This window comes from Arthrobacter sp. ATA002 (genome assembly GCF_026898095.1).
Classification (GTDB): domain Bacteria; phylum Actinomycetota; class Actinomycetes; order Actinomycetales; family Micrococcaceae; genus Arthrobacter_B.
Window position 1 is genome coordinate 506,881 of record NZ_CP114015.1, and the last position, 57,116, is coordinate 563,996.

The following is a 57,116-nucleotide window of genomic DNA, read 5'->3' on the forward strand; positions in this document are numbered from 1 at the left end:
GGGTGGAAACGGTTGCCGCCGCGCTCGCAGCGGCCGGCGCTGCCTCCCCGCAGACCTACACCACCCGCCAACTGCCCGGCCGGGTGCCGCCCGTGATGGTGTGGCACGGCGACGCCGACTATCCGGAGGGGGCCGGGGGGAATGAACCACCGGGACCGGATAGCGGCGGAACGGATTCCGTCCGGCGGCACCGGCTGGTGCTCAACGGCAACGGCTGGTCCTACGAGCGGACTCCCTGAACAACCCGAGGGCGAAAAGCGGCCGCCGCTAGACTGATCGAATGACTAGCCCCTATCTGATCAGCCGCGAGCGCTTTGTGCCCGCCCCGCCGGAATCCGTGTTCGATCTACTGGCCCGCCCTGCCATGCACAGCGTCATTGACGGATCCGGAACTGTCGGCGATGCCCGGCCCAACGGTCCCGCCCGGCTGGCTCCGGGAGCCGCCTTCGGGATGGACATGAAGATGGGCGTTCCCTACAAAATCCGCAACACCGTCACCGAATTCGACGAGGGGCGCCGGATTGCCTGGCGCCATTCCGGCGGGCATGTCTGGCGCTATCTGCTGGAGCCCGCAGACGGCGGCACCCTGGTGACCGAACAATGGGACGCCCGGCATGTCCGCCACCGGGTCATGTACCGGATCATGGGCGTTACCCGCCGGCACCCGGAAAGCCTGGAACAGACGCTGGAGAAGCTGGCGGAGCACTTTACGGTCCGGTGACTGTGACAGGGTGACGGGAGCATCCCCCGCGGGCCGCCCGGCGGGCTAGAATGGACGCCGGAAAACACGGCACCAACCAACAGCGGGAGCGGCGTGGACTTTTTTGATCCGGAGGCCGTGTTCAGGGTCGTCGATCTGGCCGGAGTGCTGGCCAACGGGGTGCTCGGCGGGGCGGTTGCCCGGCAGCTGCGCATGGACCCGGTCGGGTTTGTGGTGCTGGCGCTCACCTCGGCCCTGGGCGGCGGTGTGCTGCGCGATACCCTTCTGCAGGCCGGCACCCCGGTGGCCTTGACCGACCCCGCCTACCTGATGGCCGCCATCGCCGGCGCGTTCATCGCCTACCTCATTGAGCTTAGGGGCAAATGGGCCAACCGGTTCCTTATTGTCATTGATGCCTTCGCCCTGGGCTGCTGGGCAGCCACCGGCACGTCCAAGGCGCTGGGCTTTGGCCTGGAATGGCTGCCGGCCATCCTGATCGGCGTGGCCACGGCGGTGGGCGGCGGCATGATCCGTGACATCGTCGTGGGACGGGTGCCGGCAATTTTCGGCGGCAACACCCTTTATGCCACGGGCGCCCTGGTTGCCGCCGTCGAAATGGCCATTCTGTACCGCCTCGGTCTGCCCAATGTGGGGATGGCGGTTGCCATCGTGACTGCTGCGGTCCTTTGCACGGTGGCCCGCCGGCGCGGCTGGCGCCTTCCCGCCCCGGGGAGTGGAGCGTGCGGCTGCCGCGCCGGACCCGCAGCAAATCCGCCGGTGTCTCCGGCCGGTCCGCCGCCGGCAAGAGGGAACAGGGCTGGCCCCGCCCGCGGTTCGACCGGATTCCCCGGCTGCGTTCCTTCCGCCGAAACCCCCCGGAGCCCGACGACGACGCCGCCCCGGCTCGCCGCTAACCGCGGCGGACGCTCCGGTCCCCCGTGGTTGAGCCAAGAGCGAACCGCTGTGGCCACTGCCACGGTCACCGGTAGCGTGGCCGCATGACTGCTTACAAAACCGTGAACCCCGCAACCGGGGAAACACTGAAGGAATTCGCCGAAGCCACCGACAGCGAGATCAGCGAAGCAATCAGCGCAGCGCACGGGGCGTTTGCCTCCTGGCGCAGCCAGCCGGTCGAAGCCCGGAGCAAGATCATCGCCCGGGTGGCGGAACTGTACCGGGAGCGCAGCGAGGAACTCGCCGCACTCATCGCCACTGAAATGGGCAAGCCCCTGCGGGAAGCCCGGAGCGAAGTGGCGCTTTCCGCAAACATATACGAGTACTACGCCACCGAAGGCCCCGGATTCATGGCCGACGAGGAGCTCACCGTCAAGGGCGGCGGCGGCGCCACTGTGCGCACGGAGCCCATCGGCGCGATCCTGGGCATCATGCCCTGGAACTACCCGTACTACCAGGTGGCCCGCTTTGCCGGCCCCAACCTGATGCTGGGCAACACCGTTCTGCTGAAGCACGCCGGCAACTGCCCGCAGTCCGCGCTGGCCATGGAACAGATCTTCCATGACGCCGGTCTGCCGCACGCGGCATACATCAACCTTTTTGCCACCAACGGCCAGGCCGCGGACATTATTGCCGATCCGCGCATCCAGGGCGTCTCCCTGACCGGGTCCGAACGCGCCGGTTCGGCCGTCGCCGAAGTCGCCGGGCGGAACCTGAAAAAATACGTGCTGGAACTGGGCGGCAGCGATCCGTTCATCGTCCTGGACTCCGAGGACCTGGACACCACCGTCAAGTCCGCCGTTGCCGGGCGCATGGGCAATGCGGGGCAGGCCTGCAACGCGGCCAAGCGCTTCATTGTCATGGACGATCTGTACGAGGACTTCGTGGAGAAGTTCACTGCCAAGATGGCGAAGATCCAGCCGGGGGATCCGCTGGACGAGGGGACCCGCTTCGGCCCGCTCTCGTCGCAGACCGCCGCCGACGGATTGGTCGAACAGATCCAGGACGCGGTGAACAAGGGCGCCACCCTGCACACCGGCGGCAGCCTGATGGACGGTCCGGGAGCCTATGTGCAGCCCACCGTGCTGACCGGAGTCACGGCGGACATGCGGGCCTTCTCCGAGGAACTCTTCGGTCCCGCTGCGGTGATCTACAAGGTCTCCAGCGCCGATGAAGCCGTGGAGCTGGCCAACAGCTCGCCCTACGGCCTGGGCGGCGCAGTCTTCAGCAGCGACGAGGAGAAGGCACTGGAGGTCGCTGACCGCCTGGAGTCGGGCATGGTCTGGATCAACGGTGTCTCCGGAACCCAGGAGGACCTGCCCTTCGGCGGCGTCAAGCGCTCCGGCGTCGGCCGCGAGCTGGGCCGCTACGGCATGGACGAGTTCGTCAACAAGAAGCTCATCCGCACTCCGGAACAGCGCCGGCAGAGCGCCGATCCCACAGCCAAGTAGGCGGTTCCCCGCCCGCACGGCAGCGGTGCCTCTTTCCGCGGAAGGAGGCACCGCCGCCGTCGTTGGCGGGAGCGCGGAACCTATACGGATTCCTCCTGCGGATTTTTCTTCTGCTCCGCGCGGGCGGCGCGTTCCTCAGCAGTGGTGAACACGATGTAGCGGTAGGCGAAGTACCGGAAGACATTGCCGGCAATCACACCCACCACGTTTCCGGAAATATTGTCCGCCAGCTGGCTGTCGAAGCCCAGCAGATAGTGGGAGACATAAAGGCACCCGGTGGCGATCAGCAGGCCGACGAAGTTGGTGAGGGCAAACAGCGCAGTCTCGCTGCGGATGCTCCGGCCCCTGGTGCGGCGGAACGTCAGGTACCGGCTGCCGAGCCAGGACACCGCGGTTGCGGCGGCAACGGAGGCGACCTTGGCCGTGATGGGGCTGCCGTCCAGGACCGTTGCAGCCAGCACGTTGTACAGCGTGATGTCCACGGCGAACGCCACGGTCCCCACCAGGGAGAAGGATCCGAGCCGGCGCACCACTTTTCGCACGGGCGCGGCTTTGCTGCTGGCCATGGATAGGTTCCCCTGCTCATTTCCGCCCGGCGACGCCGGGGATTTACTTGGATATTTTCACAGGGCGCCGAGGGGCACAAAATTCTCAGGCGCCTGGGCAACCGGGAGGGTGACAGTGAAGACCGTGCCCCGTCCGGGCTCGCTGCGCAGCGTAATGGTGCCGTGGTGTTCCTCGATGATCTTTCGGCTGATCACCAAACCCAGTCCGACGCCGGGAATGGCGGCCCTGCGCGCGGTGGCGGAGCGGAAGAACTTGGTGAAGACCTCGCCTTGTTCCGCCTCGGTCATCCCGATGCCGGGATCGGCAATCTCGATCCGGGTGTGCGCCGCGGAGCGCCGCGCGCGGACGGTGACTGTGCCGCCGCCGGGCGAGTATTTGACCGCATTGGAGAGCAGGTTGTCCAGCACCTGGCCGATCCGCCGGGGATCGAGGATGTCGGGCAGGGTGTCCGGCACATCGGTCTCAAAGTGCACTCCGCTGAGGTCAGCCCGGGGCGCAGCCGAGGTGACAGCGGACCGGATCAGATCGGCCAGGTCGGTGGCCTGCAGCGTGATGGTGCTGCCGCCGGCGGCAGCGGTGAGCAGATCCGAGACCAGCGCCAGCAGCTTCTCCGAGTTGCGCATTGCCACTTGGAGTGACGTTGTCACATGGCCGGGCAGGTCCCCGGCGTCATCCAGCAGCAAATCAAGGTAGCCCATGATGGACGTCAGCGGTGTCCGCAGCTCGTGCGATACGTTGGCCACGAAATCGTCCTTGGCGCGGACCGCGTTCACCAGGACGGTAACGTCGCTGAAGACAATCACCGAACCCCGGAAAGCGCCGCTGCCGCGCACGGACCTCGCTGATACGCTCAATGCCTGCTGTCCGTCGCCGGCGCCGAACCACACCAGCTGCTCCGAGTAGGAACCGCCCAGCACGGCGCGGCGGACGGGGCGGAGGTCCGGGGGCAGCGGCGTCACCCGGTCGGGTCCGAAGATCAAAAGTTCGCACTCGACGGCGTCCCGGACTCCGGGGGGAACGGCCCGCTGCCGGTTGTGGATCTGCCGGCTGTTCGTGAGGATGTCGTTCCCCGCCTCGTCGACCACCACCACGCCCACCTCGACGGTGTTCAGGATGGTCTCGAGCAGCGCCTCCTTCCGCCGGCTCTCGGTTAGGCTCGCCTGCAGGATGAGGTCCTTCTGCCGCAGCGCCTCCTGCTGGGCAAAGACCGATGCCTCGGCGCTGGCGCGTGCAGCCTCGGCTTCCTCCGTTTTGCGCAGGGTGTTCACCAGTTCCTGTTCGTACAGGCGCCGTTCCCGGGCGTTGAACACAATGATCCGGTCCAGGGCGGGACGGCCGTCCCCGCCGGCCGGGATCCTGCTCGCTGAGAGCAGGGCCGGCATCCGTGCGCCGTCCGCCTTGATGAGGTCGACGGCGAGCTCGGCAAAGAAACCCGCGATCCCCATCTGGGGCGCGGCGTGCGTGGCGTAGAGAATGCGGTCACCGACGGGCAGCAGTTTCAGGAAGCTGCTGCCCACCAGCTCCTGCCGGGTCATTCCCAGCCAGGAAAGCAGCGTGCGGTTGGCTTCGATGACGGTGCCGTCCGCACCGCTGATGAGGTAACCGGCCGGAGCATCGTGAAAGAGCGCTTCATAATCCAGGGGTGCAGCTTCCACCAGAGGAACTAAGCCGCCCGCAGAAGGTAGCCGAGGATGGTGTCGGCGGTCTCCGCGGGCGCGCTGACGTGCGGCAGGTGGCCGGTGGCTTTCATGACCGCCAGCGTTGCGTCGGGAAGCTGGTCCGCCGTGTATTCGCCGACGTGGACGGGGGCCAGCAGGTCATCCGAGCACTGCATGACGAGCGTGGGAACGGTGACGTCCGGCAGCAGGTGGCGGACATCGGAGAGGAAGGACACGCGGGCAAACTCACGCGCGATGGTGGGGTTAACGCGGCAGAAGCTTCCTTCGAGCTCACTGTGCAATTCCGGGGAATCCGGATTGCCCATGATCACCGGCGCCATGTTGGCCGCCCACACCATGTAATTGCTGTCCAGCGAGCCCAGCAGCTCCCGGATGTCCTGCTGCGAGGTTCCGCCCACGTAGCCGTCCTCGGGATAGTCCATGTAGCTGGGTGAGGAGGCCAGGAACACCAGCGCCTTGAAGCGCGAAGGATCGGCAGCCGCTGCGGCTACCCCCATCATTCCTCCGACGCTGTGTCCCACGAAGATAACGTCCCGCAGGTCCAGCTCCGCCATGATGTCCTGCACGTCGGAGGTGTAGCCGGCAAGCGAGGAATACTTGGCGGAGGAGTAAGAATCGATGTCCGAGTTGCCGGCTCCCATATGGTCAAACAGGACAAGCCGGTAGTCCCGGGAAAACTGGGGGACCAGACGCTGCCACATGTTCTGGTCGCAGCCGAATCCGTGCGCGAACATGATCACCGGCCCGTCCGGATTTCCCAGGATCTGGACGTTGTTGCGGGTGCGGATGTCTGTCCCCATGATGGATGTGCAACTTTCTGAGACTGGCGGCGGGCGAGCGGTCCTGCGGAAGGAAACCGGCATACGGAACCACACTCTACCGTGCTCCGGCGGGACCCCGGGGACGGCTCGGAGGGGTGCGGCACCGCGTCCCGTCGGGGGAGCGGGCGGACTGTTAGCGAAAGGAAAAACGGAGCTCTGCGGCGCCGCCGTTGAACGAGGTGGTGCCGGCCAGCCGCATGGGTGCAGTTGGAACGGATACCGGCAGCAGCCGCCGCCCGGTGCCCAGCGCAACGGGCATATACGTGACCCACATTTCGTCCAGCAGCCCGGCCTCGGCAAACTGTGCTGCAACGTCACCGCCGCCCACCACCCAGACGTTGCGGCCACCGGCATCGCTCACTGCGTCAGCGCAGATACGCCGAATGTCTCCGGAGTCGAAGCGCACGCCGCTGTCCGGGGTGCCTGCAGGCTTCTGCGGGTGAGCACCCGGCACGGCAGCTCACCGTAGGCCCAGCTGCCCGGCTCCTGGCGGCGCACAAATTCGTACGTGGCCGAACCCATGACGAGCGAACCGACACCGGCCAGGAACTGGTCATAATGGCTCTGAAAAGCTTCGAACCCGAAGGCCAGAAGCCAGTCCAGATTGTGGTCCTCCGTGGCAATAAAGCCATCCAGTGACGACGCGACGTAATAGAGGACCTTACCCATGGTGAGAGCATAACCGGGGCCCGGCTCCTGCACACCAGCCCATGCCCCGGCGGCGGCGGCCGGGGGGCAAAGTTACCCGGCGCGCCGCCGCCGCGCGGCCTGCGGGGCGGCGGGGATAGAGTGGGTTTACTCAGCACACTGACTATTTACGGGAGGCGCGCAATGGGCGAAACGGTGGATGGCATGCAACAGGAGGAACCGAAGCTGGTGGCGGATTTGCTGGTCCAGCGGCTCGAAGCGTGGGGCGTGGGCCGGCTTTTCGGTTACAGCGGAGACGGAATCAACCCGCTGATGGGCGCCCTGCGGCGGGCTGGCGGGCCGGAATTCGTGCAGGCCCGGCATGAGGAAAACGCAGCATTCATGGCGGTGGGCCACGCGAAGTACACCGGGGAAGTCGGCGTGGTGGTTTCCACACAGGGCCCCGGAGCCATCCACCTGCTCAACGGTCTCTATGACGCCCGAATGGATTCAGTGCCGGTGGTGGCCCTGATCGGCCAGCAGAGCCTGAGCGTGCTCGGCTCGGCGTACATGCAGGAAGTGGACCTGATGCACCTCTTCCGCGACGTCGCCTCCGGTTTCCGGCAGCAGGTTTCCAGTCCCGAGCAGGCGCCCCTGGTTATAGACCGGGCTTTCAAGGAAGCCCTGGCCACGCGCACACCCTCGGTGGTCATCCTGCCGCACGACGTCCAGCAGGCCCCGGCGCCGGATCTGGACCACGAACACGGTGTGCTCACCACCGCCCCGGTGTGGCGGCCCGCGCGAATCCTGCCCCGCGACGAAGACGTGCGCGCCGCGGCGGACCTGCTGAACAGCGGACAGAAGGTGACGCTGCTGGTGGGACAGGGAGCGCGGTCCGCACAGGAACAGGTGATTGCCGTGGCGGAAAAGCTGGGGGCTGCCATCACCACCAGCCTGCTGGGTAAACCCCATGTGGACGAGTCCCACCCCCTGGCCGCAGGAGTCATGGGGCATCTGGGCACCTCAGCCAGCGGCTTCGTCATGGACAACTGCGACACGCTGCTGATTATCGGCTCCAACGACCCCTGGACCGAGTTCTATCCGCCGCCCGGAGCTGCCCGCGCAGTGCAGATCGACATCGACCCGGCTGCCATCGGGAACCGGTATCCGGTGGAGGCGGCCCTGCCCGGCGAGGCGGCCGCAACCCTCGATGCCCTGCTGCCGCTGCTTACGGAGCGGGGCGCGTCCGGCTGGCGCACCGACGTCGAACAGGCTGTACGCTCCTGGCACGAACTGTCCATGGAACGTGCCTTTACCCCGGCCAATCCCGTCAATCCGGAACGTGCCGTCCATGAGCTGAGCCGGCGGCTGCCGGCGGATGCGCAGGTGGCCGTTGACGTAGGCAGCAGCGTGTACTGGTACGCCCGGCAGCTGCGGCTGCCCCGCGGCGTGCCGGCGCACCTGTCCAGCACGCTGGCCAGCATGGGCTGCGCGGTGCCGTACGGCCTCGCGGCCAAGCTGGCCTCCCCGGACCGCCCGCTTGTCGCGCTGTCCGGGGACGGCGCCATGCAGATGGCAGGCATCACCGAACTGATTACGGTCAGCCGCCTGTGGAAGCAGTGGGCCGATCCGCGGTTTGTCGTGTGCGTGCTGAATAACCGGGAGCTCACCGAGGTCACCTGGGAGCAGCGGGAAATGGAGGCCGAACCGCGGTTCGAGGCCAGCCAGGCCCTTCCCGAATTCAACTACGCCGGCTACGCGGAGCTGCTCGGGTTCGACGGCATCCGGGTGGAGGACCCGGAACTGCTGGGGGAGGCCTGGGACCGGGCGCTCTCCGCGGACCGGCCGTGCATCATCGAGGTCGTGTCGGATCCTGACGTTCCGCTCCTGCCGCCGTTCCCCGGCGGCAGGGCCCAGGCGGAATCCATGATGGAAGCAATGCAGGCGGAAGGGCCGCAGACACAGCATGCCCGCGACCTCCTGTCCGTCTACCTGCGCCAGGAAGAGGCCATAACCGGCGGGGCCCAGGCCTAACTCCGGGGCGCCCCGCCCTCCGGGGCACCGCCTTTACGGGCGGGCGCCCAGATCCACCGGGTCCTCGTCATTCAGGTAGGCCGACTCGGCATGGGCCGCCATGTCGATGCCCTGCAGTTCGCTCTCCTCGGGAATGCGCAGGCCGATGGTCATTGCCAGGACCTTTGCAAGAACCCAGGTGACGGCGAAGGAGTAGACGAGGACTGCCGCCGCGGCCAGCGCCTGGATGCCGAGCAGTTCGAAACCGCCGCCGTAGAACAGTCCGCTGACGCCGTTCGGCGCTGCGTCCGTGGCGAACAGGCCGATCAGCAGGGTGCCCAGCAGCCCGCCTACGGCATGGACGCCGACGACGTCGAGCGAGTCGTCATAACCCAGCCGGAACTTCCATTCAATGGCCAGGGAACACACGAGGCCGGCCAGCAGTCCGATCGCCAGGGCGCCCAGCGGGCTGACCGCGCCGCAGGCGGGCGTGATGGCCACCAGCGCCGAAATGAGTCCCGAGGCCGCCCCGAGCGAGGAGGACGTTCCCAGCCGCAGCCGGTCCATCAGCATCCAGCCGAGCAGTCCGGCCGCCGCTGCCACTGCGGTGTTGAGGAAAACGACGGCGGCAGCGTGCCCGGCGCTCAGGGCGGATCCGGCGTTGAAGCCGTACCAGCCCACCCAGAGCAGCCCGGCGCCAAGCAGCACGAGCGGCCGGCTGTGCGGCTTGCCGTGGGCGTGCGGCCAGCCTTTGCTGCGGCCCAGGACCAGGGCCAGGGCCAGGGCCGCTACACCCGCGTTTAGGTGGACGGCGGTGCCGCCGGCGAAGTCGATGGCCCCCAGCTGGTTGGCGATCCAGCCGCCGGTCACCGACCCGTCGTCGCTGCTGAAAGCGAAGACCCAGTGTGCCACCGGAAAATATACGAGGGTGGCCCAGAGCCCTGCGAACAGCATCCAGGCGCCGAATTTCATCCGGCCCGCGGCGGCGCCGGCCACCAGGGCCGTCGTGACGCAGGCGAACATCAGCTGGAACGCGGCAAAGAGGGCCAGCGGCAGGGAACTGTCCGGATCCTCCACCAACAGGTCGGAGAGTCCGAAGAATTCGGCGGGGTTCCCCAGCAGCCCTGCACCCGTCAGAGAGTTTCCGAAGGCGGCCGAATAGCCGTAGAGCACCCACAGCACCGCAACGAGGCTTGCCCCGCCGAAGCACATCAGCATCATGTTCAGGATCCGGCGCGAGCCCACCATTCCTCCGTAGAAGAAGGCGATACCGGGGATCATCAGGCAGACCAGCGCGGAACTGGCCAGCAGCCAAGCAGTGTTTCCAGAATCCATGGAGTTACTCCATTCGGGGATGGCCGGCCACGCGGGCCGGAGCGCGGGGATGGAAACCGTACTTCTCCCAGCGTGGGCGCCCCGTATTACGGTCAGGTTTCCCGGCAGGTTAGCGCTGTGTTAACAGCTGCTGGAAGGTTGCTGGACGCTAGGAGGCCAGCGGCATTCCACGGCCAAACGCGATCGCCCGCACCACTTCCACGATCCCAAGGATGACCAGGAAAATGCCGCCGAACACCACCAGTGCCGCCAGTGAACCGACCGGAAGGAACAGCACCACGGCGCCGGCGATGATGCTGATGACCCCGTAGGTGATCGCATACCACCGCGAGCCGCCGCTCTCACTCTCCGTCAGGGCCATGACGCCCTCGACGATCCACGCGATTCCGATCACCATTCCCAGGACGGCCAGGGATGCGAGCGGATTGCGCATGGCCACGATGCCGACGATGAAGATCAATACTCCGGTGAGGATATTCAGTATCCGCAGGCCGCCGGACAGGGGCGTGAAGATTCCCATGATTACGCGGATGGCCCCCGAGACCAGGAAATACAGTCCGAACAGGAATGCCACCACATCCAGCGTTACTCCGGGCCAGAACAGCACCACGACGCCCAGCAGAATGGAGAGGACCCCGGTGACGGCCAGCCCGCTGCGGATGCTCCGGACCGCCCGGCTGGTGAGTTCGCTGATGTCCAGGTTGAACCCGCCCATCCCAAAAGCGCTGCCTGACATGGACATGGGGAACCTCCCGGGACGTTGGAAAGCGGGAAACGCTTCATCGAATTATCCCGTCGCCGGTGCCGCGGACGATAGGGGCAGGCCCCGTTCCGTGCCGTTCAAAAGCCGGACTGCACGGAGCCGCCGCCGTTCTCTGGTGCTGCATTCATGGGGTTCCTGCCTTCGGAGGGGGAAGGCCCGGGGCCGGGCACGTCAGGGGACGTTCAGGAGCTGCCGGATTTCGGCGTCGGTGGTCTGGTCGAAGTTCTCGTAGGCCTGTCCCACGGCAGCGAGGCCGGAGCTTTGCCACGGAATGACGACGTCGTCAGCCAGCTCCGCCAGCTGCCCCGTGCCGCCGCACGCAACCGGGGCAGCGGCGATCAGCTTGGCCGGCTCCTGGCGGCGCAGCGCGAGCAGGGCCGCGCGCATCGTGCTGCCGGTGGCCAGCCCGTCATCCACCACAATGACGGTTCGGCCGCGTACATTCAGGGGATCGCGCCGCATCCGGTACAGGCTGTCCCGGCGGATCAACTCGAGCAGTTCAACAGCCGCGGCCTCGTCAAAGGCCTGGTCCGCGTCGAAGAGCCCGCCCGGGGCCAGCGGATCCCGGTTGCGCAGGGGTGACAGGGAACGCTGCCAGTCCACCAGCACGGGTTCGTTGCGCACGGTCGTAACGGTTCCGGCCAGCCATGCCAATGCGCCCGCAGCCAGCTCCGGCTGGGAAGGCAGCCCCACCTTGCGGACCGCCAGGACATCCAGCGGAGCCCGCAGCAGCTCCGCCGCCGCCGCCGCAACCGGCACCCCGCCGCGCGGCAGCCCCAGCACCAGCAGGCGGGGCAGACCGAAGAGCGGCGCCAGTTCGACGCCGAGTTTGCGCCCTGCATCCTGCCTGTCCCGGTATAACCGCGGTTCTGCCATGGCTCCTCCTGACGGGGCCCGGTTATCCTGCCACGCTAGGGGCGCCCCGGCGCGCTGGCAAGGCGCCGGCACGGAACCGGGCCCCGCGTTGCGAAAGCCTGCGCGGCATAGCAGGGTAGGCGTGGAAAGGTGGACCCATGACTCCCACAGCACTGATCACCGGCGCCACATCGGGCCTCGGCGCAGAATTTGCCCGCCAGCTCGCCAACCGCGGCTACAACCTGGTCCTCACGGCCCGCAACGAGCAGCGGCTGAAGGACTCGGCGGCGGAACTGGTCCGGGAATATTCCGTGCAGACGGAATACATTGCCGCGGACCTGGCCGATCCCGCGGGGGTGGAGCGGGTGGGCCGGCGGCTGGAGAAACCCGACATCACCATGCTGATCAACAATGCCGGCTATGGGCTGAAGAACAGCTTCGAACGCAATGACCTGTCCGCGGAGCTGGACCATTTGAACGTGCTGGTCGCGGCTCCGCTGCAGCTGAGCCACACGGCCCTGAACACCATGCTGTCCCGGCTGGAGGGTCCGGGCGGACACATTATCAACGTCGCTTCAGTGGCCGGGTTCATCCCGCGCGGCACCTACAGCGCCGCCAAGTCCTGGGTGATTACCTTCAGCCGCTGGGCGAACCTCTCCTACGGCGGCCGCGGCGTGCACGTGACCGCCCTGTGCCCCGGGTTTGTGCATACGGAGTTCCACCAGCGCATGGACATGGACAAATCCATGTATCCAAACTGGATGTGGCTCGACGCCGAACGGGTGGTGCGTGAGGGGCTCGCCGATGCCTTCGCCGGCAAGGGAGTGTCCGTTCCGACCAAGCGGTACAAGGCGCTGGCCTGGTTCGGCGCCCGCGGACCGCAGGCCCTCGTGGCCCGCATCGCCGGACGCGGCAGGTAACGCCGGCAGGACGCGCCTCGGGGACGGGCCGCCGGCTTCGCGGCACGTCATTTAATTGGCTTCCGGGCGGGCCCGGCCCCTAGTGTGGGGGCCCATGACGCGCCTCACACCCAGCACCGCCTACTTGAACCAGCTCGACGCCGAAACGGCGCGCCGGATGCAGACGGCCCGGACCCCGGAGTCTCCTTTCGCCGGAGCGCCGGCAGCCCTGGCCGCCGCAGTCGAGGCCCGGGTGGACGCGCTCGCCGGGGACCTCAACGACGTCGTGCACACGCTGCACAAGGATCCGGAAACCGCGTACGAGGAACACCGCAGTGCCGCGTTCCTTGCCGGCCTGCTGCAGCGGCACGGCATCAGTGCCGAGCTGGGCGCCCACGGCCTTCCCACCGCCCTGCGTGCGGAGGCGGGAACCGGCACCGGTCCGGTCATCGCCATTCTCAGCGAGTATGACGCGCTGCCGGAGGTGGGCCACGCCTGCGGCCACAACGTTATTGCCGCCACCGGAGCCGGTGCCTTCATCGCCCTGGCCAAAACCCTGGAAGAGAACCCGGACGCCTTTCCCGGCCGGGTGGTATTCCTGGGCACCCCTGCCGAGGAAGGACACTCCGGAAAAGAAGTTCTGGCCCGCAACGGCGCTTTTGACGGCGTCGACGCGGCCATCATGGTCCATCCCTATGCCATGGACCTGGCCGAGCAGGTCTGGCTCGGCCGGCGCCTGCTCACCGTGACCTTCTCGGGCATGGCAGCGCATGCCTCGGCGCAGCCATTCATGGGCCGCAACGCGCTGGACGCCGCATCGCTGGCCTACACCGGCGTTGGGCTGCTCCGTCAACAGCTGCCGCCCTCAGACCGCGTGCACGCCATCATCACGGAGGGCGGACAGCGCCCCAGCGTGATCCCGGAAACGGCCGTGCTGAAGCTTTACGCGCGGTCCAAGTACCCCGAAACCCTGAAGGACCTGAGCGGCCGGCTCGAGGATATCGCCGCCGGCGCCGCCCTCATGACCGGCACCACGGTGGAGATCAGCTGGGACGAACATCCGCCGTCGCTGCCCGTACGGACCAACCCGGCCCTGACCGGCCGGTGGGTGGCGGCGCAGCAGCGGCGGGGCCGCAGCCCGCTGCCGGCCGGCGTCGTATCCGAAACCATTGCCGCCTCCACCGACTTCGGCAACGTCAGCTACCGCATCCCGGGCATCCATCCGCTGATCGGCATCGCACCCGCCGACGTCGCCCTGCACACCCGGGCCTTTGCGGAAGCCGCCGGTTCGCCGGCCGCCGAAGCAGGCGCGCTCGACGGCGCCGCCGGGCTCGCGCTGACTGCCCTGGACTACCTCTGCGATCCGGAGCTGCGTGCAGCGGTGGCGCAGGAATTTACCGACGCCGGCGGTCCCGTGGACGTTCCCGCGTACTTCGACTGACTCCGGACATGATCCCCCGCACCAGGAAATGAGATGGCCATGACCACTCCGTCCCCCGCACTTGGCGCCGGCCGCCGCAGCTTCCCCGACCGTTTCCTGGGCGGGGTGGAACGGATCGGCAACAAGCTTCCGGATCCGTTCATGCTCTTCCTGATCCTCTTTCTGGTTGTGGCCGTGGTGTCCACCGCCATGGCCTGGGCCAACGTCGCGGTCACCGTGCCCGGGGCCACCGAGGAAACGGTCATCAAGGGCTTCTTCACCGCCGAAGGACTGAGCTGGTTCACCACCACTCTTGGCGCAAACTATCTGGGCTTTCCACCGCTGGCCACTGTGCTTCCGATCCTGCTGGCGGTTGGTGTGGCGGAGAAATCGGGGCTGCTCTCGGCCCTGATCCGCAAGGCCTTCGGTTCAGCCCCGCGCTGGGCGCTGCCGTACGCCGTCGGCTTCGTGGGAGTCATCGGTTCGATCATGTCCGACGCCGCTTTCGTCGTCATTCCGCCGCTCGCCGCACTGGTCTTCAAGGCCGCGGGCCGGCATCCGGTGGCAGGGCTGCTCGGCGGCTTTGCCGCCGCCGGCGCCGGGTACTCCACCTCCATGCTGGTCACCAGCCTGGACGCGCTCTTTTCCGGAATCACGACGGCGGTCACCGAGACCCTGCCGAACCCCGGTTCGCCGGTGAACCCGCTGTCCAACTATTTCTTCAACTTTGCATCCGCGCTGGTGCTGATCCTGCTGGCCGGCTTCATCATCGACAAGATCCTGGAACCGCGCCTGACTCGCCAGGGCGTGCCCACCGAGGAAACCGCCGGTGAGGATGCCGGTGACGCCGGACAGCCCGGAACCGATGCACCCGCACCGTCCGCCGCGCCGTCCCCCGCACTGTCCGCCACGCTGACCCCGGTGGAACGCCGGGGTGTGGCCTGGGCCGTGGCGGCGGGCGCCGCCGTCGCCGCCGTCATCGTGGTGGGTGCGGTACTGCCGGACTCGCCCTGGCGCAATGAGGACGGCGGCTATCTGCCCAAGTCTCCGCTGCTGAGCTCGATTGTGTTCATCGTCTTTGTCCTGTTTACCGTTCCGGGGCTGGTGTACGGCAAAATCACCGGCACCATTGCTTCCGGCAAGGACGTTCCCCGGGTTATGGGGGCCTCGATCAAGGACATGAGCGGGTTCCTGGTGCTCGCGTTCATCCTTGGCCAGTTCATCGCCCTGTTCAACTGGTCCGGGATCGGCAACTGGATCGCCGTGGCCGGCGCCTCCGGACTGGAATCCATCGGACTGACCGGGTACCCGGCGATCATCGGCTTCATCCTGCTGGCCTCGGTGCTGAACCTGTTCATCATTTCCGGCTCCGCCATGTGGACGCTGATGGCGGCGGTCTTCGTGCCAATGTTCGCCCTGCTCGGGTTCGAACCGGCGTTCATCCAGGGCGCGTTCCGGGTGGGGGACTCGGCCACCCAGATCCTCACCCCGCTCAATCCGTACATGATTGTGCTGCTGACGATGCTGCGCAAGTACGAACCGCAGGCCGGTCTCGGGACGGTCATCGCCCGGATGCTGCCCTTCACCGTGCTCTTCTGGATCGCGTGGGTGGCAGTGCTGACGGTGTTCTTCGTCTTCGGCCTGCCGATGGGCCCGGGCAACGGAATATACATCGACGGCTAAACGCTGCATCACAACACCGGCAACAACATCCTGTGCAATGCCGCGGCAGGACTTCAGGAAAGGCAATGCGATGAGCTCGACCAGTCCCAAGATTTATGCCCTGCACGAGAACCCCGAGTGGTTTCCCCCGTTTGCCCGCGCTTTCGAAGCTGAAGGCCTGGAAGTGGAGGAATGGCTGCTGACCGACGGTGTCCTGGACCTGGATTCGGTGCCGCCGGACGGGATTTTCTGGTCCCGGATCAGTGCCTCGTCTCATACCCGGGACCACGCCCTGTCAAAAGATTACGCGCGCTCCGTGCTGTCCTGGCTGGAGGCTTCCGGCCGGCGCACCGTGAACGGACGCCGGATCCTGGAACTGGAGATGAGCAAGGTGGATCAGCTCACGGCACTCAGGGCCGCCGGCATCGACACCCCGCGCACTGTCGCAGCCGTGGGCCGGGATGCCATCCTGGCCGCGGCCAGGGACTTCACGGCACCGTTTATCACCAAGCACAACCAGGGCGGCAAGGGCCTCGGGGTGCGCAAGTTCCAGTCCCACGGCGAACTGGCGGAGTATGTGGCCGGACCGGAGTTTGAAGAGCCAGCCGATGGCATCACCCTCATCCAGGAATTCATCGTTGCCGCCGAACCCTTCATCACCCGGGTGGAGATTGTCGGCGGAGAATTCATCTACGCTGTCGCCGCGGACACCGCCCGCGGGGGATTCCAGCTCTGCCCGGCCGACGCCTGCGCCATTGACCCCTCCACCGGAAAACCGGTCATGCCGCCGGGGGCCACGATCGCACCGGACGCGGACACCCAGCTCTTCAGCCTGCGCGAAGGCTTCGACCACCCGATCATTGGCAAGTACCTCGACTTCGCCAAGCGCACCGGACTGGAAGTCTGCGGCATCGAATTCATGGAAACCGCCGACGGGCGAATCCTCACCTACGACGTGAACACCAATACCAACTACAACGCAGCGGTTGAAGCTGCGGCTCCCCGTTCCGCGCCCCGGGCGCTGGCCCGGTACCTCAAGGGGCTTACGGCCTGACCGTGGTTTGGAACAACTTATTTATTCCTCGCCGCGGCCCGTCGCTATAGTCGGGATTAACCAAACCGAAGGAGCTTCCTCAATGACCGCTGCCCAGGAACCGTTGTGGGTCAAGAACTACCAGCCCGGCGTTCCGGCAACTATTGAGCTGCCCACCGAGTCGCTCACCGCGATGGTGGAGGACGCCGTCGAACGTTTTGGTCCCAAGGTGGCGCTGGAGTTTTTCGGCGCGGAAACCACGTACGCCGAACTGGGCGAGAAGATCAACCGTGCCGCCGAGGGCCTGCGGAAACTGGGCGTAAGCCGGGGCCACCGGGTGGCCATCGTGCTGCCGAACTGCCCGCAGTACCTCATCGCGTTCTACGCGGTGCTGCGCCTGGGAGCCGTCGTCGTCGGCCACAACCCGCTGTACACGGAGCGCGAACTGCGCCACCAGTTTGAAAACCACGGAGCGCAGGTGGCCATTGTGTGGGACAAGGCCGTGGAGAAGATCCAGGATTTCCCCGGCGACATCGCGGTAAAAACCATTATTGCCGTGGACATCACCAAGGCCATGCCGCGGTTGAAGCGGATGGCGCTGAGCCTGCCGCTGCCGAAGCTGCGCCGGACCCGCGCCGGCCTGACAACCAAGACCGAAAACACGATGCCCTGGGAAAAGCTCCTGTCATCGGCGCCGATCGACAGTGCCCACCCACGCCCCGCCGTGAAGGACCTGGCGGCGCTGCAGTACACCTCGGGTACCACCGGCATCCCCAAGGGCGTGATGCTCACCCACTACAACCTGCGCTCCAACGCCCTGCAGGGCCAGGCCTGGATGCACGGAGCCGAAGAGGGCAGGGAAGTCATTTACGGCGTGCTGCCGATGTTCCATGCCTTCGGCCTCACCCTGTACCTGACCTTCGCCATGCTCACCGGTTCCCGGCTGGTCCTGTTCCCCAAGTTCGACGTGGACCTGGTGCTGGCCGCCGCGAAAAAGTCCCGGCCCACGGTCTTCTGCGCCGTACCGCCGATCTACGAAAAGGTCGCGCTGGAATCCAAGAAGCGCGGCATTGACCTGTCCACCATCCGGTTTGCCATTTCCGGAGCGATGACGCTGCCGGCCGCAACGGTGAAGCTGTGGGAGGAAGTCTCAGGCGGACTGCTGGTGGAGGGCTACGGCCTCACCGAATCTTCGCCCGTCGCCCTGGGCAATCCGTTCGCCGAGTCCCGCCGCAACGGCACCATCGGCGTTCCCTTCCCGAGCACCGAAATGCGGGTGGCCGACCCCGAACATCCCGAGAATGACGTTCCCGCCGGAGAGCGGGGGAGCTGCTGATCCGCGGGCCGCAGGTTTTCGCCGGTTACTGGAACAACACCGAGGACACTGAGCAGGTGCTGCTCGAAGGCGGCTGGCTCCGCACCGGCGACATCGTCACCGTCGATGGGGACGGGTTCGTGAAGGTGGTGGACCGGCGCAAGGAACTAATCATCACCGGCGGCTTCAACGTTTCGCCCAGCGAAGTCGAAGAGGTGCTGCGCAGCAGCCAGGACATCGCCGACGTTGCCGTGGTGGGGCTCCCGCGGCCCGACGGCGGGGAAGAGGTGGTTGCCGCCGTCGTCCTGCAGCCGGGAACGGAACTGGACGAGGCGGGACTGCGCGCCTGGTGCCGCGAGCGGCTGACACCGTACAAGGTGCCGCGCCGCATCGTCGCCGTGGACGAGCTGCCCAAATCGATGCTGGGCAAGGTCCTCCGCCGCGAGGTGCGGGATCTCCTGGCCGATTCCCGCTAGGCCGGACTGCCCAAACACTACCTATTGACGCTCCGAAGCTGTTGGGTTGGAATGGTAAGCAGGCTTGGGATTCCAGGCTTGCGTACTATTCCAGCCGACCATTCAGGGCCCCTTGCGGGGCTCAACCGGGGTGCGGCGTGCGTATCCGTCAAGGCCGTTCGGCTCCGACTCCGCCGTTCGTCCTTCGCGGTAACCGGCACACTCCGGCCCAACGTGAATAAGCACCGGACAACGGTGAAGGTTCGCAGCTGAAGGAGAACACCATGATCAGCAATCAGCAAGTCGAAGGCCTTATGGCCGGTTCAGGCAACGTGCTGGGTCCCAACGGAGACAAGATTGGCTCAGTGGGAACGTTCTACCTGGACGACCAGACCAATGAGCCCGCCTGGGTGACCGTGAACACCGGTCTCTTCGGCACCAATGAGTCCTTTGTTCCGCTCAGCGAGGCAACCGTTGAGGGTGTCGACGTCCTGGTGCCTTACTCCAAGGACGAGGTCAAGAACTCACCGCAGGTGGAATCCGACGGGTCCATCTCTCCCGAGGAGGAAGTGACCCTTTACCGCTACTACGGGTTCACCTACGACGACGGTTCGGCTGACACCAGCGGCATGGGTGCAGGAACGGGCACGATGGACGCCGGTACAGACACCATGACCGACGACCGCACAGGCGCCGGGATGGGCAGCGGGGACGGCAGCGGCATCTCAGACGACAGTGACATTACGCGCTCCGGCACCTCATCAGGCACCTCGTCCGGGACGGTGGGCAGGGACACGTCAGGTCCCACCACTGATGACGCCATGACGCGGTCGGAAGAGCAGCTTGATGTGGGAACCCAGAGCCGGCAGACGGGCAAGGCCCGACTGCGGAAATACGTCGTCACGGAAAACGTCACCACCGAGGTTCCGGTCACCCGTGAAGAGGTCCGGGTTGAACGGGAGCCCGTCACGGATGCAAATGTCGATTCCGCGATGTCCGGTCCCGAGCTCAGTGAAGAAGAGCACGAGGTGACGCTCCATGCCGAGGAACCGGTGGTCACGAAGAAGACCGTGCCGGTGGAGAGAGTCCGGCTCGATACCGAGACGGTCACCGACACGGAGAGCGTGACGGAAGAAGTCAGCAAGGAACAGATCGATACGGACGTGGACGGCACCACGCGCGGGTCCGGGCATTCCGGCCAGGACGGTTCAGGCGCGTCCGGTTCCGGCCGGTAGTTCTCCCGCCAATCCCGCCTGTGCAGCGGGGGTGCACTATTAAGCTGCGGTCCCGGTTCTGCCGGGACCGCAGCCCGTTAGGCGGCGGCGTTCAGCCAGAGTCCGCTAGTCGGCGGCAGGAGGCGGCACCGCAACCTGCCGCGCCGTGCGCTCGAGCACCTCGCGGCAGGCCAGGACTGCCGGACGCCGGCTGCCCGCCCGGCGCACGGAGGTGAAAATGTTGCGCCGGGGACGGCCGTTCAATTCCAGCAGCCGCACGGTCGGCTCACGTCCGGTCCACACCAGATCGGGCATCAGGGCGACGGCATTGCCGGACTCTATGAGCCGTATCTGGGCCTGCAGGTCCGCAGTTTCGTAGCGGACATCCGGCTCGAATCCGGCCCGCCGGCATGCCTGCTCGGCCCAGTGGCGGGAAGCGGCTCCACGCGGCTCCATGACCCACGGCATCCCCGCGGTATCCGCCAGGGACTGCACCGGAGGCAAACCCTGGTGGGGTGCCGCCAGCCGGATGGCATCCGACGTCAGGTGCACGCGGTCCAGTTCCGCGTGCCGTACGGCCGCGTGACCGGGGTACTGCTCCGCAATCACCACGTCGAAATCGCGTGCCCAGGTTTCGTACAGCGCTGTTTCCGGTTCCCGCTGCACCATTTCCACCCGCAGGTCGGGATGCTCCCGCCGCAGCAGTGACAGGGCACCGGGCATGAGGGCCAGGGCTGCCGATTGGAATACTGCCACCCGGATTCGTCCGGTCACCGTCGTCAGCGACGATGCCAGGTCCGCTTCGGCCCGTTCCAGGGACTCGAGGATGTCGGAGGTGTGGGAGACCAGGATTTCGGCCTGCGGCGTCAGCTGCACTCCGCGGCCGGTTTTCCGCAGCAGTTCAACGCCCACTTCCTTCTCCAGCAGGGCCAGCTGCTGGGACACGGCCGAAGGACTGAGGCTCAGCGTTTCGGCCACGGCTGCCAGCGTTCCGCGGACTTTGACTTCCCGCAGCAGGGTCATTCGGCGCACGTCCAGCAAGGGCTTCCTCCGGTGGTTTTCCAGCAACTCTAATCATTAGTAAAACTAACCTATATGCGTAAGAAAACTAACCTTTGCCTTACGGGACTTTCCGCGGATACTTAGAGAAGTATCAATCAGTCGCACGTTGAAAAGAGCTGGCCGCATGAGCAACACCGTCACTGAACCCACCGCGGTTCCCGGCGTACCGCAGGACCTGTCCGGAGAAGCAGTGGCCCTCGTGCGCCGCTGGCTGGCCGAGGCCGCCAGCGTCCCGGTGGACGCATCGGCAGCCCAGCTTGCCGGGGTCCTGAAGGACCCGTCCGGCCTGGATTTCACCGTGGGTTTTGTGGACGGCGTCGTCCGTCCCGAGGACCTGCGCGTTGCCGGGCGGAACCTCGCCGCACTGGCTCCCCGGGTTCCCGGGTTCCTGCCCTGGTACATGCGTTCGGCAGTCCGACTGGGAGGCGTCATGGCCCCGGTCCTGCCGCAGGTCGTCATTCCGGTGGCCCGCAAGGTGCTGCGCCGCATGGTGGGCCACCTCATCGTCGACGCGACGGATGCCCGTCTCGGCAAGGCGATCAGCGGTATCCGGAAGGACGGCGTCCGGCTGAACATGAACCTGCTCGGTGAAGCGGTGCTGGGCGAGCGCGAAGCCGGCCGCCGCCTGGAGGGCACCCACGCCCTGCTGGCACGGGACGACGTCGAATACGTCTCCATCAAGGTCTCCTCCACCGTTTCGCCGCACTCACACTGGGCCTTCGATGAAGCCGTTGAGCATGTGGTGGAAAAGCTTGCTCCGCTGTACCGGCAGGCGGCATCCTTCAGCCCCAAGAAGTTCATCAACCTGGACATGGAGGAATACAAGGACCTGGAGATGACCATGGCGGTCTTCACCCGCCTGCTCTCCATGCCCGAGTTCAAGGACCTGGAAGCCGGCATTGTCCTGCAGGCCTACCTTCCGGATGCGCTGTCCGCCATGATGCGTCTCCAGGAGTTCGCTGCCGCCCGCCGCGCCGACGGCGGCGCCCCCATCAAGGTGCGTGTGGTCAAGGGCGCCAACCTGCCGATGGAACAGGTGGAAGCCTCGCTGCACGGCTGGCCGCTGGCCACCTGCGGCACCAAGGCCGAGACGGACACCAACTACAAGCGGGTCATCAGCTACGCCCTGCAGCCGGAGCGGACCGCCAACGTCCGTATCGGCGTCGCCGGCCACAACCTCTTCGACGTCGCCTTTGCCTGGCTGCTGGCCAAGCAGCGCGGCGTCACCGCAGGCATCGAATTCGAGATGCTGCTGGGCATGGCCACCGGCCAGGCCGAAGTCGTCAAGCGGGATGTCGGATCACTGCTGCTGTACACCCCGGTGGTGCACCCCACCGAGTTCGACGTCGCCATCGCCTATTTGATCCGGCGCCTGGAAGAAGGAGCGAGCTCCGAGAACTTCATGTCCGCCGTCTTCGAGCTCAGCGAAAACGAGGCGCTGTTCGAGCGCGAGAAGCTGCGTTTCCTCACCTCGCTGGCTGACCTGGACGACACGGTTCCCGCATCCAACCGCATCCAGGACCGCAGCAACCCCCGCCCAGCGGACACTGCGGACGCCGACGCCGTACACCGGGGCTTCAGCAACACCCCGGACACCGACCCGTCCCTGCCCGTGAACCAGGCATGGGGCCGGCAGATCCTTACGCGGGTCGAGGGCTCAGTCCTCGGCGTTGCCGCCGTCGCCAAGGCCCGGGTTGCCGACGAGGAGACATTGGAGACCGTCATCCGCACCGGCGTGGAATCCGCCAGGGGATGGGCGTCCCTCAGCGCCGCCGAGCGGGCCGACATCCTGCACCGCGCCGGCGCCGTGCTGGAACAGAAGCGCGCGGACCTGATGGAGGTCATGGCCGCCGAGACCGGCAAGACTCTGGACCAGTCGGATCCCGAGGTGTCCGAGGCCGTCGACTTCGCGCACTACTACGCCGAGCGCGCCAAGGACCTCGAGACGGTCGACGGCGCCCGGTTTGTTCCGGCGAAGCTGACGGTCGTGACGCCGCCGTGGAACTTCCCGGTGGCTATTCCGGCCGGGTCCACCCTGGCCGCGCTGGCCGCCGGATCATCCGTCATCATCAAGCCGGCCGGCCAGTCCGCCCGCAGCGGCGCCGTCATGGTGGAAGCCCTCTGGGAAGCCGGTGTCCCCCGGGACGTCCTGCAAATGGTGCAGGTGGGCGAGAAGGAGCTGGGCCGCCAGCTTATTTCCCATCCGTCCGTGGACCGGGTCATCCTCACCGGAGGATACGAGACAGCCGAGCTGTTCCGTTCCTTCCGCACCGACCTGCCGCTGCTGGCCGAGACCTCCGGGAAGAACGCCATCATCGTCACTCCGAGTGCGGACTTCGACTTGGCTGCACGCGACGTCGTTGCCTCGGCCTTCGGCCACGCGGGCCAAAAATGCTCAGCGGCATCCCTGGTGATCCTCGTCGGATCGGTGGCCAAGTCACCGCGCTTCCGCAACCAGCTGGTGGACGCAGTGCAGTCGCTGAAGGTGGGCTACCCGGTGGACGCCGTCACCCAGATGGGGCCGGTCATTGAACCGGCCGCCGGCAAGCTGCTCCGCGGCCTGACCGTCCTCGGCGAGGGTGAATCCTGGCTCATCGAACCGAAGCAGCTGGATGACAGCGGCCGGCTGTGGAGCCCGGGCGTCCGCACCGGCGTCCGCCGCGGCTCCGAGTACCACCTCACCGAATACTTCGGCCCGATCCTCGGCGTGATGACCGCTGACACGCTGGAAGAGGCCATCGCGCTGCAGAACCAGATCGACTACGGCCTGACCGCCGGCCTGCACTCCCTGGACTCCGCTGAAATGGACGTATGGCTGGAGAACATCTCCGCCGGCAACCTCTACATCAACCGCGGCATCACCGGTGCCATTGTCCAGCGCCAGCCGTTCGGCGGCTGGAAGAAATCCGCAGTCGGTGCAGGAACCAAGGCCGGCGGCCCGAACTACCTCATGGGCCTGGGCGCATGGGAACCTGCCGCTGCCCGGGCTGAAGCCCCCGTACGCCACCAGGGTGCCGCCAAGATCCTGGCCGCTGCCTCCTCCGGCAGCCTCGCCGCCGACGCCGATGCCCTGCACCGCGCGCTGAGCAGCGACGCTGCCGCGTGGGCCGAAGAATTCGGCACTGCCAAGGACGTGTCCGGCCTCAGCGCCGAACGCAATGTCTTCCGCTACCGTCCGCTGCCGGTCACCATCCGGCTGGCCGGGAACCAGCCCGTCACCCCGCTGCTGCGGGTCGTGGCGGCAGGGCTGTTGGCCGGTTCCGCGCTGCGGGTCTCCACCGGCGTTGAACTGCCGCTGGCGCTGCAGACACTGTTGGCCGAGCACGGCATTCCGGCTGTGGAAGAGAACGACGCCGCGTGGCTGGCGGCCGCTGCCGGCTACGATCCGGCGGTCCACGGACCCCGGATCCGGCTCATCGGCGGAGATGCCCCGGCGCTGGCCGAAGCACTCGGCGGCCGGCCCGACGTGGCCGTCTACGCCAATCCGGTCACCGAAGCCGGACGGGTCGAACTGCTGCCGTTCCTGCATGAGCAGGCCGTCAGCATCACGTCCCACCGGTTCGGGACGCCGAACCATCTTTCGGATGCCCTGATCTAGGGGATGCAGCACGCACCCGGGTAATACCGGGAAAGGACGGCACCGGGTCTATCCCGGTGCCGTCCTTCTTGTTACCGTGGGCTCATGGAACTCATTTACGAGTAGGGCCGTGCCCGGACCGGGCTTCGCGGAGCTGCCGGCCCCCCCGGCTGGAACCGCTTCCCCCGGCCGCACGCACCCGCTTTTCGCAGACAGCATTCACCCACAGCCGGGTGAGCTGGTCCATGGTGCGTGATGCTGGCCGTTTCGCCCCTCCACCCGTCCGCCTCTGATGCCGCCGTCGTTTCACGGCCGCGGCGTCAGGCCTGGCGGGCGCCGGAAAACGCACACAGCCCGCACCAGCCACAGCGAAGCCGGCCCGTATCGAAGAGTCCGGAGATCATCATGACGCACAACAAGAAAAGCCGCTCCACACCCCTGTCCGCATCCGCTCCGGCGTTCCCTCCCGGGCCTCCGGTGCTGCCGGCGGGAGCCTTGCCGGAGGGCGCAGTGAACCTTGCCCCGGCCGCCGCAGCCAAGCTTGGCGCCGGGGTTTCGGAGAAGGGGACGGCCGCTGCGGCGAAAAGTGCCCTTCCCGGATGGCAGAGCCTGGGCAGGGACCACAAGCCTACGCACGCCAACGGCAAGCAGGGCCGGCGGGAGAAAAAGTGCGCTGGTAAGAGGCGCACGGACAACATCAGTGCACGGAATCCGGGGCTGCACCCGGGTTCTGTGCACCGCCGCCCTTCAATGCCATTATTGACGGTATCCACAGCCACAGCGGACCGAAGAGGCACACATGCTGCTTGACGGGAAAACCGCCGTTATTTACGGCGGGGGAGGAGCCATTGGCGGCGCGGTTGCGCGGGCTTTCGCCCGGGAGGGCGCCCGCACCTGTCTGGCGGGGCTGAGCCCCGGGCCACTGGAGGCTGTGGCCCGGGATATCCGGTCCAGCGGCGGGCTGGTTGAGACAGCCCTGCTGGATGCCACCAATGCCCGGGCAGTGGAAAGACACGCCGATGACGTGGCTGCCGCCGCCGGCAGTCTGGACATCTCCATGAACGTCATCCAGCACGGTGATGTTCAGGGCTCACCCATGGTGGACATGTATGTGGAGGACTATTTGCGTCCGGTTTCCACCGCGGTGCAGACCTTTTTCCTGACCGCCCGGGCGGCGGCCCGGCACATGATGCGGCAGCGGTCGGGGGTGATCCTGGTGTTCGGAGGATCCGGCAACCCCAGCCCCGGGAACTACTTCGGCGGGCTCATCACGGCGTTCGAGGCCATGGAAGCAATGCGGCGCCAGCTGGCCGTGGAACTGGGGGAACACGGCATCCGCGTAGTCACACTGCGCAGCGGCGGAATTCCCGAGTCCCTGCCGGCGGCTCTGGCGGGACGGGAGGACATCGCCAAAAGCATTGTCGAGGCCACGCTTCTGAAACGGGCCGCCACCTTGGAGGAAGTCGGCAACGCAGCAGCATTCGCGGCCTCGGACAAGGCGGGCAGCATGACCGCTGCCACGCTGAATATCAGCGCCGGCGCCCTCATGGACCGCTGAGCGGCGCTGGCCCTCCACTGCTGCGCCTGGCTGCCCGAACGTGGGCTAGGCCACGACCTTCCAGATGCTGAAGTCCTCAACACTGACGGCGATGCGGGTTCCCTCGTCCCCGCGGATCCACAGGGTACCCAGTCCCGGCGCGGTATCGCGGACTTCGCCGGAGTAGTAGAGTTCGTTGCCGCTTCGGACCTCAATGTGGTCACCGCGGCGGATGGAGCGGATGTTACGGACCCGCTTGACGCGGGTGGTCTTCGAACGTGCGGGCTTTCTGGGCATGCTGACCGTTGGCACAGACTCTCTTTCGCTTGACTAGTTATGTCAACCAAACGGCCGGTGAAGTTATTCCCGCCTTCGGCACACGGATTTCGGGCAGTGTCCCTGACGCCCTGACGGGCCCGGCGTACGATCAGGAACATGGATATCGTGGACTTCCTGTTGACCCGCTTCCAGGACGATGCCGCGGAGTCCCGCAAGCTCCTGACGGCGCGGGGCGTTTCCCCTTCAGACCGGTGGTACGAGGAACGGCTGCTGCGCGAATGCGAAGCCAAGCTGATGCTGATTGAGATTATTGGCGGTGCGAGGCGCAACGCGCTGGCCCGGATGGTGTTGGACGCGGACAGCCAGGGCAAGCAGTTCACGGATGAGCTGGAGTGGACAACGCTGGCGCTGGCGGCGATGGCTGCGGCCTACCAGGACCACCCGGATTATCAGGACGTGTGGCGGCTTACCGAAAAGCGCAGCTGACTGCCGCGGGCTGGGCAGCGGCCCGCGGCAACCCTCAGATTAGCTGTCATGACTGTAACGAATTCCTCTGGCCAGGCGACCGGAAACAGCACCATCCTGCGCGAGCTCGCCGCGCACCATCACGTGGTGACAACTTTCAAGGGTTGGAACGGCACCGCCCTCGAAGTCTCGGACGGGACCCTGCGCCGTGTCCTCTCCGCCCTGGGCATCGCAGCGGACACGGAGGAAGAGCAGGCCGCTTCGCTGGCCGACGGCCGACTCGCCGAGTGGCGCCGCACGCTGCCCGGCGCCGTCGTCGTGCGCCGGGGCCGCAGCCATTCCGTGGCAATCCATACCCCGGCCGGGATGCCGGCGGACGTATGGATCGTCCTGGAGGACGGCAGCCGGCGGCAGCTCGAGTGGCCCCGTATTCCCGAAGAGGAACGGGACATTGACGGAACCCGGACCGGCCGCACACTCGTGCTGCTGCCCGAAGACCTGCCCCTGGGCTGGCACCGCCTCGAGGTCGAGGGTGCCGGGATCCGGGCCGGCACGGTCCTCGTGGTTACGCCGGCGCGGCTGACGACGGCGGCGGAACTGGCCCGGCGCCGTGCCTGGGGCCTGATGGCGCAGCTGTATTCCGTGCGCTCTTCCCGCTCCTGGGGAATTGGCGACCTCAATGATCTGGCGGATCTGGCCGCGCTCTCCGGAGCCGGCCACGGAGCCGGTTTTATCCTGATCAACCCGCTCCACGCCGCCCAGCCGGTTCCGCCCCTGGAACCGTCGCCGTATTTGCCCGCCACACGGCGGTTCTTCAACCCGCTCTACATCCGGGTCGAAGACGTTCCGGAGTACGGCTATCTTCCCGGCCCCGCACGGGCGGAGGTGGAAGACGCAGCACGGGCCCTGCGGGCCGCGAACCGCTCCGGCGATCTGCTGGACCGGGATGCCACCTACGCGGCGAAGCTGTCCGCGCTGGAACAGATTTTCTCGGTGCCGCGCAGTATCGCCAGGGAACAGCCGTTCGAGCGGTTCTGCGCCCAGGAAGGGCCGGGCCTGGACAGCTTTGCCCTGTGGTGCGCACTGGCGGAGAGCCTTCCGGCGGGGGCACCCGAATGGCAGGAGATTACGGGGCCGGACAGTTCCTACGTGCAGGAGCACGGGGAAGAACTGGCGCCCCGGGTGCGGTTCTACAAGTGGCTGCAGTGGACCTGCGATCAGCAGCTCGAAAACGTCCAGGCCGCAGCCCGCAGTGCCGGGATGCCCATCGGCGTGGTGCACGACCTGGCCGTGGGGGTGCATCCGGCGGGAGCCGACGCCTGGATGCTGCGGCCGGTGCTGGCACCCGGCGTTTCGGTGGGCGCGCCGCCGGACATGTTCGAACCAGCGGGGCCAGGACTGGAGCCAGCCGCCGTGGCATCCCCAGCGGCTGGCCGACGCGGGTTACCTTCCCTACCGTGACATGCTGCGCACCGTGCTGCGGCATGCCGGCGGCATCCGGGTGGACCACATTCTGGGCCTGTTTCGGCAGTGGTGGATTCCGGCCGGGTCGGCTCCGGGTGAGGGTGCCTATGTCCACTTCGACCATGAAGCCCTGATCGGGATTCTGGTGCTGGAAGCCGAGCGCGCCGGCGCCGTCGTCGTGGGCGAGGACCTGGGAGTGTTCGAACCGTGGGTGCAGGAGTATCTCGGAGATCGCGGCGTGCTGGGCACGTCCATCCTGTGGTTTGAACAGGGTGAAACGGCCCGAGGCTGCCGGAGGAATACCGTCAGGGTGCACTGACAACCGTGAACACCCACGACCTGCCGCCGGCGGCCGGCTATTTGGCAGGCGAGCATGTTGACCTTCGGGCATCTCTTGGCCTGCTCAGCCGTCCGGTGGAAGAGGAGCGGGCGGCCGATGAGGCGTCCCGGGAAGCTGTCCTGTCCTTGCTGCGCAGCCGTGGACTGCTGCGGGGCTCCGGTTCCGGGCCGGAAGCCGGCGCGGACCGGATTCAAGAGACGGTCGAGGCGCTGCATTCCCTGATTCTGCAGACGCCGTCGGTGCTGCTCGGGGTGTCGCTGACCGATGCGGTGGGGGAGCGGCGGACCCAAAACCAGCCCGGTACGGGCACTGAATATCCCAACTGGCGCATTCCCCTGTGCGGGCCGGAGGGGCAGGCCATCCTGCTCGATGACCTGCCCGCCAATGACCGCTTCAACTCGCTGGCGGAGCTGATGCGGCGGTCGATCTAGGACTCCAGCTTCATGGCCTTGCGGAGGGTCAGCGCGCCTCCGCTCTGCATCACGGCGCGGCGGTAGATGTTCTCGCTGAAGCGCAGCAGGGCGTAGGCCGCGGCCAGTGCAACGGCCAGGGCCAGGAGTGTCTCCCAGAGGGGAACCTCGGAGCTGAGCATCCGGATGGGCATGGCCACGGAGGACACCACCGGTACATAGGACGCGATGACCAGCAGCTGCCCCTCGGCAAAGAGTCCGGCAAACAGCGCCGCAAAGACCACGGCAAGCACCGGGGTGGAGCTGTTGTTCAGGTCTTCGCTGCGGCTGGCCATCGCCCCGAGCATTGCCCAGGCAGATGCCAGAATCAGGAACCCGGCGAGGAAGAACACCAGGAACCAGCCGGAGGCCGGGATGATCATCCCCACCATGTCCGCCGTATCGGTCATGTTCAGCGCCAGCAGTGCGGCGCCGCCGTACAGGGCCAGCTGGACCATGGCCAGAACCGTATTGCCGGCCACCTTGCCGTAGAGCAGCTGCCGGATGGGAATGGCCGTGGCCAGGATTTCCACGACCCGGTTTTGCTTTTCCTCCAAGACCGAACTGGCAATGGCCATGCCGAAAATGATCGCTGACATGTAGAACAGGAAGCTGAACGCAAAGCCCACCACGGTGGCCAGGACGGCATTTTCGGCGCTGCCCTGGATAAGTTCTTCCTGCAGCTCGCTGCCGGCCAGCAGCTCCGGGCCGGTGCTTCCGGCGGCTTCGGCGTTGTCATTAATAACGCTGAGCCGCAGAGCTTCGGCTACCGGAGTGCGCAGGCCGTTGTCGATGTCCTCGCCGCCGACCAGTGTCCAGGTGCCGTCGGAGCCCTGCAGCAGGGCGGCATCGGCTTCCCCGCCGCTGACCAGGTTCCGTGCGGCTTCCGGGGAGTCTGCGGTGACCGTGTCGAACGTGGTGTTGCTGTTTTCCGCGGAGGCGAGTTCGTGCGCGGCCCCGACCACTGACTGCGCGGAGTCTGAAGCCACGGCCACGGTGTAGTCGGTGCCCCGGTTGGCCATGTAGGCGTTGAAGACGACGGCGCCGACAATCAGTACCAGGGTGACCACGGTGGAGATCAGGTAGCTGCGGTCGCGGGCCTTCACCATGACCTCCCGCAGAGTGACGATGGCCCAGGGCGGAGTGTTGCCGCCAGTCTCATCGGACCGCTGCGGAGCCGGGGAATCGGGACGGCGGGTCTCTACGGTGCTCATGCTGATACCTCCCGGTAGATTTCGCTGAGGGACGGCCTCAGGGGCGTGAATTCTTCAACTGTGCCGCGGGCCATGGCGGCGCCGAGAATGCGCTGGGCAGCGCCGTCGCCGTCGAACTCCAGCACTGCTGTCGGCCCGGCCACGTCGATGACCTGCAGCCCCGGCTCGTCGCGGAGCCAGCCGGCATCCGGGGAAACGGTCATGCGGTGCCGGCGGGGCACACTGGCCCGAAGCTGTTCGCTGGAACCCGCGGCCATGACCTTTCCGGCTTTGAGGACCACCAGGTTGTCGCAGAGCCGATCCACGAGGTCCAGCTGATGGCTGGAGAACAGGACGGGAACACCGTCGCGGGTGCGTTCGCGCAGCAGTTCCACCATGGAATCCACGGCGGCGGGATCGAGTCCGGAAAACGGCTCGTCCAGGATCAGCACGTTGGGCCGGTGCAGCAGCGACGCGGCAATCTGCACCCGCTGCTGGTTGCCCAGGGACAGCGATTCCAATTTGTCCTTGAACCGGTCCGCGAGCGTGAAGCGCTCCAGCAGGTCCAGGGCCTCACGCCGGGCGGCCGAGGAACTCATCCGGTGCAGCTGCCCCAGATAAATCAGCTGGTCCAGGATGGGCTGCTTCGGGTAGAGGCCGCGCTCCTCGGGCATGTAGCCGAACTTGGCGCGGGCAGCTGCCGTCACGGGTGAACCGTTCAGGAGCACCTCGCCGGCGGTCGCCGTCAGCACTCCCATGATCATGCGCATGGTGGTGGTTTTACCGGCGCCGTTGCCGCCCACGAAACCGGTCATTTGGCCGGCGGGGACGTCAAAGGTGACGCTGTCCACCGCTGTTTTATCCCCGAATTTTCGGGTGAGGTCGGAGACCTGCAACATCGTGGCTGCTCCTTTCCCGGCGGGCCGGGCGTTGTCAGGGAAAGCTTCTTCCTCGACCTTACGGGCGGGCGCAGCACTGCAAATCGGCCGGGCGGGTGAATCTGGCCGGGATCAGGGACGCCGGGTGCCGGAGCCTTCGGGGGGAGCCTCCCCGGAAGGATGAGGCCGGACTCGTAGGCGAAGACCACGGCCTGAACGCGGTCACGGACTTGGATCTTGGCGAGCAGATTCGAAACATGCGTTTTGACCGTTGCCTCGGCCACGAACATGCGGGCGGCGATTTCAGCGTTGCTGCAGCCGGCGGCCACGTTCACCAGCACTTCCCGCTCGCGGGCGGTCAGGAAGCCAGGAGCCGTGCCTCTTCCGGCGGGACCGGGCGTGCCGGTGCCGGTCCGGCGGCGGCCGGGTCCGGAGCCGACTCGGCGCCGAGCTGGCGCGCGAACCGTTCAATCACGCGGACGGTAACCTCCGGTGCGAGCAGGGCGTGCCCGCCGGCGACTGCATGCACAGCGGTCACCAGGTCATCCGGATCGGCGTTCTTGAGGAGGAATCCGCTGGCTCCGGAGCGGATGGCGTCAAACAGGTAGTCGTCGCGTTCAAAGGTGGTCAGGATGATCACCTTGGCGGTTCCCGCCTGCACCACTGCTTCCGTCGCCCGGATGCCGTCCAGGACCGGCATCTGGACATCCATCAGGATTACATCCACCGGATGGTCGGCGGCGAAGTCCACCGCCTCGCGGCCGTTGGCGACCTGCCCCACCACCGTGATCTCGTCCTCCACGGAGAGCATCATGGCGAAGCCAGCCCGGACCAAAGCCTGGTCATCCGCCAACAGGACCCGGATAGGTTCCATGGTGTGCATTCACACCCTTTCGTGCGGGAAGGGCCGCCCGCAACCGGCAGGGTGCCCACCGGCCCCGGACTTACCGTACCCCGGTCAAGCGGCCCGAAAGCAGAAGGTTACCGTACGGGGAAGCGGACCCGGACCCGCCAGCCGCCGCCTGCCCGGGGACCGATTTCGGCAGAGCCGCCGTGCAGCGCGGCCCGCTCGCGGATGCCGCGCAGGCCAAACCCCGAGCCGGCGGTGTTTGTTGCCCGCGGCCGGCCGTCGTCGACTGACTCAACTTCGACCCATTCACCCTCTTCCGACCTGCCGGTCCGCAGCGCGACCACGGCTGACCCCGCCGTCGAGTGCCGCCGTACGTTGGCCAGCGATTCCTGCACGGTCCGGTAAATGGACAGGCCCAGCGGCGCGGAGATGCGGTCGATGATCGATGCCGGGTCACCGGCCTGATGGAAGGACACCCGAAGCCCCATCGCCTCATGTTCCGCAATCAGTGCCGGCAGGTCAGCCAGCCCCGGCTCGGGGTGCCGGTGGGCACCGCCGTCGAATTCGGTGGCCGTTTCCTGCCCGTTGCGCAGCACACCGAGCAGGGAGCGCATTTGGGCCACCGCATCCCGGGACGAGGCCTCAATCGTCTGCAGGGCACCGGCCGTCGCGGCGGGTTTCTTCTCCAGGACCCGCCGGGCAGCACCGGCCTGGATGCCGATCACCGCAATGTGGTGGGCGACGACGTCGTGCAGTTCGCGGGCGATGCGCAGGCGCTCGTCGATCACGGCCTGCCGGGCCAGCTCCGCGGCCTGTTCCTCCAGCTGGGCCGACTGCTGCGCGAGCTGCTCCCGCTGGTGGGCGCTGCGCCAGGAGATGATGCCAAAGAGGATCGCCCCGCCGAAGTAGGCCGCGTTAAGGAGGAACGTAAAGATGGCGTAGGAGACCATCGGCGGCAGCAGGCCGCTGGAGTGTTCGCTTTGTTCCTGCAGTTCCTGGAGGAGGGACTCATAGGCATTGCTGACGGTGAAGGACAACAGCAGCCACAGGGCCATTGCCGCTATTACCAGCACCAGGGCCAGGCGCAGCAGGCGGCGGTTCCGGGCCCAGGCCACTCCCGAGTATATGGCGGCAAAGTACGCCCCCTGGAAGGCAAGCTGGACGGCGAGGATGGGCATGTACATGCCCAGTACCAGGAAGAGCGCCGATGACACGAGCAGGACGGTGACCGGAAAGCGGCGCCGCACCGCCAGCGGCAGCACCATCAGCGCCATCACCAGATGCTGGAGCCAGAACGGATGGTCCTCTGCGCCCATGCCGCCGAAACCACGGATGCTCTCGAGCATGAGGGCACTGAGCAGCAGGACGACGGCGGTGCCGAGGATGTCCCGCCGCAGCTGCTCCCGCGTGGGTCCCGGGCGCTCCCAGTCGTCACCGTTTTGCCAGGGCCGGAGGCTGGGCCGGCGCGGCCGTAAGCGGCTGCCGGGTCCGCGCCGCCGGTGCCGGGGTCGGAATCCACGGTCTCAATCATGCAGCCCAGTCTACGATTTCGGCTCCGGCGGCGGCTCCGCCGCACGGATGATGCGCGGGCTGCGACCGCTCCGGAGGGCCGCCGCGGCTGTGCTGGCGGGAAAGGGATGGTTTACTGCCTTAGGTAGCAAGTTGGGCACAACGACGGCCGGGCATCGGCGCAGATGACAGGACACAGCATGTTTGTTGATGAAGCACAGGCGATTCTCCCTGAACTGGTGGCACTGCGGCGTGCCCTGCACCGGGAGCCGGAAACCGGGCTCGAACTCCCCGGACCCAGGAAAAGATCCTGGCGGCCCTGGACGGGCTGGGACTGGAAGTCAGGCTGGGCGTGAAGTCGACGTCCGTGGTCGCAGTGCTGCGCGGCGCCGAGCCGGGTCCTGCGGTGCTGCTGCGCGGAGACATGGACGCCCTGCCGGTCACGGAACTGACCGACCTGGAGTACGCCTCCACCAACGGCAATATGCACGCCTGCGGCCATGACCTGCACGTGGCCGGGCTGGTGGGCGCCGCCAAGCTGCTCTGCGCACAGCAGCAGGACCTTGCCGGGAGCGTCGTCTTTATGTTCCAGCCGGGCGAGGAAGGCCATGACGGTGCCAGCCTGATGCTGGACGAGGGAGTGCTCGACGCCGCGGGGGACCGTCCCGTCGCCGCCTACGGCATCCATGTGCGCCCCGGTCCGCTGGGAGTCTTCCGCACCAAGCCGGGAACACTGATGGCCGGTGCGAATGAGCTGCGGATTACGGTGAAGGGTTCCGGCGGCCACAGCTCCCAGCCGCAAACCGCCGTCGACCCCGTTCCCGCCCTCACCGAAATTGCCACGGCGCTGCAGACCATGGCCACCCGGCGCTTTTCAGCCTTTGACCCGATCGTGCTCACGGTGACCCAGCTCGAAGCGGGTGAGGCGATCAACGTCATTCCGGACACGGCCAAATTGGGTGCGTCGGTGCGCACGCTGTCCGAAGAGTCGCTGGACCGGGTAGTGGTGGAGTCCAGGACGCTGGCCGAGGGAATCGCCGCCGCCCACGGGTGCAGCGTGGACGTGGACTTCACCGTCCGTTATCCCGTAACCCGCAACGACGCCGGCCGGACGCAGGAAGCCCTGACCGGACTCCGGGAGGTTTTCGGTGAGGACCGGGTGCTGGAATCCCGGGACCCGCTGATGGGCTCGGAGGATTTCTCCCTCGTCCTCAACGAAGTTCCGGGCACGTTCATTTTCCTGGGAGCGACGCCGCCGGGCCTGGACCCGGACACTGTTGCCTGGAACCACTCGCCGCGGGTGCTGTTCGATGACTCGGTGCTGGGCGACCAAGCCGCCGCCCTGGCACAGCTGGCCTACAACCGGCTCACGTAGGCTTGTTTCATGCCCGTCTCACATCTCATCACTGCCGCTGCCAAGCCGGCTCCGCCCACGTCCAAGCGCCGCCGGGCCGGAGCGATTGCCCTTGGCGCCTTCCTGGCCTTCGCCGGCACCTCGCACCTGACCTTTGCGCGTGAGGAATTCCAGGCCCAGGTGCCGGGCTGGGTGCCGGTGGATGACGACGTCGTGGTGCTGCTTTCAGGCGTGGCGGAGCTCAGCCTCGGCGCGGCGCTGATCCTGCTGCGCAAGCGCCGGGTGCCCGTCGGGCTGGCCGCGGCGGCGTTCTTTGTCGTGATCTTTCCCGGAAATATTTCCCAGTACCTGACCCATACCGATGCCTTCGGCCTCGACACGGACGGAAAGCGCCTGGTGCGGCTGTTCTTCCAGCCGCTGCTGGTGATCTGGGCGCTGTGGTCCACCGGTGCCTGGAAAGACCTGCAGGCCGCGTTGACGAAGCGGTAGCGGCGGGAACCCGGCCGCTGTTCCGGTCAGCCGCCGTTGGACTGGCGGATCCCGCTGCCGAGGGCTTCGAAGGAGTAAACGAAGCCGCCGTCGTCCCCGCTGACCGTCATGTAGGCCTCGGTGCTGCCGGGATTAATCGCCACGTTGGTGGCGGAGGACAGGCCCCCGGCGGCGTCGTCCGGAACCGAGACCGTGGCGAGGTGTTTGCCCTGAGGGCTGTAGACGAAGATGCTCGGCTGGCCGTGCACAGCCTGGTAGATGTTGCCGTCGGCATCCACTGCGTTGGAATCGATCTGGCTCTTGCCGCCGCTGAAGTGCAGGCCCGGATGCGAGGTTGTCACTTCGGTCCGGTCCCCGTTCAGGCCGAGGTAGTCAACTCGGTTTGCCGAGTACTGGCTGACCCACAGACCCTTGAAGTCCTCGGTGAAGGAGATTCCGTTGGGGGCCGGGAGGTCCTTTGCCAGAACTGTCGGTTCGGCGGTGTCCTTGTCGAGCCTTACAACCCTTCCCTGTGCTTCCTCGGCCGGACCGTCGTGGCCGGTGGTGTCGCTGAGGAAAAGGTGTCCGTCCGCGTCAAAGGCAAGGTCGTCGAGCTTCATCTGCGTGCCGTCCACGTCGCCGGCGAAGAACGTCTGCGGATCCGTGCCTTCGGCAGTGATGCTCTGGACCTTTCCGCCGACATAGTCCGTCAGGTACAGCCGCCCGTCCTGCGGGCTGAACTGCGCCGAGGTGAAGGCGCTGGCCTCGTCCGTGTAGATCCCCTCGACGCTGCCTTCCCCGACATCGACCTTGAGGACCTTGGGGTCGCCCGGAGGAGCGGTCACGTCGACGACGAACAGGCCGCCGTCGGGCCCGAACGTGGGCCCCTCGATCAGGGTCATTCCCGATTCCGGGTGAACCTCACTGACCTGGGCCACCTTTTCGGCGGTGATCCCGGCGGCGTTCTCCGCGGCGGGATTTGTGCTGCCGTCCCCGGGGGATGCAGCCGGCACGGGCTCTCCGGCACAACCGACGAGGGCGCTGATCATTCCCAGCGCCGCTGCTGTCTGCAAGATTCTGGTGGACTGGGTTGTGCGTTCTGACATTCGGGCTCCATTACGGGACGTGGGGGGTCCTTGGGCCGGCCGGGAACCGTGCAGTCCTTTCCAGACTTAGGAGCGCAGCCGCCCAAAGTGCTTAGGGTAATCCTAACCTTTTACGGGGCCGAAAGGTCTTGAGCATCCTTGATGCCGGCCATCCAGCCTAGGTTTTGTGAACTCCCAACAAGCTCCCAATCTGATTTGGAGTTGGGAGTTTACTCAGTCGGCAAGCTGGGCGGCGAGGTATCCACTGACGCAGAGTTTTTCGGTGCAGCAACCGTGATCGTCACCACCCCTATCCTCCAGGAAGCGGCTCGAATCGTGATTGCCGATGTTTGAAAAATGGTTGCGTGGCACTGATTACTCTGAGTAATTTTGGCCAAAAGTCCGGTACTGAAAAGGTGAATTTGCGGCTCCACTAACCCCGGGATAGTGCGGTTGTGGGGATAAAATAGAACACATGTACGAAGTGACGCCGGAGGGTGGAAATCACGCCGATGACCGAACCAGTGAAGGAGCTGATTCGGATAATTCGGTGCTGACCCCGGACGCCGCCCTCGTGAAGCGCTGGACCGGTACCCTGGCCGGTTCTGCCGGTTCTGCTGTGCCGGAATCCCGCTCCACTCCGGATGAACATCTTCTGACCTCCCTGATCGATCAGATCCGGACCCTGGAGGAACTCAAAGCGGCGGCTTCGGCGGCGCAGGCCCGGGCCGCGGCGGTATTTGACGCCATGACCCGGCGAGCCCAGTCAGCGGCCGGTGTGCGGCCGGAGCATCTCGGCAAGGGAGTCGGTGCGCAGATTGGGTTCGCCCGCCGGGAGTCGCCCGCCCGCGGAACCCGGCTGCTGGGTCTGGCCCGGATTCTGACCCGGGAAATGCCGCACACCCTGCATGCCCTGACACTGGGCGTAATCAGCGAGTGGCGGGCAACCCTTCTGGTGCGGGAGACCGCGTGTCTGACGCTGGAGGACCGGCAACGGATCGACGAGCAGGTGGCGGGGAACCTGGCCGGCCTGGAACAGCTGGGCGACCGGCAGTTGGTTGCCCGGATCAAGACGCTGTCCTATGCGCTGGACCCGCACGCCGTGGTGAACCGGGCCGCCAAAGCGGTGTCGGAACGGTTCGTGTCCTGCCGGCCGGCACCGGACACCATGACCTATGTAACCGCCCTGCTCCCGGTCGCCCAGGGGGTGAGTGTCTATGCGGCCCTGACCCGGGAAGCCGACCGGCTGCGGGCCGCCGGAGACGTCCGGACCAAGGGGCAGATCATGGCAGACTCCTTGGTGGAGCGCACCACCGGGCAGGCCCATGCCGAGGACGTCCGGATCGAAGTGCAGCTGGTCATGACGGACCGGACGCTGCTGGCTGGAGCCGCAGAGCCGGCGGTGCTGCCCGGGTATGGGATGATTCCCGCTCAGACTGCCCGAAATATGGTCCGCAGCGATACCCGCACGGGCGAAAGCCCCGACCCAGCCACTTCCTCAGCGCGGCACAGCGAATAAGCACGGCGCCGCGCGTAGCCGGCTCTAAATCGGAGAAGGCCAGGCAGGTGTGGTTGCGCCGGCTGTACACGGCGCCGTCCACCGGGCAGCTCGTGGGGATGGACTCCCGGGCGCGGCTGGTTCCGGACGGTATGGCCCGGTTCATCGCAGTCCGTGACCAGGTGTGCCGGATGCCCTGGTGTGGAGCTCCGATCCGGAATTTTGACCATGTCCGTCCCTTCCATGACGGCGGGAAAACCAGCGTCGACAACGTTCAGGGCCTGTGCGAGGCCTGCAACCAGGCCAAGGAAGCGCCCGGCTGGAGCTCTTCGGTCCAAGTGGACGGAACAAGGGATCCGCACTCTGCTGCACCCCGGCACACGGTCCGGACGCAGACGCCCACCGGGCACGTTTACCGTTCCACGGCTCCACCGCTGCCGGGACGAGTCATCCGGACGGCAACCTCCGCGAGTCCGGCGGGCGCCACAACTACCCCGGAATAACCACACCATCCGAGCACGATGGCGGGCCCTCAGCGGAAGCCGCCATCGGTTTAGGCAATAAAGTCAAAAATCACGTAACAAGAGCACACATTCATTGTGCTAAGGACTGTTACGAAAAGGTTGCGGTTCGCCCGGACGCGGGTAATAAACGGGCCGCAGCAACCGCAGGCCATTACGTTGGCCAGTGGAAATTCCCGGCCCGAAAAGGGCATGGTGAACAATACGTAACTGATGTGAAGAAGGTCTTGATGTGTTGGAATTCGTGCGCGACAGGGCGGAACAAATCCTCTTTGCCAGCTGGCAGCATTTCAGCCTGGTCTTCCAGTGCCTTCTCCTCGCTACCGTCCTGGCCGTTGTCGTGGCAGCACTGGTCTACCGCAGCACCACGCTAAGCAGTGTTGCCAACAGCCTCTCGGCCATTGGCCTCACCATCCCGTCCTTCGCCCTGATCGGCCTGCTGATCGCCCCGCTGGGCTTCGGCCCAACCCCCGCCGTCGTCGTGGTGGCGTTCTTTGCGGTCCTGCCCATCCTGCGCAACGCCGTCGTCGGTTTGTCCGGCGTCGCCCCGTCCGTGGTGGAGTCCGCCCGCGGAATCGGCATGAGCCGGCTGCGCACGCTGCTGACCGTGGAACTTCCGCTGGCCTGGCCGGTCATCCTGGCCGGTGTGCGAGTGTCCGCCCAAATGGTCATGGGCATCGCCGCCGTTGCCGCCTACGCACTGGGCCCGGGCCTGGGCGGGTTTATCTTCAACGGCCTCTCCCGGCTGGGCGGTGCCAACTCCATTGAATCGGTGGCTGTCGGCGTCGTCGGCGTCATCCTGCTGGCCCTGATCCTTGACCTATTCCTTGTCGGCCTCGGCCGGCTCACAACTCCGCGAGGTATCCGTGTCTGAGACCCAAACCGTCACGCCCGGCGCTGCCGGAACCGCTGGAAAGAACACCGGTGCGAGCATCCTGCTGGACAACGTCACCAAGCAGTATCCCGGCCAGGCCAAGCCGGCCGTGGGAGGGCTGACCCTGGAAATCCCGCCGGGCAGCATCGTCATGTTCGTGGGCCCTTCGGGCTGCGGCAAAACCACCACACTCAAAATGATCAACCGCCTGATCGAGCCGACGGAGGGCAGCATTGTCCTCAACGGTGAAGACGTCACCACCATGGATGGCGACAAGCTGCGCCGCCGGATCGGCTACGTGATCCAGGCCGGCGGGCTCTTTCCCCATATGACCGTGGCAGCCAACATTGGGATCGTGCCCAAAATGCTCGGCTGGAGCAAGGCGGAGATCGCTGCGCGGGTGGACGAACTGCTGGAGCTGGTCTCCCTGGATCCCGCCCTGTACCGGGACCGGTATCCCCGCGAACTTTCCGGCGGGCAGCAGCAGCGGGTGGGCGTGGCCCGGGCACTGGCAGCGGATCCGCCCGTCCTGCTGATGGATGAGCCTTTTGGTGCCGTGGATCCCATCACCAGGCAGCGGCTCCAGGACGAACTCCTGAACATCCAGTCCGAACTGAACAAGACGATTGTCTGCGTCACCCATGACTTCGATGAAGCCGTGAAGCTCGGCGACTGGATCGCCGTCTTTGATGAGGGGGCGCAGCTGGTCCAGTACGACTCCCCGGAGCGGATCCTGGCCAATCCGGCCAACGAATTTGTGGAAAACTTTATCGGTTCCGGTGCCGGCCTCAAGCAGCTCACCCTGACCCGGGTTAATGAAGTCGAGCTGGAAACAGCCCTCACCGCAGCCCCGGGCGATCTGGCCAGCGACGTGATGTCCCGTCTGCAGGGTGCCGGGGCGCAGCAGGCCGTTGTCCTGGATTCACGGCGCCGGCCGATTCAGTGGCTCACCCGCCGCCAGCTCAGCCGCTTGGAACGGGTGTCGTCAACGGTGGACTCCAAGCTGCCGGTGATTGGTGACCGCGCCACCCTCAACGACGCGCTGGACACCATGCTGGTTTCCAGTGCCGGCGCGGCTCTGGTGACCGGGCCCCGCGATGTGTTCCTGGGGCTTATCACGGTTGAAACCGTGATGCAGGCCATCACCGATGCGCATGAAGCGGCGCTTGAGGGGGCTTCGGCAGCTCCGGTGGGCATCAACAGCGGCCTGATCGAGCGGGCGCATCAGTACGACGACGGCGGTGAAGGATCCGTGCCTGAACCAGCCACATCCGCCGGGGGCCGCGAATGAGCACCGCGGAAAGAACCTCACCGGCCGGGGTTCCCGGAACGGCCGCCGCCGCGGGTGAAACCGCTGCGCCGGCAACTGCTGCCCTGGCAGCCGAAACCGTCGCTAAACCAACTCCCTGGCGGGCACTCGGGCTGCAGCTTGCAGCCATTGGCATCGGGTTTGCGGCATTGGTCCTCTGGCTGCTGACCGCTGACCTGACCGCCACTGAGCAAACCACTCTGGAGCCCGGCGCGCTCTGGGGCTACACCGTGGACCACTTGGCGCTGACTGCTGTCGCCGCGGTTATCGCCCTGGCCATAGCAGTTCCCGCCGGTGTGCTGCTGACGCGCGGCCCCTTGCGGAAGCTGACCGGCCCGGCCATGGCCCTGGCCAATATTGGCCAGGCCGCTCCCGCCATTGGCCTGGTGGTGCTCCTTGCCTTCTGGCTCGGATTCGGTTTTTGGGCCGCCGTGGTGGCGCTGGTCGCGTATTCGGTTCTGCCGGTCATGCGCAACACGATGGTGGGGCTGCAGCAGGTGGACAGGCAGCTGGTCGAAGCGGGCCGCGGCATGGGCATGAGCTCCACCGCAGTCCTGTTCAAAGTGGAACTGCCGCTGGCGGTTCCGGTGATGCTGGCCGGAGTGCGCACTGCGCTGGTGCTGCTGGTGGGAACCGCCACACTTGCCACCTTCATCAACGGCGGGGGTCTTGGGATCCTCATCACCACCGGCGTGAACCTGAACCTGACCACGGTGTTGATTGCCGGTGCGGTACTTGTGGCGCTGCTGGCCCTGGCCGTGGATTGGCTGGGCAGGGTGGCCGAGCAGCTGGCCCGCCCGAAAGGACTATGAGATGGGCATCGAACACATGCACAGCATTGGCACGAATGCCGGCAGGAACAACCGCAGGGCGCTGGCGGCGGCCGGAGCCGCCGTCGTCGGCCTGCTCCTGGGAGGATGCGGGCTGCAGCCCGCAGCGTCCTACACGCCGGACAGCAATCCGGGCAGCATCCGCCCCATCGAGGACCTGCCCGGCGACGCGCAGCTCACCGTCGTCAGCAAGAACTTCACCGAGCAGCTGATTTTGGGAAAGGTGGCTGTGCTGACCGCCCGGGCGGCTGGTTTTGAGGTCACGGACCTGGCGAACGTGCCCGGCAGCCAGCCCGTGCGTGAACTCATGCTCAGCGGCCAGGCGGACATGGCCTGGGAATACACCGGCAGTGCATGGATCACCTATCTGGGCATGGAAACGGCCATCCCGGACCAGACCGAACAGTGGCAGGCGGTTTATGACGCGGACCTTGCCAACGGGCTGACCTGGGGCAAGCCCGCGCCGATGAACAATACCTATGCGATGGCGGTGCGGAGCGAAGCGGTGGGGGAGCTGGGCGGGATCACCAAGATGTCCGAAATTGCCGCCCTGCCGGTCCAGGAACGGACCTTCTGCCTGGAGCCCGAATTCAATTCCAGGCCGGACGGTTTCAATCCGATGGCCGAGGCGTACGGAATTCCCCGCGGAACTGCCGACGGGGTGCCGGAGGAGAACATCGGCATCTATGACACGGGGCCGGTGTACTCCGCCACGGATGAGGGTGCCTGCAACTTCGGAGAGGTCTTCACCACGGACGGGCGGATCGATTCCCTGGACCTTACGGTCCTGGAAGACGACTGGGGTTTCTTTCCGGCCTACAACGGAGCTCCGGTCTTCAATACCGCAACCCTGAAGGAGTATCCGGAGCTGGAGGACCGTTTTGCCCAGGTAACGCCGCTGCTCAGCGACGAGGTGCTTCGACAGCTGAACCTTAGGGTGGATGTGCTCGGCGAAGACCCGGCCGACGTGGCCTACAACTGGATGCTGGACGAGGGGCTCATTACTGCCGCGGACTGAGTCTGGGCGCGCTGCACGGCGCCGGGCGGCGCCACAGAGGGTGTGCGAAGAGCCGGGCAGGACAACTAAGTTACTGAGCAGTAATATAGCGTTCATGCATCTTCTCCTTCGCACCCTCCTGGTCCTCTTCCGCGCCCGCCGCCGTCCCAAGATGGGCTTCTTTGAGACGTCGTCGCTGCCCATGCGGGTGCTGCCGACGGACATCGACGTCGCCATGCACCTGAACAACGGGATGTACCTGTCGCTGATGGACCTGGGCCGTTTCGACCTGATGGTCCGCAGCGGTTTCTGGGCCGCCATGCGCCGCAACGGCTGGAACCCCGTGGTGGGAAACGAGACCATCAGCTTCCGTAAATCGCTTGAACTGGGCCAGCGCTACACGATCGAAACCAAGGTCATCGGGTTTGATGAGCGCGCCAGCTACATCGAGCAGCGGATGGTGGCCGACGGCGAAATTTACGCCCGTGCGTACATCGCCGCGCGCTTCGTGTCCAAGAAGGGGCCGGTGAGCAACGAGGAGATCTTCAAGGCGGCGGGGGTCCAGCCGCCGGCGGACCTCGAATTGCCCGAGTGGATCCGGCAATGGCGGGAGGACGGCGCCCTGCCGAGCACCCGCCGTCCGGCTCCGCACACCTGGGCTTAGTTTCCGCACGCACCATCCGTGGCCAAAACCGGGGGGACGCGTATCGCCGGCCTGCCGGGCGGCGTAAATTGGCGCCCATGACGCTTTCCCTCAACATCTTCCTAAGTCTGGACGGTGTGATGCAGGGGCCGGGTGCCGCGGAGGAGGATCGCTCCGGCGGGTTCGAACTCGGCGGATGGCTGGCGCCGCATGTGGATGCGGGCGTGGGCCGGACCGTCACGGGATGGTTCGCCAGGGGGATTCGCTGCTTCTCGGGCGGGGCACCTACGAAATGCTGCAGCCGTACTGGGAGGCTGTCGAAGATCCGAACGATCCGGTGGCCTATGCCTTCAACCATTTGCCGAAATACCTGGTCACCTCGAGCGCAGCCACCCCGACCTGGCACAACACCAAGGTGCTGACCGGGGATTTGCTCCCGGCGGTTGCGGCGCTGAGGAACCGCCGCGGCGAGGTCCAGGTCCACGGCAGCCACCAGTTGGCCCGCACGCTGCACAACGCGGGCTTGGTGGATGAATACAGGCTGCTGGTTTTTCCGGTCGTGGTCGGAGCCGGCAAGCGCCTCTTCGACACCGGGGCAGTGCCCTCCGGTTTCCGGCTCCTTGAATCCGAGACCCTGGACAGCGGAGCCCTGCACCTGAGGCTCCGGCCAATCCCCTTCGGCACTGCCGATGCTGAACCCCGCCACCGAATCTAGGGGCCGGGACCAACAGCAACGGAACACAAAACAGCGTCAGGCGGAGCCGTAATTGCGGCCCCGCCTGACGCGTGGGTAGTGGTGTCCCGCCGGGTTAGTGCTGCGACCGGCGGGAACGGCCGCTGGCCAGCATGATGAGCGGGACCATCAGCAGGAGCAGCGGGATGAGCACGGCCAGGACCTTCGGCGAAGTGACAATCTCACCGGGGGTCATGGCGGTGGTGCTGGCCCGCATCGTGTCGGCGCCTTCGGAGATCTGTCCGTTGCCGCCGTCGAGCGTCTCGCTGCCTTCGGCGAGTTTGTTGCCCTCGGCCAGCTCCGTGGCGCCGTCCAACAGGTCGCCGGTCCCGGCGGTGAGTGTCTTGCCGCCGTCGTCCAGTTTCACGACACCCTCGGCGAGGCTTCCGCTGCCGGTGACGAGCTTGCTGGTGCCTTCCGCCAGCGTGGTGGCGCCGGTTGCCAGCTTGTCGTTGCCCTCTGCAAGCGTTGCTGCTCCGGCTTCCAACGTGCCAAGACCGGTGGAGAGGGTTTGGGCGCCGGTGGCGAGCTTTTCCGCGCCGGCAACCAGTTCCGGAGTCTTGGCGGCCAGTTCGGAGGCGCCGGCATTAAGCTTGCCTGCCCCTTCAGCGATGACGCCGTTGCCTTCCGCCAATGTGCCGGCTCCGGCACGCAGCGTTCCGAGCCCGTCGGAAAGCTCCCCGGCTCCGGCGGAGAGGCTCTCAGCCCCGGTGGTCAGTGTTCCGGTGCCGGTCGCCAGCTGGCCGGCACCGGCCTCCAGTGCCTGGGTACCCGCAGCCAGGGTTTCCGCCCCGGCATTCAGGGTTCCCGCGCCTTCAGCGATGGCTCCGTTGCCCTTGACCAGGTCCCCGGCACCGGCGCGCAGCGCCGTGAGTCCGGCCGACAGGTCCGAGGCGCCGGTGGAAAGATCTCCTGCTCCGGCGTTCAACCTTTCGGCACCTGTAGCAAGGTCACCGGCGCCGAGGGCGAGGTCCGGCGTTCCCGCCGCCAGGGCCGATGCGCCGGTGTTGAGCTTGCCGGCACCGTCGGCAAGCTGCGCGTTGCCGGTTGCCAGATCCTCGGATCCGGTTTCCAGAGCAGCAGATCCGGCGGACAGCCGGCCGATGCCGGACTCCAGCGCCCCGGCGCCGTCGAGGACCTGCTGCGCACCGCCCCGAAGGGCCAGCGCGCCCTCAGCGAGCAGACCTGCACCTTCGGCTACTCCTGCCGCACCCTGACGCAGTCCGGGTTCTTCGGCCGTTCCCTGGCCGTCAAAGCCGGCCTTGATGGCGAGGATTCCACCGTGGAGGGTTTCTGCTCCGGCGGCAACCTGGGTTCCGCCGTCCTGCACCAGCGGGACGCCATCGGAGAGGGCAGCTGCGCCGGCACCGGCCGTGACCGCACCTGCACGGACCGTTTCCAACCCATCCTTGAGCTGACTGTTATAGGTGTTGGTAAACTTCGCGGCCCCGGTGGCGACTGTGTCCACGCCCGTCCTGGTAGCTTCCGCCTGCCCGGTCACTGCAGCCAGACGGCTGGCAAGCTCAGCGTCGGTAAGCGTGGCGGCGTCATTCTGCAGCGCCTGCAGTTTCGCCACCATATCGGCAGCGGCCGTTGAAGCATTTCCTGCCCCCGCGGCCACCGCGTCGGCACCGGCTGCCAACTTCTCAGCGCCGAATTGGACGGCCGGTATGCCGGCAGCAAGGGCTGCTGCACCGTCGCGCAGCTGCGGTCCGCCGTCGACCAGGGCGTTAACGCCGTTCGATAGGGCCCGTGCACCCTGCGCCAGGGCTTCCGAACCGCCCGCAGCATTGTCCACGCCGTCCCCCAACAGCTCGGCGCCGGCGTTGACGCGGTTGGCGCCGGACACGAGGTCCTTGGTGCCCTGAACTGCAGCTGCGGTTCCGTCGCGGAGCGTGGTGCTGCCGCCCCGGAGCGCTTCGGCGCCCGAAGCAAGCTCGGAGACTCCGGCATTGACCCCGGCGGCACCTTCGGCCACTTTCCTGGCTCCGGTGTTCGCGGAATCGGCGCCGGTCTTCAGGACGCCGGTACCGGACGCAATCTCCTGCGCTCCGTCGTCGGCGCGCTTGGCGCCTTCCTGCAGCAGCAGGCTCCCGTCCTCGATGCCGGCAGCGCCGACAGCAACCTGGTTTGTGCCGGCTGACAGGGCGGCGGCTCCGTCCTTGGCATTCCCGGCTCCGGTCTCCAGCTTACCTGCACCGGCTTTTGCGTCAGCAGCACCGGACCTGAGCACTCCGGCACCTGCGGCGAGCTTTCCGGCGCCGTCGCTGGCTGCTTTGGCACCGTCCCGGAGCTTGAGGCCGCCGTTGTTCAGCTCCTGGGCTCCGCCGGTGATTTTGTCGGCGCCGTCGCGAAGAGCGAGGCCGCCGTCGTTGAGCTGTCCTGCACCTGCGTTCAGTGTTTGTGCCCCTTCGGCGGCGCTGAGCGCTCCGGTGGCCAGATCTCCGGAACCGGCGGCGAGCTGGCCGGCACCGTCGGAGGCCCGTACGGCCCCGTCGCGGAGTTGGATGCCCCCGCTGGCAAGTTGTCCCGCACCCGCGTTGGCTGTCCCGGCGCCGGTGGCGAGCTTAAGCGCGCCCTCCGAAGCGGAGACGGCACCGGTCTGCAGCTTCAGCACCCCTTCATCCAAGGACACCGCACCGTCCTTCAGGGATACCGCACCGGTCTTGGCGGAGGTTATGCCCCTGGCCAAAGTGGTTGCACCGGCGTCGACCTTGTCACTCCCGGCGGACACCTTCTCCGCGCCTTCGCGGGCTTTTGCAGCCCCTTCCCTAAGGTCGCCGGCGCCTGTGGACGCCTTCGCTGAGTTCCGTTGCTTCAGCGGCAACCCTGCTGCTGAAGAGCACGAAGAAGGCGAGGAGAAGGATCAGGAACAGGGCTAGAAGGGCTGTCAGGAGAATATGCGGGCGGGAACTAGGCCTGCCGGACGGAGAACTCGTCATTGAAATTCCTTTTCTGGTCACTACCCGGTCCCGCGGCTGGGTGGGTGCGAGAGGTGCCGGTGGGCTCGGTACTCTCAGTGGCGCCGGATCGAAAGCGCCTCTTCTTTGATGACGATTTCCCCGACAGGAGTGTGATCTCCGTTACATCTAACTTACTGGTCGGTAACAAAGCAAGGGTTTCGGAAAATAAGTTACCGCCGGGTAGGTTGCGGCCGCGGTGAAATTCAGTTAGTGCCCCCGGCGTGTCAGGGCAATGGCGGCGGGCGCCATGGTGAATGCTGGCGGCAATGGCAGTTTGCAGGCACTTCACCATGCACGAGGGAGTTATGGATGAGCTGGCTTGACCGTGAAAACACCATCGCCCCGCCGGGCTTCAACCGCTGGTTAATCCCGCCGGCAGCACTGGCGGTCCACCTTTGCATTGGCCAGGTCTATGCGACGAGCGTGTACAAAAACGCACTGGTGGAACACTTTGACGCAAGCTTGACGCAGATCGGCATCATTTTTTCGGTGGCCATCGTCATGCTGGGCCTGTCGGCCGCAGTCATGGGCACCTGGGTGGACCGGAACGGCCCGCGCAAGGCGATGTTTGTGTCCGCTGTGTTTTGGACCGGTGGTTTCCTGGTTGGTGCAGCCGGGATATTCACCGACCAGCTTTGGCTCCTTTACCTCGGCTACGGAGTGATCGGCGGCATAGGGCTGGGGATCGGGTACATTTCCCCAGTCTCGACCCTGATCAAATGGTTCCCCGACAGGCCGGGGCTGGCCACCGGAATGGCCATCATGGGCTTTGGCGGCGGCGCGCTGATCGCAAGTCCGCTCTCGTCTGCCCTGCTCACTTTTTACGACCCTGATTTCGGCACTGCGGGAAGCGAGGCGGGGCAGGCTGTCGGCAAGCTCTTCCTCACCCTCGCGGCCGTGTATCTCGTCTATATGCTGTACGGAGCATGGACCATTAAGGTGCCGGCCGACGGATGGCGCCCCGAGGGATTCGACCCGGCCAAGGTGGCGAGCAAGTCCCTGGTCACCACCAACCACGTGTCCGCCGCAAACGCCATCAAGACGCGCCAGTTCTGGCTGGTATGGATCGTGCTTTTCTGCAACGTGACGGCGGGGATCGGCATCCTGGAACAGGCCGCGCCGATGATCCAGGACTTTTTCCGCCAGCCCGACGGCGTGTCCCTGGTCAGTGCGGCGGTGGCCGGCGGCTTCGTGGGGCTGCTGTCGATCGGCAACATGGGTGGACGCTTTGTTTGGTCCGCGACCTCTGACGTGATCGGCCGCAAGCGTATTTACATGGTCTACCTGGGTGCCGGAGCCGTGCTGTACCTGATGCTCTCCCTGTTCGGAAGCGTTTCCACCATCCTGTACGTCCTGCTGGCCTTCGTCATCCTGTCCTTTTACGGTGGCGGCTTCGCGACGGTGCCGGCCTACCTGCGGGACCTCTTTGGCACCTACCAGGTGGGCGCCATCCACGGCCGGCTGCTCACGGCCTGGTCCGCTGCCGGCATTGCCGGACCGCTGATCGTGAACTCCTTCCTGGATGCCCAGGGCACGCCCGGTGAACTGGATGCCGGGGCCTATCAGCCGGCCCTGCTGACGATGGTGGGACTCCTGGTCATCGGCTTCATCGCCAACCTGCTGGTGCGTCCGGTCGACGCGAAGCACCATGAGCCGCAGACGGGAACCGGTCCGGTCACAGCAACCGAGATGGAGGATGAGCACAAATGAAAAAATCCGCGAATGCACGGGTCGCATTGAGCTGGCTGCTGGTGGGTGTGCCGCTGGCGTACGGAGTCTTCCAGACCCTGTCCCGGGCCGCTGCCCTGTTCGGCTGACGCCCCGAAGCCGGGCAGGGCATGCGGGGCCGCTGCTACGGGTGAAGGAGCCAACGCGGTGTTCGACTTTGTGGCGAACCAGGCCACGATGGACCTCGGCAAGGCCACGATTCGTTCCCCGTACTGGGGCAGCCGGCCGGAACTGATTGCAGTCCTGGACCTGGCCCGCTCCAGCGGGATCAATGTGCACACCGAGGTCTAGTCCTTGGATGATGCTCCCAGGGCCTACGAAAAGCTGAAGAACAATGAGATCCTCGGGCGGGCGGTCATCGTTCCCTAATCCGCGGTGGCTCCTCATCGGCAGCGGCAGGGGACAGGCCGGCGAAGACGCGCGCCTGCTGCAGCAGCTGTGGCACGCCGGCCTCCATGGAGGGGGCAAACTGCGTGTCGCGGGGACGCTCGCCCTTGAGCCACCGGGTGTAAATGGCTTCGCAAAAAATCGACGCCTTCCACAGGGCCAGGGCCTGGTACCAGGGCAGCGCGTCGAGCGACAAGCCGGTCTGTGACTGGTAGCGCGCGATGACTTCGCTTCGCCGCAAATACCCCGGGCTGCGGGTGACGGCAGTCAGTTCCAGCGGACTCGGCGGGCTGCCCGGCTCGGCGTAGGTCGCCGTCAGGTAGCCAAGGTCGGCGAGCGGATCGCCGACGGCTGCCATTTCCCAGTCCAGGACGGCGGACACCCGCGCGGGTGCGCCGCGGTGGAACATCAGGTTCCCCGGGCGGTAGTCGCCATGGAGGACGGCAGCCTGCCGGCTGTCCGGAAGGTTGTCGGCCAGCCATCCGCCCAGGAGTGCGACGTCGGGAAGGGACCGCGTGGTGTTGATGTCCCAGAGCGCGGAGAACCGCTCCACCTGCCGGCGAAGGTAGCCTTCCGGGCGGCCGAAGGAAGCGAGGTCGCCGGCCGTTACGTCCACTTGGTGCAGCTGCACCAAAGTGTCGACGACGGCGTTGCTGGTCGCCACCCGCTGCTCCGCGGAGTTCAGCGCCGCCGGGATCGTGTTGGTGATGACGAGGCCGTCCAGATACGTCATGACATAGAACGGCACGCCGAGGACGGACTCGTCCGGGCACACCGCCAGGATGTCCGGAACGGGAACACCGCTGCCCTGCAGGATTTGCTGGATCCGCGCTTCGCGCACCATGTCGTGCGTCGACGGCGGCAGCGGAGGACGGGGCCCGCGCCGGAGCACGAAGGTGTCGCTGCCGCGCTGGATGCGGTACGTGATGTTCGACTGTCCGTCACCGATCTGCGCCCAGGACAGCGGACCTGTACCGAGATTATGGTCGTCGAGGAAGGCAGTAACCGTATCGAGGATGAGCAGGGGCGGCGAGGCCAGTGTGTCGGCGTCGGCGCGGGTGGCCACTACTTCGGTGCCGTCGGGTACGGAGAGCAGTGCCGCTGTGCCCGGTGCCATGCCCTACGCCTCGGCTGAGCTGTAGGAGGAGTGCCGTCGACGCCGGCCTGGAACGGGGCACCTTCTTCCACTGCGCGCCTCCGGGCAGCCGAGGCCCGGCGGGCAATCGCCCATTTGTGCGTTTCGTTGGAGCCGTCGTAGATGCGGAAGGCCCGCACCTCGTTGAGGTAGGACGCCAGCGGCAGGCGGTCCGAGACGCCGTCGCCGCCGCACAGCTGCAGGGATCGGTCGATCACCCGGTACACCGCCTCTGAGGTATGCGCCTTGGCTACCGAGGACAGTGCGGAACCTGCCTTGGCATCGGTGTCCAGCAGCAGGGCTGTCTTGGTGATGATGGCATCGGAGGTTTCCAGATCCATCACGTTTAGCGCCAGCATGTCCTGGGCGATGCCCAGTTCGTGCATCGCGGAGCCGAACATATGCCGGGTGTTGGTCCGGTCCAGGGCAATGTCCATGGCCCGCCGGGCCAGCCCAAGCCAGCGCATGCAGTGGGTCAGCCGGGCCGGCCCCAGGCGCACCTGGGCATACCGGAAGCCCTGGCCCGGCGCACCCAGGACGGCGGTGTCAGGCACGAAGACGTCCTCGAAGTACAGGTGCGGGTGCCCACCGCCAATGGCGCGGTCCATGGTGTTAATTTGGTCGCCAATGCGTACGCCGGGGGCATCCATGTCCACCAGCAGCATGGTGGCCCCGGCTGGGGCGGCATCCTCGTGCGGAAGCATCGAGGGCGGGGGTGCGGACCATGACGATGCAGAAGGAGGCGTTGTTGGCGCCGCTGGTGAAGCGCTTGTGGCCGTTGATGACCCAGCCGCCATCCACTTTCGCCGCAGCGGACTGCAGTGCGGCCGGATCCGACCCGGCGCCCGGGTGGGGCTCGGTCATTCCGAAGCAGGAGCGTACCCCGCCGGCCACCAGCGGACGCAGATACCGCTCCTTCTGCTCTTCCGTGCCGATCAGTCCAAGCATGTGCATGTTGCCTTCATCGGGTGCCTGGCAGTTCAGGACCGTCGGGCCGATGAGCGAGTACCCGGCCTCCTGGAAGACCGGGGACCAGAACCGGAGCGGCAGGTCCTGTCCGCCGTAGTCCTTCGGCGCATGCGGTGCGAAGACGCCGGCGGTCCGCGCCGCGGCGCGCAGCCGCCCGAGGGTGGTCTCGTCCAGCCGTTCGCCGGGAGCGGGTTCGGCCGGCATGACCACGGACCGGATGAAGTCCCGGGTGCGGATCCGCAGGTCCTCGGCATCGGGTGGCAGGGTGTCCATGAAGGTGTTCCTTTGCTGTTCAGGCGTTGCCGCCGGCGGCCAGCAGGCCGCCGTCGAGGTTTAGGATCTGGCCGGTGATCCAGGCTGCGTCGTCGGAGGCCAGGAACGCCGCAGCGGCGGCCACATCCCCGGGGGTGCCGAGCCGGCCGAGGGGGTACGCGGCGGCCACCTGTTCTTCCCGCCCTTCATACAGTGCGCGGGCAAACTGTGTCTTCACGACGGCCGGTGCGAGGGCGTTAACCCGGATGGCAGGTCCCAGCTCCACGGCCAGCGACCGGGTGAGCTGCTCGATGGCGGCCTTGCTGATGCCGTAGAAGCTGATGCCCGGAGACGGCGTCTGCGCGCTGACGGAGGACAGGTTGATCACCGATCCGCCGCGGCCGGCAAAATCGAGCTTTGCGTGGTGATAGGCGTCCTGCACCCAGCCAAGCGTGCCGTAGAGGTTGACGTCGATAATCTTGCGGGCCGCTTCCGGGTCCAGGTCCATCAGCGGCCCATACACCGGGTTGATGCCTGCGTTGTTGACGAGAATGTCCAAGTGGCCGAAGACGCCGGCCACCGTGTCGAGGACCTCGGCGCGGTGCGCGGCGTCGTCCGATTTGCCGGCCACCGCCAGCACCGACCCCTGCGGGAAGGACGCCGCGGCTTCGTGCAGCGGATCCTGCCGGCGGGCCGTAATGCAGACCCGGGCGCCCTCGGCAGCGAGGCGCCGGGCAACGGCAAGGCCGATGCCGCGGCTGGCTCCGGTGACGACGGCGGTCTTGCCCTCCAGCCGATGAGCGCTGACGCTGTTTTCCTGCACTGGAGCTCCTCTGTGGATACTGACTAACCAACCGCTCGGTATGGCGGCCGCTACCGCCAGTCTGGAGCAGCGCCCCGGGCGTGTCAAGCATCACACCGTGGCGTCGGCGCAGCAGTTCAGCGGTACCGCCGGTGCAGGTTCTCGCCGGCATCGGGACCGTTGGCCCATTCTGATATCCAGGGCCCGGTTCCTTCGGATTGGTCCAGCACGCCCTCCTCCAGCCAGGTGTACCGGCCGCCGAGGACGCCCTTGGCAAGGCGCCGGTCCCCGGCGTCGGAGTTCCGCCACAGGTCCTTAAAGAGCGTGTCGGTCCGCACCCGGGACTGGGCACAGAACGCCTCCGCCAGTTCATAGGCCTGGGCGCCCTCGGCGGGGCTGCTCAGGCGCAGGGTTTCGGCGCGCATGCACACTGCTGACATGGCGAACAGCTCCGCACCGATGTCCACGATCCGGCCCAGGAAGACCTGGTGGTGCTCCAGTCCGGCCTGCCACCGGGCCATGCCGTAGAAGGTGGAGCGGGCAAGCCGGCGGGAGGCGCGGTCCGCATAGCGCAGATACCCGGCGAGCGGGCCGAACTCGGCATATGCGGTGGGGACCGAACCTCGTCCGGCGGCGAGGGTGGGAAGCCAGCGTCCGTAGAACCCGCTCGCTTTCGCGGCTGCCCGGGCTTTCCTGCCCAGGGGAGCATCGGCGACGGCGAGGTCGCCGGCGGCCTTCAAATGGGCGTCGACGGCCTCACGGGCGATCAGCAGATGCATAATTTCCGTACTGCCTTCAAAGACCCGGTTGATCCGCAGGTCGCGCAGCTGCTGCTCGGCCGGCACGGCCCGCTCGCCCCGCGCAGCCAGCGAGTCCGCTGTTTCGAAGCCGCGGCCGCCGCGGATTTGCACCAGCTCGTCACCAACCCGGTAAGCCATCTCGGAGGCCCACAGCTTCGCCAGGGCCGCTTCGATCCGAATGTCCTTGGTTCCGGCGTCGGCCATGCTTGCCGACAGTTCAAAGACGCTTTCCAGCGCAAAAGCGGTGCCGGCGATGAACGCTACCTTTTTGGCCACTGCCTCGTGCTGCCCAATGGGCCGCCCCCACTGCTCACGGGTCCCGGTCCAGCCGCGGGCGATCTTCACGGACCATTTCGCGGATGCCGCGCACAGGGCGGGGATGGACAACCGGCCTGTGTTCAGCGTGGTCAGGGCGATCTTCAGGCCCTGCCCCTCCCGGCCCAGCCGGTTCGCTGCGGGGACCCGGACGCCGCGGAGCCGGGTGACTCCGTTCTCGATGCCGCGCAGGCCCATGAAATTGTTCCGGTTCTCCACGGTGATGCCCGGGGAGTCCATTTCGACCACGAAGGCGCTGATGCCGCCCTTCAGACCCGTGCGGCGGCACGGCAGCCATCACCACCACGAGTTCCGCGATCACGCCGTTGGTGGTCCACAGCTTGACGCCGTCCAGGACGTACTCGCTGCCGTCTTCGGAAAGCACAGCGGTGGCGCGCATCCGCGCGGGGTCGGACCCGACGTCGGGCTCCGTCAGCAGGAAGGCGGAAATGGCACCGGTGGCGCAGCGGGGCAGGTATTCCTCCTTCTGCGCGTCGGTGCCAAAGACCTTGACCGGCTCCGGCACGCCAATGGACAGGTGTGCGGAAACCAGGGCGCCGAGGCTGGGGTGCACCGACCCCAGGAGCATGAGGGCACGGCCGTAGGCGAGCAGGGACAGGCCGAGGCCGGCGTACTGCCGCGGAATCTTCATGCCAAAAACGCCCAGCTCGGTCAGGTCCCGAAGGTAGCCGTCCGGAATCACCCCGGTCCGTTCGATCAGCCGGCCATCCAGGGTGGCGCAGTAGGCGGCGAGCCGGTCCAGAAAGTCGCGTTCCCGGATTACCGCCTCCGGGTCCACCGGATGCGGGCGGATGAGATCGAGGTTGTAGCTGCCCATGTAGATGCCCTTGGCGAAGCTGGGGCGCAGGTCCTCGGCGATGCGGGAATCCTCGGCAAGTGCGCGGGCATCCTGGGCGGTGACCACACGCTCCTTAACCTCCCGGACACCGTCGTTGCCGGTGTTAGGTGCACCCTGCAAGTCTTTTGTGCTCATGGCAGTTCCCCTCGGTCCGGGCTGCGCCAGGCAGCCTCCGGTGGCTGTGCCGCACCAGCCTACGCTCCGCCGGTGCGTGGAGTAAGGGTGTCCGGGCGGCGGAGTGAAACGGGTCCGTCCCGGCCTGTTCCGTGACGCTGATTCTTGACAAGTGACCCCCTTAAGGCGTTGGAATGGTAAGCACACTGATTATTTCCGATGTTTGCCGGAGGCCTCTGACGGGGATATGGATGCAGGGAAGCAGGCTGATGCATAACGAGAGGGATTGGGAAGCCGTACGGTTGCTTTCGACGGCCGCCCGGCTGGTGCGCCGGGAAGTGGACAACCGGCTGCGGGAAGTAGGGCTGACGCAGGAGCGCGTCACGGTGCTGCGGGTGCTGGTGGCGGACGGGCCGATGAAGCGGGCGGAGCTGGCCCGCCGGCTGCGGGTCACAGCGCAGACGCTGGGCACCTCGCTGGTGGTGATGGCACGCCAGGGACTGGTGGGCGAGCTGCCGCCCGGTCCTGATGGAACGGCACGTCGAGTCGTGGACATCTCCGACCATGGGCGCCGGATGCTGCTGCAGGCCGATGAGATTGAACGCGCCGGGTTTACGGCCGATATACGGCCAGAGCTCCGCCGGGAGCTGATCAGCCTGATCCAGGAGCTGGAAGTGCACCGGGCCGGTGCATCGGCGTCGCTGTAGCCCGGAGCGCAGGCCTGCCGCCGGCAGGGGTAACGTGATAAGGAACCAGTGAAAACGTCACGGCCCCGGGCCGGAAGAGGATAAAAGATGAGTGAAGGCATTCGGATTGCGGCCGTGGAGGACATCGGCGAAGGAACTGCGGTCAAGGTCGACGCCGAGGTCGCGGGGACTGCGGATGACGTTGCCGTTTTCCGCAGTGACAACGGCAGCTTCTATGCCCTCAATGACACCTGCACGCACGAGGATGCATCCCTCTCCGAGGGGTGGATCGAAGACACCGAGGTTGAATGCCCCGTTCACTCGGCCAGGTTCTGCCTGCGGACCGGTGAAGCGCTCTGCCTTCCGGCCCTGATAAACGCCACGACACATCGGGTGGAGGTGCGCGGCGGTGACGTGTACCTGCACCCCGGGGAAGCTCCTGAATAGTCTTCGCCGGCGGGGCGGCTAATAGGCAAGACGGATGTTGCGTAATTGGGGGAAGGCTAGGATAGCCTTACTTTTGTCCGGCATTTCGGACGCAGGTCAGAGTGCAAACTTTCCTTCCCCTCAGTTTCAAGGAGCCCCCCCATGGCCCTGTTCCGGATCCGCCGCGCCGCGGCTGTTGCCGCCGTTGCCGTACTGTCCCTGTCCGCCTGCTCGACGGGATCAACCGGAGGCGGAAGCGAGGCCGGCGGCAATTCCGCCGCCGCCGCTGATGCTTTTCCCGTCACCATCGAGCATGCCTATGGCGAAACTACGATCGACTCGGCGCCCGAACGGGTGGCCGCCGTGGCGTGGTCGAATGCGGACGCCGCGCTGGCCCTCGGCGTCGTTCCGGTGGGCATGCCCACCATCGAATACGGTGGCAATGAACGGGGTACCACGCCCTGGATCGACGGGGCGCTGGACGAGCTCGGTGCTCCGATCGGCTCCGCTGACGCCCCGGCCCAGTATTCCGAGGCGGACGGCATCGCCTTCGACGACGTCGCGGCAACCAATCCCGATGTCATTCTGGCTGCCTTCTCCGGCCTGTCACAGGAGGACTACGACAAGCTTTCCAGGATTGCGCCCGTGGTGGCCTATCCGGAAGCTCAATGGGGCACGCCGTGGCAGGAAACCATCGCAATGACCGGTGATGCCCTGGGCCTGTCCGGCAAGGCGGACGAGCTGATTGCCGAGACCGAGCAGTCGATTCGGGATACCGCCGCTGAGTACCCCGAGCTTGAAGGCAAGACGTTCATCTACGGAAATCTCGCTCCGGCGAACACCTCCATCTACACGGGCCTGGACAACCGGCCCAAATTCCTCACCGAGCTCGGCATGGTCCAGGCGCCTGTCGTGGAGGAAAATGCACCCGGGGGCGAGTTCTTCTACCCGTGGGCCGATGAAAATGCCAACCAGCTGGAGTCGGATATCTTCGTCACCTGGGTGCTCGACGACGCCGCCGCGGCGGCACTCACTACGGACCCGCTGCTGGGCCAAATTCCGGCCGTAAAGAACGGCGGGCTGGTTGCGGACTCCAACGCCGAGCGGGTCTTTGCCGTCTCCGCCATCAGCGTGCTCAGCATTCCGTATGCCCTCGACAACGTGGTGCCCATGATCGCCGAGGCAGCGGCAGCGGTGGACAGCGGCAGCTAGGTTTGTCCCCAACCTGCAGCCGTCCCGGGGTCCCGTCGATTGGACAGGACCCCCGGGTCAGCTGACACGATCGGATGCATGCAAGATCTGCTCAGTGTTGCCTCCAGCCTCAAGCCCGTCTTCGCCGTGCTGCTCGCCGTGGGGGCAGCCCTGCTGCTGGCCCGGATCGTTCGGGAATCGATGGCCCGGATCTTCCGGCGTGTTCCCCGCATCCGCGAAGCCATCGCTCTGGGCCGCAATCCGCTGCGCCTGGTGCTGTCCCTCATCGGAATCCGGATCGGCCTCGCCGCCACCGCTGCGGGCGCCGGCTGGTTTCCTCCCGTCAGTTACGTCCTGACGCTGGGCCTGATTGCCGCGCTGGCCTGGCTGGCCGTCGTCGTCGTGCTCATCATGGAAGTGATGCTGCTCAGCAAGTACTCGACGGACACCAGGGACAACCGCCGGATGCGCCGGCTGAAAACCCAGGTGATGCTGGGACGGCGGGTGAGCGTGGCGGTCATTGTCACCGTCGCTGTCGCCTGCGTCCTGCTGACCATTCCCGAAGTCCGTGCGCTCGGTGCCGGTATCCTCGCTTCCGCCGGCCTGATCTCCATCGTCGCCGGCCTTGCGGTGCAGAGCACCCTGACCAACGTCTTTGCCGGGATGCAGCTGGCCTTCACCGACGCCATCCGGGTTGACGACGTCGTTGTCGTGGAAACCCAGTGGGGAACCATCGAGGAAATCACCATGACCTATGTGGTGGTGCACCTGTGGGATGACCGCCGGCTGATCCTGCCCTCGACCTACTTCA

The 57,116-nt window shown here is 66.5% G+C and carries 52 protein-coding genes and 4 pseudogenes (2 of these 56 only partly in view); 35 read left to right on the plus strand and 21 right to left on the minus strand.

What is annotated here, in order from left to right:
- The 4 genes from OL239_RS02685 to OL239_RS02700 form a co-directional block, all read left to right on the plus strand.
- On the plus strand, window positions 1–239 hold the 3' portion of the coding sequence (locus OL239_RS02685; protein ID WP_268910631.1) for an NUDIX hydrolase. The gene continues 484 nt to the left of window position 1, outside the view; only the last 239 of its 723 coding nucleotides appear in the window; the start codon falls outside the window, past its left edge; the stop codon is at window positions 237–239.
- A 41-nt stretch (window positions 240–280) separates the two neighbouring features.
- Window positions 281–721 carry an SRPBCC family protein gene (locus OL239_RS02690; RefSeq protein ID WP_268910632.1) on the plus strand — a complete coding sequence of 147 codons (441 nt, stop codon included), beginning with the start codon at window positions 281–283 and terminating at the stop codon, window positions 719–721.
- Between the two features lie 93 nt (window positions 722–814).
- A complete protein-coding gene (locus OL239_RS02695; protein WP_268910633.1) occupies window positions 815–1,702 on the plus strand; it encodes a trimeric intracellular cation channel family protein in 888 nt (295 codons plus the stop codon).
- The gene (locus OL239_RS02700; protein ID WP_268910634.1) at window positions 1,699–3,105 is read left to right on the plus strand and encodes an NAD-dependent succinate-semialdehyde dehydrogenase; all 1,407 of its coding nucleotides are present in this window, start codon (window positions 1,699–1,701) and stop codon (window positions 3,103–3,105) included. The genes OL239_RS02695 and OL239_RS02700 overlap by 4 nt, the downstream gene beginning before the upstream one ends.
- 80 nt (window positions 3,106–3,185) lie before the next feature.
- Here the strand turns inward: OL239_RS02700 and OL239_RS02705 are convergent, their stop codons facing one another.
- The 5 genes from OL239_RS02705 to OL239_RS02725 form a co-directional block, all read right to left on the minus strand.
- Window positions 3,186–3,671 carry a GtrA family protein gene (locus OL239_RS02705; protein ID WP_268910635.1) on the minus strand — a complete coding sequence of 162 codons (486 nt, stop codon included), beginning with the start codon at window positions 3,669–3,671 and terminating at the stop codon, window positions 3,186–3,188.
- Between the two features lie 57 nt (window positions 3,672–3,728).
- Window positions 3,729–5,327, minus strand: coding sequence for a PAS domain-containing sensor histidine kinase (locus tag OL239_RS02710; RefSeq protein ID WP_268910636.1), 1,599 nt, complete (start codon window positions 5,325–5,327; stop codon window positions 3,729–3,731).
- An 8-nt stretch (window positions 5,328–5,335) separates the two neighbouring features.
- The gene (locus OL239_RS02715; RefSeq protein ID WP_268910637.1) at window positions 5,336–6,151 is read right to left on the minus strand and encodes an alpha/beta fold hydrolase; all 816 of its coding nucleotides are present in this window, start codon (window positions 6,149–6,151) and stop codon (window positions 5,336–5,338) included.
- Window positions 6,152–6,305: 154 nt separating this feature from the next.
- Window positions 6,306–6,533 carry a dihydrofolate reductase family protein gene (locus tag OL239_RS02720; protein WP_268910638.1) on the minus strand — a complete coding sequence of 76 codons (228 nt, stop codon included), beginning with the start codon at window positions 6,531–6,533 and terminating at the stop codon, window positions 6,306–6,308.
- Window positions 6,530–6,841, minus strand: coding sequence for a dihydrofolate reductase family protein (locus OL239_RS02725; protein WP_268910639.1), 312 nt, complete (start codon window positions 6,839–6,841; stop codon window positions 6,530–6,532). Before OL239_RS02725 ends, OL239_RS02720 begins: the two co-directional genes overlap by 4 nt.
- Before the next feature lie 183 nt (window positions 6,842–7,024).
- On the opposite strand from OL239_RS02725, the gene OL239_RS02730 reads away from it, so the two are divergent.
- A complete protein-coding gene (locus OL239_RS02730) occupies window positions 7,025–8,833 on the plus strand; it encodes a thiamine pyrophosphate-requiring protein (protein ID WP_268910640.1) in 1,809 nt (602 codons plus the stop codon).
- Window positions 8,834–8,866: 33 nt separating this feature from the next.
- Here the strand turns inward: OL239_RS02730 and OL239_RS02735 are convergent, their stop codons facing one another.
- The 3 genes from OL239_RS02735 to OL239_RS02745 all read right to left on the minus strand — a co-directional run bounded on the left by OL239_RS02735 (window position 8,867) and on the right by OL239_RS02745 (window position 11,786).
- Window positions 8,867–10,147 (minus strand): ammonium transporter, encoded by a 1,281-nt coding sequence (locus OL239_RS02735; RefSeq protein ID WP_268910641.1) that lies wholly within the window; start codon window positions 10,145–10,147, stop codon window positions 8,867–8,869.
- A 148-nt stretch (window positions 10,148–10,295) separates the two neighbouring features.
- Window positions 10,296–10,883, minus strand: coding sequence for an HdeD family acid-resistance protein (locus tag OL239_RS02740; protein ID WP_268910642.1), 588 nt, complete (start codon window positions 10,881–10,883; stop codon window positions 10,296–10,298).
- 198 nt (window positions 10,884–11,081) lie between these two features.
- Entirely contained in the window at window positions 11,082–11,786 is a 705-nt protein-coding gene (locus tag OL239_RS02745; RefSeq protein WP_268910643.1) for a phosphoribosyltransferase, read from the minus strand.
- Window positions 11,787–11,923: 137 nt separating this feature from the next.
- Here OL239_RS02745 and OL239_RS02750 point away from each other — a divergent pair, with 137 nt between their 5' ends.
- The 6 genes and pseudogenes from OL239_RS02750 (at window position 11,924) to OL239_RS02775 (ending at window position 19,784) form a co-directional block, all read left to right on the plus strand.
- Window positions 11,924–12,685 (plus strand): SDR family NAD(P)-dependent oxidoreductase, encoded by a 762-nt coding sequence (locus OL239_RS02750; protein ID WP_268910644.1) that lies wholly within the window; start codon window positions 11,924–11,926, stop codon window positions 12,683–12,685.
- Between the two features lie 94 nt (window positions 12,686–12,779).
- Entirely contained in the window at window positions 12,780–14,105 is a 1,326-nt protein-coding gene (locus OL239_RS02755) for a M20 family metallopeptidase (protein ID WP_268910645.1), read from the plus strand.
- Between the two features lie 39 nt (window positions 14,106–14,144).
- Window positions 14,145–15,767: an AbgT family transporter gene (locus OL239_RS02760; RefSeq protein WP_268910646.1), complete on the plus strand. Its 1,623-nt coding sequence runs from the start codon at window positions 14,145–14,147 to the stop codon at window positions 15,765–15,767.
- Between the two features lie 70 nt (window positions 15,768–15,837).
- Window positions 15,838–16,800: an ATP-grasp domain-containing protein gene (locus tag OL239_RS02765; RefSeq protein ID WP_268910647.1), complete on the plus strand. Its 963-nt coding sequence runs from the start codon at window positions 15,838–15,840 to the stop codon at window positions 16,798–16,800.
- Between the two features lie 82 nt (window positions 16,801–16,882).
- Window positions 16,883–18,570 (plus strand): annotated as a pseudogene (locus OL239_RS02770) (long-chain-fatty-acid--CoA ligase).
- Between the two features lie 263 nt (window positions 18,571–18,833).
- Entirely contained in the window at window positions 18,834–19,784 is a 951-nt protein-coding gene (locus tag OL239_RS02775; protein ID WP_268910648.1) for a YsnF/AvaK domain-containing protein, read from the plus strand.
- 105 nt (window positions 19,785–19,889) lie between these two features.
- Here OL239_RS02775 and OL239_RS02780 read toward each other — a convergent pair whose 3' ends face one another.
- On the minus strand, window positions 19,890–20,804 hold the full coding sequence (locus tag OL239_RS02780; protein ID WP_268910649.1) for a LysR substrate-binding domain-containing protein: 915 nt from the start codon (window positions 20,802–20,804) through the stop codon (window positions 19,890–19,892).
- 145 nt (window positions 20,805–20,949) lie between these two features.
- On the opposite strand from OL239_RS02780, the gene OL239_RS02785 reads away from it, so the two are divergent.
- Window positions 20,950–24,423 (plus strand): proline dehydrogenase family protein, encoded by a 3,474-nt coding sequence (locus OL239_RS02785; protein WP_268910650.1) that lies wholly within the window; start codon window positions 20,950–20,952, stop codon window positions 24,421–24,423.
- A gap of 778 nt (window positions 24,424–25,201) precedes the next feature.
- Window positions 25,202–25,960: an SDR family NAD(P)-dependent oxidoreductase gene (locus OL239_RS02790; protein ID WP_268910651.1), complete on the plus strand. Its 759-nt coding sequence runs from the start codon at window positions 25,202–25,204 to the stop codon at window positions 25,958–25,960.
- Window positions 25,961–26,005: 45 nt separating this feature from the next.
- Here OL239_RS02790 and OL239_RS02795 read toward each other — a convergent pair whose 3' ends face one another.
- Window positions 26,006–26,236 carry a hypothetical protein gene (locus OL239_RS02795; RefSeq protein WP_268910652.1) on the minus strand — a complete coding sequence of 77 codons (231 nt, stop codon included), beginning with the start codon at window positions 26,234–26,236 and terminating at the stop codon, window positions 26,006–26,008.
- A gap of 138 nt (window positions 26,237–26,374) precedes the next feature.
- Between OL239_RS02795 and OL239_RS02800 the strand changes: the two genes are divergently transcribed.
- From OL239_RS02800 to OL239_RS19270, 4 genes are read left to right on the plus strand one after another with little or no spacing between them, the layout of a single operon-like run.
- On the plus strand, window positions 26,375–26,704 hold the full coding sequence (locus OL239_RS02800) for a DUF6221 family protein (RefSeq protein WP_268910653.1): 330 nt from the start codon (window positions 26,375–26,377) through the stop codon (window positions 26,702–26,704).
- 48 nt (window positions 26,705–26,752) lie between these two features.
- A complete protein-coding gene (locus OL239_RS19260) occupies window positions 26,753–28,144 on the plus strand; it encodes a 4-alpha-glucanotransferase (protein ID WP_329609328.1) in 1,392 nt (463 codons plus the stop codon).
- The gene (locus OL239_RS19265; protein ID WP_329609392.1) at window positions 28,113–28,466 is read left to right on the plus strand and encodes a 4-alpha-glucanotransferase; all 354 of its coding nucleotides are present in this window, start codon (window positions 28,113–28,115) and stop codon (window positions 28,464–28,466) included. Before OL239_RS19260 ends, OL239_RS19265 begins: the two co-directional genes overlap by 32 nt.
- Window positions 28,467–28,471: 5 nt before the next feature.
- Entirely contained in the window at window positions 28,472–28,918 is a 447-nt protein-coding gene (locus tag OL239_RS19270; protein ID WP_329609330.1) for a 4-alpha-glucanotransferase, read from the plus strand.
- Here OL239_RS19270 and OL239_RS02810 read toward each other — a convergent pair.
- From OL239_RS02810 to OL239_RS02825, 4 genes and pseudogenes are all read right to left on the minus strand, one after another.
- Window positions 28,915–30,150 carry an ABC transporter permease gene (locus tag OL239_RS02810; RefSeq protein WP_268910654.1) on the minus strand — a complete coding sequence of 412 codons (1,236 nt, stop codon included), beginning with the start codon at window positions 30,148–30,150 and terminating at the stop codon, window positions 28,915–28,917. The genes OL239_RS19270 and OL239_RS02810 overlap by 4 nt on opposite strands.
- Window positions 30,147–31,028, minus strand: a complete 882-nt coding sequence (locus OL239_RS02815; protein WP_268910655.1) for an ABC transporter ATP-binding protein — start codon at window positions 31,026–31,028, stop codon at window positions 30,147–30,149. The genes OL239_RS02810 and OL239_RS02815 overlap by 4 nt, the downstream gene beginning before the upstream one ends.
- A gap of 149 nt (window positions 31,029–31,177) precedes the next feature.
- A pseudogene (locus OL239_RS02820) lies at window positions 31,178–31,881 on the minus strand (response regulator); the annotation flags it as partial.
- Window positions 31,882–31,988: 107 nt separating this feature from the next.
- Window positions 31,989–33,254 (minus strand): sensor histidine kinase, encoded by a 1,266-nt coding sequence (locus OL239_RS02825; RefSeq protein WP_442864274.1) that lies wholly within the window; start codon window positions 33,252–33,254, stop codon window positions 31,989–31,991.
- A 312-nt stretch (window positions 33,255–33,566) separates the two neighbouring features.
- On the opposite strand from OL239_RS02825, the pseudogene OL239_RS02830 reads away from it, so the two are divergent.
- Window positions 33,567–34,741 (plus strand): annotated as a pseudogene (locus OL239_RS02830) (M20 metallopeptidase family protein).
- 9 nt (window positions 34,742–34,750) lie between these two features.
- A complete protein-coding gene (locus OL239_RS02835; RefSeq protein WP_268910657.1) occupies window positions 34,751–35,209 on the plus strand; it encodes a DoxX family protein in 459 nt (152 codons plus the stop codon).
- A 26-nt stretch (window positions 35,210–35,235) separates the two neighbouring features.
- Here OL239_RS02835 and OL239_RS02840 read toward each other — a convergent pair whose 3' ends face one another.
- Window positions 35,236–36,294 carry an SMP-30/gluconolactonase/LRE family protein gene (locus tag OL239_RS02840; RefSeq protein WP_268910658.1) on the minus strand — a complete coding sequence of 353 codons (1,059 nt, stop codon included), beginning with the start codon at window positions 36,292–36,294 and terminating at the stop codon, window positions 35,236–35,238.
- A gap of 201 nt (window positions 36,295–36,495) precedes the next feature.
- On the opposite strand from OL239_RS02840, the gene OL239_RS02845 reads away from it, so the two are divergent.
- The 9 genes from OL239_RS02845 (at window position 36,496) to OL239_RS02885 (ending at window position 43,660) form a co-directional block, all read left to right on the plus strand.
- Window positions 36,496–36,627: a hypothetical protein gene (locus tag OL239_RS02845; RefSeq protein ID WP_268910659.1), complete on the plus strand. Its 132-nt coding sequence runs from the start codon at window positions 36,496–36,498 to the stop codon at window positions 36,625–36,627.
- 121 nt (window positions 36,628–36,748) lie between these two features.
- Window positions 36,749–37,792: a DUF222 domain-containing protein gene (locus OL239_RS02850; RefSeq protein ID WP_268910660.1), complete on the plus strand. Its 1,044-nt coding sequence runs from the start codon at window positions 36,749–36,751 to the stop codon at window positions 37,790–37,792.
- A 47-nt stretch (window positions 37,793–37,839) separates the two neighbouring features.
- Window positions 37,840–38,274 (plus strand): HNH endonuclease, encoded by a 435-nt coding sequence (locus tag OL239_RS02855; RefSeq protein ID WP_268910661.1) that lies wholly within the window; start codon window positions 37,840–37,842, stop codon window positions 38,272–38,274.
- A 250-nt stretch (window positions 38,275–38,524) separates the two neighbouring features.
- Window positions 38,525–39,166: an ABC transporter permease gene (locus tag OL239_RS02860; protein ID WP_268910662.1), complete on the plus strand. Its 642-nt coding sequence runs from the start codon at window positions 38,525–38,527 to the stop codon at window positions 39,164–39,166.
- Window positions 39,159–40,457, plus strand: a complete 1,299-nt coding sequence (locus OL239_RS02865) for an ABC transporter ATP-binding protein (RefSeq protein ID WP_268910663.1) — start codon at window positions 39,159–39,161, stop codon at window positions 40,455–40,457. The genes OL239_RS02860 and OL239_RS02865 overlap by 8 nt, the downstream gene beginning before the upstream one ends.
- Window positions 40,454–41,287: an ABC transporter permease gene (locus OL239_RS02870; protein ID WP_268910664.1), complete on the plus strand. Its 834-nt coding sequence runs from the start codon at window positions 40,454–40,456 to the stop codon at window positions 41,285–41,287. Before OL239_RS02865 ends, OL239_RS02870 begins: the two co-directional genes overlap by 4 nt.
- Window position 41,288: 1 nt before the next feature.
- Complete coding sequence (locus OL239_RS02875; protein WP_268910665.1) at window positions 41,289–42,323, plus strand: glycine betaine ABC transporter substrate-binding protein; 1,035 nt, start codon at window positions 41,289–41,291, stop codon at window positions 42,321–42,323.
- Window positions 42,324–42,417: 94 nt separating this feature from the next.
- Window positions 42,418–42,966, plus strand: a complete 549-nt coding sequence (locus tag OL239_RS02880) for an acyl-CoA thioesterase (protein WP_268910666.1) — start codon at window positions 42,418–42,420, stop codon at window positions 42,964–42,966.
- Window positions 42,967–43,189: 223 nt separating this feature from the next.
- Window positions 43,190–43,660 (plus strand): dihydrofolate reductase family protein, encoded by a 471-nt coding sequence (locus OL239_RS02885; RefSeq protein WP_268910667.1) that lies wholly within the window; start codon window positions 43,190–43,192, stop codon window positions 43,658–43,660.
- A gap of 94 nt (window positions 43,661–43,754) precedes the next feature.
- Here OL239_RS02885 and OL239_RS02890 read toward each other — a convergent pair whose 3' ends face one another.
- Complete coding sequence (locus tag OL239_RS02890) at window positions 43,755–46,412, minus strand: beta strand repeat-containing protein (RefSeq protein ID WP_268910668.1); 2,658 nt, start codon at window positions 46,410–46,412, stop codon at window positions 43,755–43,757.
- Between the two features lie 538 nt (window positions 46,413–46,950).
- Here OL239_RS02890 and OL239_RS02895 point away from each other — a divergent pair.
- The 3 genes from OL239_RS02895 to OL239_RS02900 are packed head-to-tail and all read left to right on the plus strand — an operon-like array spanning window position 46,951 to window position 48,660.
- Complete coding sequence (locus tag OL239_RS02895) at window positions 46,951–48,351, plus strand: OFA family MFS transporter (RefSeq protein ID WP_268910669.1); 1,401 nt, start codon at window positions 46,951–46,953, stop codon at window positions 48,349–48,351.
- Entirely contained in the window at window positions 48,348–48,458 is a 111-nt protein-coding gene (locus tag OL239_RS19960; protein WP_442864200.1) for an MFS transporter small subunit, read from the plus strand. The genes OL239_RS02895 and OL239_RS19960 overlap by 4 nt, the downstream gene beginning before the upstream one ends.
- A 58-nt stretch (window positions 48,459–48,516) precedes the next feature.
- Window positions 48,517–48,660, plus strand: a complete 144-nt coding sequence (locus OL239_RS02900; protein ID WP_268910670.1) for a hypothetical protein — start codon at window positions 48,517–48,519, stop codon at window positions 48,658–48,660.
- Between the two features lie 64 nt (window positions 48,661–48,724).
- Here OL239_RS02900 and OL239_RS02905 read toward each other — a convergent pair whose 3' ends face one another.
- From OL239_RS02905 to OL239_RS02925, 5 genes and pseudogenes are all read right to left on the minus strand, one after another.
- Entirely contained in the window at window positions 48,725–49,873 is a 1,149-nt protein-coding gene (locus tag OL239_RS02905) for a phosphotransferase family protein (RefSeq protein ID WP_268910671.1), read from the minus strand.
- Window positions 49,822–50,556, minus strand: a complete 735-nt coding sequence (locus OL239_RS02910; protein ID WP_268910672.1) for an acyl-CoA dehydrogenase family protein — start codon at window positions 50,554–50,556, stop codon at window positions 49,822–49,824. Before OL239_RS02910 ends, OL239_RS02905 begins: the two co-directional genes overlap by 52 nt.
- A complete protein-coding gene (locus OL239_RS02915; RefSeq protein WP_268910673.1) occupies window positions 50,504–51,133 on the minus strand; it encodes an acyl-CoA dehydrogenase family protein in 630 nt (209 codons plus the stop codon). Before OL239_RS02915 ends, OL239_RS02910 begins: the two co-directional genes overlap by 53 nt.
- Window positions 51,134–51,152: 19 nt before the next feature.
- Window positions 51,153–51,935 carry an SDR family oxidoreductase gene (locus OL239_RS02920; RefSeq protein ID WP_268910674.1) on the minus strand — a complete coding sequence of 261 codons (783 nt, stop codon included), beginning with the start codon at window positions 51,933–51,935 and terminating at the stop codon, window positions 51,153–51,155.
- Window positions 51,936–52,051: 116 nt separating this feature from the next.
- Window positions 52,052–53,954 (minus strand): annotated as a pseudogene (locus tag OL239_RS02925) (acyl-CoA dehydrogenase family protein).
- A gap of 317 nt (window positions 53,955–54,271) precedes the next feature.
- On the opposite strand from OL239_RS02925, the gene OL239_RS02930 reads away from it, so the two are divergent.
- The 4 genes from OL239_RS02930 to OL239_RS02945 form a co-directional block, all read left to right on the plus strand.
- A complete protein-coding gene (locus tag OL239_RS02930) occupies window positions 54,272–54,709 on the plus strand; it encodes a MarR family winged helix-turn-helix transcriptional regulator (RefSeq protein WP_268910675.1) in 438 nt (145 codons plus the stop codon).
- Between the two features lie 87 nt (window positions 54,710–54,796).
- Window positions 54,797–55,135: a bifunctional 3-phenylpropionate/cinnamic acid dioxygenase ferredoxin subunit gene (locus tag OL239_RS02935; RefSeq protein WP_268910676.1), complete on the plus strand. Its 339-nt coding sequence runs from the start codon at window positions 54,797–54,799 to the stop codon at window positions 55,133–55,135.
- Window positions 55,136–55,276: 141 nt separating this feature from the next.
- On the plus strand, window positions 55,277–56,326 hold the full coding sequence (locus OL239_RS02940) for an ABC transporter substrate-binding protein (RefSeq protein ID WP_268910677.1): 1,050 nt from the start codon (window positions 55,277–55,279) through the stop codon (window positions 56,324–56,326).
- Window positions 56,327–56,404: 78 nt separating this feature from the next.
- Window positions 56,405–57,116, plus strand: partial view of a mechanosensitive ion channel family protein gene (locus OL239_RS02945; protein ID WP_268910678.1) — the 5' portion only. The gene runs 503 nt beyond the window's last position; 712 of the gene's 1,215 nt are visible here — the first part of the coding sequence; the start codon lies at window positions 56,405–56,407; its stop codon lies beyond the right edge, outside the window.

Coding starts and splice junctions, on each gene's coding strand:
- OL239_RS02755 (WP_268910645.1), top strand. CDS start 12,780: ATGACGCGCCTCACACCCAGCACCGCCTACTTGAACCAGCTCGACGCC.
- OL239_RS02885 (WP_268910667.1), top strand. CDS start 43,190: ATGGTTCGCCAGGGGGATTCGCTGCTTCTCGGGCGGGGCACCTACGAA.
- OL239_RS02940 (WP_268910677.1), top strand. CDS start 55,277: ATGGCCCTGTTCCGGATCCGCCGCGCCGCGGCTGTTGCCGCCGTTGCC.
- OL239_RS02785 (WP_268910650.1), top strand. CDS start 20,950: ATGAGCAACACCGTCACTGAACCCACCGCGGTTCCCGGCGTACCGCAG.
- OL239_RS02930 (WP_268910675.1), top strand. CDS start 54,272: ATGCATAACGAGAGGGATTGGGAAGCCGTACGGTTGCTTTCGACGGCC.
- OL239_RS19260 (WP_329609328.1), top strand. CDS start 26,753: ATGACTGTAACGAATTCCTCTGGCCAGGCGACCGGAAACAGCACCATC.
- OL239_RS02745 (WP_268910643.1), bottom strand. CDS start 11,786: ATGGCAGAACCGCGGTTATACCGGGACAGGCAGGATGCAGGGCGCAAA.
- OL239_RS02895 (WP_268910669.1), top strand. CDS start 46,951: ATGAGCTGGCTTGACCGTGAAAACACCATCGCCCCGCCGGGCTTCAAC.
- OL239_RS02840 (WP_268910658.1), bottom strand. CDS start 36,294: ATGTCAGAACGCACAACCCAGTCCACCAGAATCTTGCAGACAGCAGCG.
- OL239_RS19960 (WP_442864200.1), top strand. CDS start 48,348: ATGAAAAAATCCGCGAATGCACGGGTCGCATTGAGCTGGCTGCTGGTG.
- OL239_RS02740 (WP_268910642.1), bottom strand. CDS start 10,883: ATGTCAGGCAGCGCTTTTGGGATGGGCGGGTTCAACCTGGACATCAGC.
- OL239_RS02875 (WP_268910665.1), top strand. CDS start 41,289: ATGGGCATCGAACACATGCACAGCATTGGCACGAATGCCGGCAGGAAC.
- OL239_RS02905 (WP_268910671.1), bottom strand. CDS start 49,873: ATGGCACCGGGCACAGCGGCACTGCTCTCCGTACCCGACGGCACCGAA.
- OL239_RS02715 (WP_268910637.1), bottom strand. CDS start 6,151: ATGGGGACAGACATCCGCACCCGCAACAACGTCCAGATCCTGGGAAAT.
- OL239_RS02700 (WP_268910634.1), top strand. CDS start 1,699: ATGACTGCTTACAAAACCGTGAACCCCGCAACCGGGGAAACACTGAAG.
- OL239_RS02750 (WP_268910644.1), top strand. CDS start 11,924: ATGACTCCCACAGCACTGATCACCGGCGCCACATCGGGCCTCGGCGCA.
- OL239_RS02835 (WP_268910657.1), top strand. CDS start 34,751: ATGCCCGTCTCACATCTCATCACTGCCGCTGCCAAGCCGGCTCCGCCC.
- OL239_RS02880 (WP_268910666.1), top strand. CDS start 42,418: ATGCATCTTCTCCTTCGCACCCTCCTGGTCCTCTTCCGCGCCCGCCGC.
- OL239_RS02810 (WP_268910654.1), bottom strand. CDS start 30,150: ATGAGCACCGTAGAGACCCGCCGTCCCGATTCCCCGGCTCCGCAGCGG.
- OL239_RS02705 (WP_268910635.1), bottom strand. CDS start 3,671: ATGGCCAGCAGCAAAGCCGCGCCCGTGCGAAAAGTGGTGCGCCGGCTC.
- OL239_RS02730 (WP_268910640.1), top strand. CDS start 7,025: ATGCAACAGGAGGAACCGAAGCTGGTGGCGGATTTGCTGGTCCAGCGG.
- OL239_RS02725 (WP_268910639.1), bottom strand. CDS start 6,841: ATGGGTAAGGTCCTCTATTACGTCGCGTCGTCACTGGATGGCTTTATT.
- OL239_RS02795 (WP_268910652.1), bottom strand. CDS start 26,236: ATGCCCAGAAAGCCCGCACGTTCGAAGACCACCCGCGTCAAGCGGGTC.
- OL239_RS02760 (WP_268910646.1), top strand. CDS start 14,145: ATGACCACTCCGTCCCCCGCACTTGGCGCCGGCCGCCGCAGCTTCCCC.
- OL239_RS02800 (WP_268910653.1), top strand. CDS start 26,375: ATGGATATCGTGGACTTCCTGTTGACCCGCTTCCAGGACGATGCCGCG.
- OL239_RS02735 (WP_268910641.1), bottom strand. CDS start 10,147: ATGGATTCTGGAAACACTGCTTGGCTGCTGGCCAGTTCCGCGCTGGTC.
- OL239_RS02775 (WP_268910648.1), top strand. CDS start 18,834: ATGATCAGCAATCAGCAAGTCGAAGGCCTTATGGCCGGTTCAGGCAAC.
- OL239_RS02910 (WP_268910672.1), bottom strand. CDS start 50,556: ATGCTGCTGGTGGACATGGATGCCCCCGGCGTACGCATTGGCGACCAA.
- OL239_RS02915 (WP_268910673.1), bottom strand. CDS start 51,133: ATGGACACCCTGCCACCCGATGCCGAGGACCTGCGGATCCGCACCCGG.
- OL239_RS02690 (WP_268910632.1), top strand. CDS start 281: ATGACTAGCCCCTATCTGATCAGCCGCGAGCGCTTTGTGCCCGCCCCG.
- OL239_RS02815 (WP_268910655.1), bottom strand. CDS start 31,028: ATGTTGCAGGTCTCCGACCTCACCCGAAAATTCGGGGATAAAACAGCG.
- OL239_RS02935 (WP_268910676.1), top strand. CDS start 54,797: ATGAGTGAAGGCATTCGGATTGCGGCCGTGGAGGACATCGGCGAAGGA.
- OL239_RS02850 (WP_268910660.1), top strand. CDS start 36,749: ATGTACGAAGTGACGCCGGAGGGTGGAAATCACGCCGATGACCGAACC.
- OL239_RS02870 (WP_268910664.1), top strand. CDS start 40,454: ATGAGCACCGCGGAAAGAACCTCACCGGCCGGGGTTCCCGGAACGGCC.
- OL239_RS02790 (WP_268910651.1), top strand. CDS start 25,202: ATGCTGCTTGACGGGAAAACCGCCGTTATTTACGGCGGGGGAGGAGCC.
- OL239_RS02765 (WP_268910647.1), top strand. CDS start 15,838: ATGAGCTCGACCAGTCCCAAGATTTATGCCCTGCACGAGAACCCCGAG.